At 43.9% G+C, this 57,671-nt stretch carries 49 protein-coding genes and 2 pseudogenes (2 of these 51 cut by a window edge); 27 read left to right on the top strand and 24 right to left on the bottom strand.

The window, feature by feature from the left end:
- From PNK_RS08970 to PNK_RS08955, 4 genes are all read left to right on the top strand, one after another.
- Window positions 1-1,072, top strand: partial view of an ATP-dependent DNA ligase gene (locus PNK_RS08970; protein WP_059061593.1) — the 3' portion only. Its footprint begins 518 nt before the window's first position; only the last 1,072 of its 1,590 coding nucleotides appear in the window; its start codon lies beyond the left edge, outside the window; its stop codon occupies window positions 1,070-1,072.
- Window positions 1,073-1,194: 122 nt separating this feature from the next.
- Entirely contained in the window at window positions 1,195-1,536 is a 342-nt protein-coding gene (locus PNK_RS08965; RefSeq protein ID WP_059061591.1) for a cupin domain-containing protein, read from the top strand.
- 377 nt (window positions 1,537-1,913) lie between these two features.
- Window positions 1,914-2,573, top strand: a complete 660-nt coding sequence (locus PNK_RS08960; RefSeq protein ID WP_032124039.1) for an aspartate/glutamate racemase family protein — start codon at window positions 1,914-1,916, stop codon at window positions 2,571-2,573.
- Window positions 2,574-2,585: 12 nt separating this feature from the next.
- Window positions 2,586-3,533 (top strand): hypothetical protein, encoded by a 948-nt coding sequence (locus PNK_RS08955; RefSeq protein WP_059061589.1) that lies wholly within the window; start codon window positions 2,586-2,588, stop codon window positions 3,531-3,533.
- A 157-nt stretch (window positions 3,534-3,690) separates the two neighbouring features.
- On the opposite strand, the gene PNK_RS08950 is transcribed toward PNK_RS08955, so the two are convergent.
- Together PNK_RS08950 and PNK_RS08945 are read right to left on the bottom strand one after the other, a co-directional pair.
- A complete protein-coding gene (locus PNK_RS08950) occupies window positions 3,691-4,305 on the bottom strand; it encodes a class I SAM-dependent methyltransferase (protein ID WP_032124041.1) in 615 nt (204 codons plus the stop codon).
- A 104-nt stretch (window positions 4,306-4,409) separates the two neighbouring features.
- Entirely contained in the window at window positions 4,410-5,291 is an 882-nt protein-coding gene (locus tag PNK_RS08945; RefSeq protein WP_059061587.1) for a glycosyltransferase family 92 protein, read from the bottom strand.
- A gap of 293 nt (window positions 5,292-5,584) precedes the next feature.
- On the opposite strand from PNK_RS08945, the gene PNK_RS08940 reads away from it, so the two are divergent.
- Together PNK_RS08940 and PNK_RS08935 are read left to right on the top strand one after the other, a co-directional pair.
- Window positions 5,585-7,072, top strand: coding sequence for a flavin-containing monooxygenase (locus tag PNK_RS08940; RefSeq protein ID WP_059061586.1), 1,488 nt, complete (start codon window positions 5,585-5,587; stop codon window positions 7,070-7,072).
- A gap of 118 nt (window positions 7,073-7,190) precedes the next feature.
- Window positions 7,191-7,697 carry a Dps family protein gene (locus tag PNK_RS08935; protein WP_032124044.1) on the top strand — a complete coding sequence of 169 codons (507 nt, stop codon included), beginning with the start codon at window positions 7,191-7,193 and terminating at the stop codon, window positions 7,695-7,697.
- A 364-nt stretch (window positions 7,698-8,061) separates the two neighbouring features.
- Here PNK_RS08935 and PNK_RS08930 read toward each other — a convergent pair whose 3' ends face one another.
- Complete coding sequence (locus tag PNK_RS08930) at window positions 8,062-8,907, bottom strand: LysR family transcriptional regulator (protein ID WP_059061584.1); 846 nt, start codon at window positions 8,905-8,907, stop codon at window positions 8,062-8,064.
- A 107-nt stretch (window positions 8,908-9,014) separates the two neighbouring features.
- Between PNK_RS08930 and PNK_RS08925 the strand changes: the two genes are divergently transcribed.
- Together PNK_RS08925 and PNK_RS08920 are read left to right on the top strand one after the other, a co-directional pair.
- The gene (locus tag PNK_RS08925) at window positions 9,015-9,821 is read left to right on the top strand and encodes a DUF2608 domain-containing protein (protein ID WP_059061582.1); all 807 of its coding nucleotides are present in this window, start codon (window positions 9,015-9,017) and stop codon (window positions 9,819-9,821) included.
- Between the two features lie 76 nt (window positions 9,822-9,897).
- Window positions 9,898-11,472 (top strand): Npt1/Npt2 family nucleotide transporter, encoded by a 1,575-nt coding sequence (locus tag PNK_RS08920; protein WP_032124047.1) that lies wholly within the window; start codon window positions 9,898-9,900, stop codon window positions 11,470-11,472.
- 36 nt (window positions 11,473-11,508) lie between these two features.
- Here the strand turns inward: PNK_RS08920 and PNK_RS08915 are convergent, their stop codons facing one another.
- On the bottom strand, window positions 11,509-12,129 hold the full coding sequence (locus tag PNK_RS08915; protein ID WP_197560206.1) for an alpha/beta hydrolase: 621 nt from the start codon (window positions 12,127-12,129) through the stop codon (window positions 11,509-11,511).
- Complete coding sequence (locus PNK_RS08910) at window positions 12,126-13,079, bottom strand: ring-cleaving dioxygenase (protein WP_059061580.1); 954 nt, start codon at window positions 13,077-13,079, stop codon at window positions 12,126-12,128. The genes PNK_RS08915 and PNK_RS08910 overlap by 4 nt, the downstream gene beginning before the upstream one ends.
- Window positions 13,080-13,553: 474 nt before the next feature.
- Between PNK_RS08910 and exaC the strand changes: the two genes are divergently transcribed.
- A complete protein-coding gene (gene exaC / locus PNK_RS08905) occupies window positions 13,554-15,074 on the top strand; it encodes an acetaldehyde dehydrogenase ExaC (protein WP_059061578.1) in 1,521 nt (506 codons plus the stop codon).
- A 4-nt stretch (window positions 15,075-15,078) separates the two neighbouring features.
- Window positions 15,079-15,471, top strand: coding sequence for a DUF779 domain-containing protein (locus tag PNK_RS08900; RefSeq protein WP_059061576.1), 393 nt, complete (start codon window positions 15,079-15,081; stop codon window positions 15,469-15,471).
- A 100-nt stretch (window positions 15,472-15,571) separates the two neighbouring features.
- Here PNK_RS08900 and PNK_RS08895 read toward each other — a convergent pair whose 3' ends face one another.
- Together PNK_RS08895 and PNK_RS08890 are read right to left on the bottom strand one after the other, a co-directional pair.
- Window positions 15,572-16,162 carry a malonic semialdehyde reductase gene (locus tag PNK_RS08895; protein ID WP_059061575.1) on the bottom strand — a complete coding sequence of 197 codons (591 nt, stop codon included), beginning with the start codon at window positions 16,160-16,162 and terminating at the stop codon, window positions 15,572-15,574.
- A 156-nt stretch (window positions 16,163-16,318) separates the two neighbouring features.
- Window positions 16,319-17,116, bottom strand: a complete 798-nt coding sequence (locus tag PNK_RS08890; protein WP_059061573.1) for a nucleoside phosphorylase — start codon at window positions 17,114-17,116, stop codon at window positions 16,319-16,321.
- 220 nt (window positions 17,117-17,336) lie between these two features.
- On the opposite strand from PNK_RS08890, the gene PNK_RS08885 reads away from it, so the two are divergent.
- Complete coding sequence (locus PNK_RS08885; protein ID WP_059061571.1) at window positions 17,337-18,170, top strand: alpha/beta fold hydrolase; 834 nt, start codon at window positions 17,337-17,339, stop codon at window positions 18,168-18,170.
- Between the two features lie 149 nt (window positions 18,171-18,319).
- Here PNK_RS08885 and PNK_RS08880 read toward each other — a convergent pair whose 3' ends face one another.
- Window positions 18,320-19,723: a hypothetical protein gene (locus tag PNK_RS08880; RefSeq protein WP_059061570.1), complete on the bottom strand. Its 1,404-nt coding sequence runs from the start codon at window positions 19,721-19,723 to the stop codon at window positions 18,320-18,322.
- Window positions 19,724-19,962: 239 nt separating this feature from the next.
- Here PNK_RS08880 and PNK_RS08875 point away from each other — a divergent pair, with 239 nt between their 5' ends.
- Together PNK_RS08875 and PNK_RS08870 are read left to right on the top strand one after the other, a co-directional pair.
- Window positions 19,963-20,571, top strand: coding sequence for a GNAT family N-acetyltransferase (locus PNK_RS08875; protein WP_079992888.1), 609 nt, complete (start codon window positions 19,963-19,965; stop codon window positions 20,569-20,571).
- Between the two features lie 42 nt (window positions 20,572-20,613).
- A complete protein-coding gene (locus PNK_RS08870) occupies window positions 20,614-21,054 on the top strand; it encodes a YiiD C-terminal domain-containing protein (protein WP_032124055.1) in 441 nt (146 codons plus the stop codon).
- Window positions 21,055-21,189: 135 nt separating this feature from the next.
- On the opposite strand, the pseudogene PNK_RS14025 reads toward PNK_RS08870, so the two are convergent.
- Window positions 21,190-21,577: pseudogene (locus tag PNK_RS14025) on the bottom strand (macro domain-containing protein); the annotation flags it as partial.
- Between the two features lie 636 nt (window positions 21,578-22,213).
- Window positions 22,214-23,023 (bottom strand): DUF6314 family protein, encoded by an 810-nt coding sequence (locus PNK_RS08860; protein WP_051981673.1) that lies wholly within the window; start codon window positions 23,021-23,023, stop codon window positions 22,214-22,216.
- 270 nt (window positions 23,024-23,293) lie between these two features.
- On the opposite strand from PNK_RS08860, the gene bioB reads away from it, so the two are divergent.
- The 5 genes from bioB to PNK_RS08835 are packed head-to-tail and all read left to right on the top strand — an operon-like array spanning window position 23,294 to window position 27,894.
- Entirely contained in the window at window positions 23,294-24,265 is a 972-nt protein-coding gene (gene bioB / locus PNK_RS08855; protein WP_059061566.1) for a biotin synthase BioB, read from the top strand.
- On the top strand, window positions 24,259-25,374 hold the full coding sequence (locus PNK_RS08850) for an aminotransferase class I/II-fold pyridoxal phosphate-dependent enzyme (RefSeq protein ID WP_059061565.1): 1,116 nt from the start codon (window positions 24,259-24,261) through the stop codon (window positions 25,372-25,374). Before bioB ends, PNK_RS08850 begins: the two co-directional genes overlap by 7 nt.
- A complete protein-coding gene (bioD, locus tag PNK_RS08845) occupies window positions 25,368-26,003 on the top strand; it encodes a dethiobiotin synthase (RefSeq protein WP_059061563.1) in 636 nt (211 codons plus the stop codon). The genes PNK_RS08850 and bioD overlap by 7 nt, the downstream gene beginning before the upstream one ends.
- Window positions 25,970-27,274: an adenosylmethionine--8-amino-7-oxononanoate transaminase gene (gene bioA, locus PNK_RS08840; RefSeq protein WP_059061561.1), complete on the top strand. Its 1,305-nt coding sequence runs from the start codon at window positions 25,970-25,972 to the stop codon at window positions 27,272-27,274. The genes bioD and bioA overlap by 34 nt, the downstream gene beginning before the upstream one ends.
- Window positions 27,271-27,894: a hypothetical protein gene (locus PNK_RS08835; RefSeq protein ID WP_059061559.1), complete on the top strand. Its 624-nt coding sequence runs from the start codon at window positions 27,271-27,273 to the stop codon at window positions 27,892-27,894. Before bioA ends, PNK_RS08835 begins: the two co-directional genes overlap by 4 nt.
- On the opposite strand, the gene PNK_RS08830 is transcribed toward PNK_RS08835, so the two are convergent.
- On the bottom strand, window positions 27,887-29,332 hold the full coding sequence (locus PNK_RS08830) for an FAD-binding oxidoreductase (RefSeq protein WP_162264042.1): 1,446 nt from the start codon (window positions 29,330-29,332) through the stop codon (window positions 27,887-27,889). The genes PNK_RS08835 and PNK_RS08830 overlap by 8 nt on opposite strands.
- Before the next feature lie 128 nt (window positions 29,333-29,460).
- Window positions 29,461-30,711 (bottom strand): DHH family phosphoesterase, encoded by a 1,251-nt coding sequence (locus PNK_RS08825; RefSeq protein WP_059061557.1) that lies wholly within the window; start codon window positions 30,709-30,711, stop codon window positions 29,461-29,463.
- Window positions 30,712-30,915: 204 nt separating this feature from the next.
- Here PNK_RS08825 and PNK_RS08820 point away from each other — a divergent pair, with 204 nt between their 5' ends.
- Window positions 30,916-31,947, top strand: coding sequence for an aldo/keto reductase (locus PNK_RS08820; RefSeq protein ID WP_059061554.1), 1,032 nt, complete (start codon window positions 30,916-30,918; stop codon window positions 31,945-31,947).
- Between the two features lie 78 nt (window positions 31,948-32,025).
- On the opposite strand, the gene PNK_RS08815 is transcribed toward PNK_RS08820, so the two are convergent.
- The 5 genes from PNK_RS08815 to PNK_RS08795 form a co-directional block, all read right to left on the bottom strand.
- Window positions 32,026-32,583: an acyltransferase gene (locus PNK_RS08815; RefSeq protein WP_059061552.1), complete on the bottom strand. Its 558-nt coding sequence runs from the start codon at window positions 32,581-32,583 to the stop codon at window positions 32,026-32,028.
- On the bottom strand, window positions 32,580-33,713 hold the full coding sequence (locus PNK_RS08810) for a glycosyltransferase (protein WP_059061549.1): 1,134 nt from the start codon (window positions 33,711-33,713) through the stop codon (window positions 32,580-32,582). Before PNK_RS08810 ends, PNK_RS08815 begins: the two co-directional genes overlap by 4 nt.
- A 3-nt stretch (window positions 33,714-33,716) precedes the next feature.
- A complete protein-coding gene (locus PNK_RS08805; protein ID WP_059061547.1) occupies window positions 33,717-34,871 on the bottom strand; it encodes a DegT/DnrJ/EryC1/StrS family aminotransferase in 1,155 nt (384 codons plus the stop codon).
- Window positions 34,872-34,894: 23 nt separating this feature from the next.
- Complete coding sequence (locus PNK_RS08800) at window positions 34,895-35,671, bottom strand: class I SAM-dependent methyltransferase (protein WP_079992886.1); 777 nt, start codon at window positions 35,669-35,671, stop codon at window positions 34,895-34,897.
- 338 nt (window positions 35,672-36,009) lie between these two features.
- Window positions 36,010-37,239, bottom strand: coding sequence for an MFS transporter (locus PNK_RS08795; protein WP_059061546.1), 1,230 nt, complete (start codon window positions 37,237-37,239; stop codon window positions 36,010-36,012).
- Window positions 37,240-37,788: 549 nt separating this feature from the next.
- Between PNK_RS08795 and PNK_RS08790 the strand changes: the two genes are divergently transcribed.
- From PNK_RS08790 to map, 4 genes are all read left to right on the top strand, one after another.
- Entirely contained in the window at window positions 37,789-38,367 is a 579-nt protein-coding gene (locus tag PNK_RS08790; RefSeq protein WP_231909240.1) for an HdeD family acid-resistance protein, read from the top strand.
- Between the two features lie 450 nt (window positions 38,368-38,817).
- The gene (locus tag PNK_RS08785; RefSeq protein ID WP_059061544.1) at window positions 38,818-41,229 is read left to right on the top strand and encodes an alpha/beta hydrolase; all 2,412 of its coding nucleotides are present in this window, start codon (window positions 38,818-38,820) and stop codon (window positions 41,227-41,229) included.
- Window positions 41,230-41,392: 163 nt separating this feature from the next.
- On the top strand, window positions 41,393-41,968 hold the full coding sequence (locus tag PNK_RS08780; protein WP_032124065.1) for an NUDIX hydrolase: 576 nt from the start codon (window positions 41,393-41,395) through the stop codon (window positions 41,966-41,968).
- Between the two features lie 90 nt (window positions 41,969-42,058).
- Window positions 42,059-42,964, top strand: coding sequence for a type II methionyl aminopeptidase (map, locus tag PNK_RS08775; RefSeq protein WP_059061542.1), 906 nt, complete (start codon window positions 42,059-42,061; stop codon window positions 42,962-42,964).
- Here map and PNK_RS08770 read toward each other — a convergent pair.
- The 4 genes from PNK_RS08770 to PNK_RS08755 form a co-directional block, all read right to left on the bottom strand.
- A complete protein-coding gene (locus PNK_RS08770; RefSeq protein ID WP_059061540.1) occupies window positions 42,961-44,970 on the bottom strand; it encodes a S9 family peptidase in 2,010 nt (669 codons plus the stop codon). The two genes, map and PNK_RS08770, sit on opposite strands and share 4 nt — an antisense overlap.
- A 155-nt stretch (window positions 44,971-45,125) precedes the next feature.
- The gene (locus PNK_RS08765) at window positions 45,126-45,539 is read right to left on the bottom strand and encodes an HIT domain-containing protein (protein ID WP_059061538.1); all 414 of its coding nucleotides are present in this window, start codon (window positions 45,537-45,539) and stop codon (window positions 45,126-45,128) included.
- A complete protein-coding gene (locus PNK_RS08760) occupies window positions 45,529-46,446 on the bottom strand; it encodes a TIGR01459 family HAD-type hydrolase (RefSeq protein WP_059061536.1) in 918 nt (305 codons plus the stop codon). The genes PNK_RS08765 and PNK_RS08760 overlap by 11 nt, the downstream gene beginning before the upstream one ends.
- Before the next feature lie 88 nt (window positions 46,447-46,534).
- Window positions 46,535-46,891 (bottom strand): peptide chain release factor family protein, encoded by a 357-nt coding sequence (locus PNK_RS08755; RefSeq protein ID WP_032124070.1) that lies wholly within the window; start codon window positions 46,889-46,891, stop codon window positions 46,535-46,537.
- Window positions 46,892-47,182: 291 nt separating this feature from the next.
- Between PNK_RS08755 and PNK_RS08750 the strand changes: the two genes are divergently transcribed.
- The 4 genes and pseudogenes from PNK_RS08750 (at window position 47,183) to PNK_RS08735 (ending at window position 54,061) form a co-directional block, all read left to right on the top strand.
- A complete protein-coding gene (locus PNK_RS08750; protein WP_079992884.1) occupies window positions 47,183-48,025 on the top strand; it encodes a sulfite exporter TauE/SafE family protein in 843 nt (280 codons plus the stop codon).
- A gap of 273 nt (window positions 48,026-48,298) precedes the next feature.
- A complete protein-coding gene (locus tag PNK_RS08745) occupies window positions 48,299-49,441 on the top strand; it encodes an efflux RND transporter periplasmic adaptor subunit (protein ID WP_032124071.1) in 1,143 nt (380 codons plus the stop codon).
- A pseudogene (locus tag PNK_RS08740) lies at window positions 49,438-52,557 on the top strand (efflux RND transporter permease subunit). The gene PNK_RS08745 and the pseudogene PNK_RS08740 overlap by 4 nt, the downstream one beginning before the upstream one ends.
- A complete protein-coding gene (locus PNK_RS08735; protein WP_158021769.1) occupies window positions 52,550-54,061 on the top strand; it encodes an efflux transporter outer membrane subunit in 1,512 nt (503 codons plus the stop codon). Before PNK_RS08740 ends, PNK_RS08735 begins: the two are co-directional and overlap by 8 nt.
- Window positions 54,062-54,124: 63 nt before the next feature.
- On the opposite strand, the gene PNK_RS08730 is transcribed toward PNK_RS08735, so the two are convergent.
- The 3 genes from PNK_RS08730 to PNK_RS08720 all read right to left on the bottom strand — a co-directional run.
- Complete coding sequence (locus tag PNK_RS08730) at window positions 54,125-54,898, bottom strand: HAD-IA family hydrolase (protein ID WP_059061531.1); 774 nt, start codon at window positions 54,896-54,898, stop codon at window positions 54,125-54,127.
- A 339-nt stretch (window positions 54,899-55,237) separates the two neighbouring features.
- Window positions 55,238-55,843, bottom strand: coding sequence for a CatB-related O-acetyltransferase (locus tag PNK_RS08725; protein ID WP_059061530.1), 606 nt, complete (start codon window positions 55,841-55,843; stop codon window positions 55,238-55,240).
- Window positions 55,844-56,103: 260 nt separating this feature from the next.
- A protein-coding gene (locus PNK_RS08720; protein ID WP_158021768.1) for a hypothetical protein crosses the window boundary here: on the bottom strand, window positions 56,104-57,671 show its 3' portion. It continues 4 nt past the right edge of the window; 1,568 of the gene's 1,572 nt are visible here — the last part of the coding sequence; the start codon falls outside the window, past its right edge — the gene reads right to left on this strand; the stop codon is at window positions 56,104-56,106.

The raw sequence follows: 57,671 nt of genomic DNA, 5'->3' as shown, positions 1-57,671 counted from the left end.
GAGCCAAAAGCTCATGGGACAATGGGTTCCTTCGGCTGACTTTTTTGAGGGCTTAAAGAGCATCGAAAATCCCACTTCTCAAGCCAGCCTCAATCCTTACCCTTTTTACTTAGCCTCTCCTTTAGACAAGCGACTCGAAGACCTAGGAAGTGTTCAAGAGTGGGATGTAGAATGGAAGTGGGATGGAATCAGAGCTCAATGCATTCAACGGGGAGGAAGAGTGGCGATCTGGTCGAGAGGTAATGAACTCGTCACAGAGCAATTTCCCGAGATTGCAGAAGCAGCCTCCCTTTTGCCTAGCGCAGCTGTACTCGATGGTGAAATTTTAGCCTTTAAAGACGGGCTTCCGCTGCCCTTTGGCGAGCTGCAAAAGCGGCTTGGAAGAAAAAAAGTGACACCTGCCACTGTGAAGAGTGTTCCCATCATTTTCATGATTTACGATATTTTGGAATATGAAGGCAATGATGTGAGAAAGCGCCCATTTGTGGAACGCCGCATGCTGCTAGAAAACTTAAATAAGCTTCCCCCTCTCATCAAAATCTCCCCGACGATTGCCTTTCAGAGTTGGGACGAGTTAGTGCAAAAACGGGAAGAATCTAAGCAGAACCGGACTGAAGGAATCATATTAAAGAAAAAAAGCTCCATCTATGGAGTTGGAAGACAAATAGGAAGCTGGTGGAAATACAAGATAGATCCCCGAACTATAGATGCCATTTTGATTTACGCCCAAACGGGCCAAGGCTGGCGAGCCAACCTCTATACCGATTATACGTTGGCTGTTTGGCGTGGAGAAGAGCTCGTCCCCATCACTAAGGCCTATTCAGGACTCAATCAAGAAGAGATCTATGAATTGGATCGTTGGATACGACGCAATACAGTAGAAAAATATGGCCCTGTCAGAAGGGTTAAAGCTGAACTAGTTTTTGAAATCGCTTTTGATGGTATCCAAGAGTCGAAAAGGCATAAGGCAGGCATTGCTCTAAGATTTCCTCGGATACTTCGCTGGCGAAAAGATAAATTGCCTCTGGAATGCGATTCGCTAGAGGCTATCAAAAAAGAATTTTTAGCTTAATTCCTTGTGTAAGATAAAAAATGCCAACCTTTATAAAGGCGTAGAAGTTGATCAAAAAAAGGAGAATAAAACATGAATTTGATAGATTCTAAGCCTTAAAAATGAATAGGATAGGAGACGGCATGATTGAAAAAATAAACATCAGAGAAAAGTTTAATGCTTTTTACGATTATTGGCATCCACGACTGGTTGGAGAGCTTAATGGTCAGCAAGTGAAGCTTACTAAATTTCAAGGAGAATTTATTTGGCATCATCAGGAATATGAAGACGAACTCTTCATGGTCATTAAGGGGTGCTTGCTTATGAAATTGAGAGACAAAGAGGTCTGGGTTGAGGCAGGGGAAATGACTATCATCCCAGCTAAGGTTGAAGGAACGTACAAGAAGAAAACTGGATCAAATTTAGCCTGGAATAAAACCGGTAAGATTGTCATTAGTCTCATGCCAATCTTTACAAGGATTTAATTTGCATCAAAATAATGCGCTGAGTCAAAATAAAAGCAAGTTCGGTCATTTGCCGACATAAACGTTTATAGGAGCGTACGATGAATACTAAACCATTTGATGTTGGGGCACTGCCGGTTCCCATCCCCTCTTTTTTTAATCGTTTTTCTAGCCTTGTCTCAATCCATCCTTCTTTCCATCACGAGCATCCAGCTCATTAATTTTTCCTTTTAATTTTTTTTAGTTTTGTTTTTCTGAATAGCTTCTCAGCAAGTGAATGATTTTATTTATTTTGCTGAATTTTAATGTATTCAGGATTAGTTGATTATGATCAATAAATGTGTTTATTTACAGTTTTTTACGCGTTTGCATGCGTAGAAATAATTAGGATTTTTTTTATGAAGCCGAAATCGATAGGAATAATTGGCGGGGCTGGACCTTTGGCCGGTGCTTTTTTGCTCGAGCGTGTTCTCACGCTCGCAGGTAAGAAATATGGGTGCTATAGGGATGCAGACTTTCCCAAAGTTTTTTTAATAAGCTTTCCATTCTCAGAAATGCTTACGCCCACCTTTGACGCCGCAAAAGTACGCAGAGAATTGCGGGACTGTCTTGATCAATTGCTCCAAAATGGAGCCTCCATTTTAGCCATTGCTTGTAACACGTTGCATGCTTTTTTAGACGATGAGGATGAGTTAGATCTCATTCATTTGCCTCGTGTGTTGGCAACCGAAGTGACTGATGTCGAGCCTCTTGTGCTTTGCACGTCGACTTCGGCTCAGTTTGGGCTGCACAGGCGTTTTTTTGCTTGTCGTTATCCAGATTCTACGACGCAAAAAAAAGTTGACCAGATGATCGATCAAATCTTGAAAGGGGAAGAGCGGCAGAAGATTGTCGAGGAGCTAAAGGAGCTGCTTCAAAGCCAGGATGCGAAGGCGATCATATTGGGATGCACAGAGTTATCCCTTTTTACAGCTCAGTTATCCTTACCTAATAAATTAATCATAGATCCTCTGGAAGTAGTTGCTAATAAAATATTAGAAAAAAGTTTTTCATTATAATAGGAGATCGTGATGTCATTCATATCGGAACTATCAAATGTGTTTAAGCCTGTATGGCCAGAGTTTAAAGAATCCGTTCGAGTGAGAATAGATTCTGAGCCTAGCGCGCCAGAAAAAGTTGTCGCAGACTTAGCAGCCATCGAAGGGGCGGTAGATGTTTACTGCTGGTACGAAGGAGCGCGCAGCTTGCCTGAGAGTGGGGCACTCTTTATGAAGCGGGAGCTTTTTGAACCCTTGTATCAGTTCAAATCCGATGCCAAGCTTTGCCTTTATTCCCTTAGAGCCTGGAGTTTCGCCAAGAGTGTGTCTAAAATGGCAGTTTCAACACCAATCGGCGATGCAATTAATCGCATTAATACGGCTGCGATTGAATCGATTTCTTCTTCTTCGTTTTTTAAGTATTGTGCCAACACTTCAAAAGAAGATCCTCTTTACCTCTTCATCAATGAAGAATTGCCTAAAAAGCAATGGTTGCTCGAGCTTTCAGCCGCGCAGAAAAAAAGCGGGAGGAGCGTAGCAAGCTTATTCGATGATCGAGTCTCCTTGTTTGATTGCATCAAGAAGTTGGATGTTACCGCCGCCTATTCCGCCATGCAATACGTGGAAGGATATTATTTGATTCAGGAATCGGTCAGAAAAGGGTTGTTAAAGAGGGAGAAAAAGATTCAGATCGCTTTTGTTTTGCCCAATAACGAAAGCAAATACTATCTGGATCTTCCAAAGGATATTGGAAAGATGCTGGAATTGGCTTTTGGGAAAGAGTTGAACGGCGTCGAAGTCACTATTTCTTTTCAGTTTTTCCTCTACGGAGAAACCATGGATGCCAGGCCTTATATTGATAAGAAATCGGAGGCTTCTAAAGTAGAGGCAAAGACTGTTTGCTCCTATTTTGATTACCTCTCTCAGCAATCATCCTTTGCATCAAATGCAAAGAGGGTAGAGATAAGAGATGATGAATAGTTGCATGGATCGCTCTTTTAATGGCTTCGGCTGATTGAGGCATCTAAAGGGAAAGTTTTAGACTTTCCCTTTTGGAATTTTGAGGTGCTAGAGAATGTCTAAGCGATTATCCAATCACTTTTGAACAACCTGATTGTATATCTTGTTTTTGAACTGGTTATTCATACCACCAAAAATTGGCAATGACGTGAACTTTTTTCCCTAGCTTATTGGCTCGATCTACTACAGCTACTCTAACCGAATCCCAAGTCCAATCGTCGCCGCAAAGGACACCGCCTTCATTCAAATGCGGGTACCAATAATCAATATCATTCATGACACTGGGAGTATCATGGGCTCCGTCGAGATAGATTAAATCTGCCTTGACTTTGAGGGCTTTGGCCGCTTCGATGGAATTCATCCGTATGGGGATAATTTTATCTGTCAGCTTTGCGTGAATCACATTAGACAAGAATTGTTGAAAAAGAAAAGGGAGCCTGGGATCTTGCAGGTGAGCCGATTCCTGTTGCGAGCCAGCCCATGTATCGATGGCATATAACACGCCATCTTTTGGTAGTGCCGATGCGATATGGCGAGTTGAGCAGCCGAGCCATGAGCCAACTTCTATTACTGTTTGCATCGGCCTAGCCTTCAAAAAAAGATCGAGTTGTTCTGCATTTCCAAACCATCCATGTCCATCAAATGGCAGGACTTGGATAGACTTATAGGGTTCTACCATGTCCGCAAAGAGCGAGTTGCCAAGTAAAGCAAGCGCGAGTAGTAGCTTTTTCATTCTTTTCTCCCAAGTAAAAATAATTGGCTCTCGATTAACGTTTAGTTAAATCGCTGTGCGTTTTTAAGCTAAATGGCAAAGCGAGTCAAGAAGGAATGCTTCAATCAGTTTTTTAATCCTAGCCGCTTTCTTAAAGGGGGAACGAGGGGTAAAATCGCTGTATTGCTCTCGTTATTAAACTCTATTTCTACTTCTCGATTTTGTTCTTCAGTCCGCTGGATGCCCCAGCTGCTTTGTCGGGGGACTTTATAGTTCCAGAAAAAATCCTGATCGCGTGTCCAATAATGATTGATTTTCAGATGAGTATGTTGAATGTAGGGGCTCAAAGGGCCAAAAAAAGTGACTCCATCGGTATTTGTTTGGACAATCCCGGGAAAGTAAATAGGGTAGTGGGGATTATCATAATGGTTCACGCATTGCGGACGAACGATAGTCTTTACATGGGCATTTGCAGAGTGTTGCTCAGGCGTGCATAGTGTCAAAGACTCTATCAAAGTCTGGTTGGAAGCGACTTTCGGAACCCAAGATGTGCCAAATAAATGCCAGTTAGCGCTGATTCCTCCGACATTTGGCAGATTTTCATATTTCGATAAAAATGTTTGGAGATTGTGCTCAGTTGGAGAAAAGAGGAACTCATCGATGTCGATGACTGCCAGCCATTTGACTTTGTGGCGAACTTTGACGAGCAAGTCCGTATAAGATTGACACTGGACTGTATTGAAGGCTGGATCTGTGTAGTCTTGGGTAGAAAGCAAGTCGACTTCCTCAGATTCTATATAGTCCTTGAGAACTTCTGAATAGCGGTCCCAATTTCCATGGCAATAAATGTAGAAGTGTTGGACTCCTACAAGCTTGTGAAACTCAATCCATTCTTTAAGATATGGCTCATCATCTTTGGAGATGGCACAAATGGCTAAGTCGTATTGATAAGCATGGCAGGAAGCCACAAAAAACAGGTTTAGCAGTAACAGGATTTTTTTTAGCATGGTTTTCGTCTTTTCCAATTTTTTGCCATTTTCTTGTACAAGGTTGTAAATTTAATGGCAATCGTGGGAATGGTGGAAATAATGCAGAGCTATGCCCGAAAGGCTTCAATGGCACTTTGGATGGCATGTTTTGCTATATGGGCCTGCAAAAATGGGCTTCGAAGAGCGATTGATTATTAAAATTTTCTATTAAATTTTTTAATTAATAGAAAACAAAGAGGGATGAGGTTAAATTATCTAGTTGCTATTGGCGTTAGATTTTTTAAAACTTATTTTGCTGAAGGGAGTGTCAAATGACGGTTGCTATTATTGGGGCTGGGCCTGCTGGATTGGTCGCTGCTAAAACAGCGTTAGAGTGCGGTTTGCATCCGACGGTTTTGGAGAAGAGCGATCGCATTGGGGGATTGTGGAAGCCTGGTACAGGCTTTGTTTGGGACAGCATGCATACAAATCTATCTTACCATTCTTGCATGTTTTCAGATGCCCCTTGGGACAACCCTTCGGGAGACTTTCCGACTCAAAAGGAGGTTTACAATTATCTTGAATTGTATGCTTCTAAAAATGGCATCTTTAACTATACTCACTTTAATTCGGAAGTGCAAAAAGTCTCTAAGGCTAGTGGACAATGGCGTGTAGAGTGGCTAGAGAATAAAGACATTATTCAGAAAGACTTTGACTATGTCATGGTCTGTAGCGGTATTTTTAGCAAGGCTCATGTTCCCTCTATTCCAGGTTTAGAAACATTTACTGGCCAAGCCATTCATAGTAGAGACTATAAAAATCCGGACTGTTTTCAAGGTAAAAAAGTTGTGGTAGTAGGAAATGCTTTTAGTGGTACCGAAATTGCAGCAGAGGTATCGACCGTTACAGCACAAACACTTCATTGCATTAGTAAGGCCATGTGGGTGCTGCCAAGATATGTGCCTGACAGCTCCAGTGTAAAGCAACCGCTGGATTTGGTCTTTTTTAGCCGGGTTGCAACTGAGGCCCTCAAAAAGCTTCCGGAAGAGGAAGAAAATAGACAGACTCATCAATGGTTCCAGCATTTGACTAAGCAAAATGAAGTGGCAAAAGAGCTGATTGTTACCACCCCTGAGGAGCCGCAGTTTAGTGCGATTTCCGATACCTATATCGATCAGGTGAAGGTTTCAAAGATTGATCTAAAACAGGCGAAAATTATCCGTGTTTTTCAGAATACAATTTTTTTTAATGATGGAACGCAAACAGATGCAGACGCATTGATTTTTGCCACAGGCTATGAGGCAGAGCTTCCCTTCTTTGATGCAGAGATCCTTCAGAAGCTCGATTTTTGCCCTCAAGATCGGTTTCAGCCCTTATTATTAGATAAGTGTACCTTTAATCCCGATCTTCCAAATATGGCCTTTTGTGGCATGCAGCGAGGTCCTTATTTTTGCACAATGGAATTGCAGGCTCGCCTCGCTTTCCATGTCTTTACGAATAGGGTCAAGGCGCCGAGCCTTTCCCAAATGAATGCTGGGATTGAGATTGAGCGCAAAATAAGAATTCAAACTCCGCGCCCCCAATTTCCTCATGGAAACTATGTGGAGTTTTCAGACATGCTGGCAAAAGAGGCAGGTGTGCTGCCCGATCTCGAAGGACTTAAAGAGAGTAATACGGATCTTTATAAGCTTTTGCATGAGGGGCCTTTCAATGCTTCTCATTATCGACTCAATGGCCCTTTTTCAAATCCAGAAGAGTCGGTCAAGTATATGCGGAAGATGCACCTGTCTTTAAAGAGCAAAAATTTAAGAAATCTGTAGGATTCTTTTACCTTACGCTCTCTGAGAGGTGGCCATTGTATGTGAAGGAATTAAAAAAAAACTTGTCGTAAAGCATCTTTCGAGTTATGAACTCAATTGTAATCACGAAGGAGGCTTTATGAAAAATAGCACTATTTCTAACAAATTGGCCACACCTAACGCATTAGGGGTAAAAGCAGAATCGGCGATCAGTCATGCCATCAATCCACTTGTTGCTGATGCCTTTGCCTTATATGTTAAAACAAAGAATTTTCATTGGCATTTGTCGGGACCTCATTTTCGCGATTATCATGTTTTATTCGATGAACAGGCAGATCAAATCTTTGCGATGATTGATGTTTTAGCGGAGCGGGTGCGTAAACTCGGCGGATTGACCATTCACTCTATCGGGCAAATCGCACAATTACAGACCATCGAAGATGACAACCGCGACTATGTCGGTGCGCATGAGATGGTTCAGGTTTTGTTTCAGGACAATCAAGAGCTAGCACAAAGAATGCGAGAGGCCCATAAAGTCTGTGAAGAGCATGAAGACGTTGCCACGACAAGCATTTTAGAGGTTTTCATCGATGAAACGGAGCGGCGTGCCTGGTTTCTCTTTGAAACCGGCGTTAGGGCCGACTAAGCAATGCTTTATTGAGTCTTATTCAGGGCTCAATAAGGCGTTTGCGAGTGTGGGCATGAGTTACAGGCTTTGCCGAACTGGATAAGCAATTCGGCATTCTCCTCCGGCTCTCTCCAGCATTTCGGTGAATTGTTTTACCAATCTAGATTAGCTCTCCGAGCTCTTATTATTTTTTATTCCGTTACCCAGAGTTAGCTAGACGCTCACTATTGGCTCTAAAATCAGTCGGCCTACCAGCCTTTCACAACACTATTTCCAAAAGTCAACTTCATGACCTATGTGGCCGGAAAGTGTTACCTATGTGCTTATTTGGGCAAGATCAGTCGGCCTTAAGGCCTCGAATAAAAAAGCAAAGGCAGAAAGCTCAAGGTTCGCACATTAAATCGATGAACAATCTGGCATTGCGCGGCAGAGCCCTGTTCTTCGAAAAAATGGCTAGAAGGCGATAGGGAATAGGGGGGAGTAGACAATCATAAACGGCTAATGCCCTCTTCCCTACGATATAATCAGGAAGAAATCCAATCCCCAGCCCCTGCTCGGCAAGGCTTGCAATGACCTCCCAGCTCGATACCTCCATTTCGCTGCTCATGTCAATGCCAGCTGCATGCAAATGGCGCCGCAGTAATGAGACCTCCTTGCGTTCCTCGCTGAGGATGAATCTTTGGATGGCCTGTTTTGGCGTTTTCTTGGCTTGATAGAGGCGATATTCCCCCTTATAAATTTCTCTGCAATCAAAAGATGAGAAATCTTCATTGTCGAGAACAATGCCAAAATCGACATCTCCTTTCTTAACTAGCTCCACAACGGTTCCTGTATGTCCAAATCTCAATACAGGTTCTATGTCTGGCCACATGTGCGAAAGCCTGCCCAAATGGCGTGGCAGCAATGAAAGGGCAAAACTATGAGTGCACGCAAAGGAAAGTTTTCCTTTAAAAACCCCTTCCGCCTCGTGAAAGGCATCTTCAATCTCTGCAAACTGCGTAAAGAGCTGCTTGCATTTTTCTAGCAGCAAAACCCCGTCGCTCGTGAGTTGAAAGCGATTCTTCTCATGAGTGATTAATTGCTTTCCCAAAAGAGCTTCCAATTTAGTGATCGCTTGACTAATAGCGGACTGACTCACAAAATTTTCTTTGGCTGCTTTTGAAATGCTCTTAGCTTGGCCAGCACTAAAAAAATAGCGTAAAAAGGTAAGGCTGAGCGGAAATTTCATGATCTCTATTATAAGTAATACTTATGCTGAGTATAACATTAATTAAATTTTTCTAAATCTAAAAGTGAGATAAAATGACTCTTTAAACAATTTTCGGTTGAAATAGCATGAGAGTTTTATTTTTTTTAACCTTTTTACTGACCCTTTCCACTTTTGAGTGTCAGAGCAGCTTTACACGTGTCGATGAAATGGAAGATATTTTTCATTATTTTGATGATGCCGATGCGCAGACTTTAGTGCTATTTGACATCGACATGGTTTTGATTCAACCGGGCGATCCAGCGTTTCAAATGGCCAATATGAAGCGTTTTAGCACGATTGCCAAACGGGTTATGAAAGACATTCCGGCAGGGAAACGCATGCAGTTTTTGAGTCTCATGATGATTAGTTCTACCCCTGTTTTACTCGACGAGCATACTCCCGTTTATTTGGAGCAATTGATTCGGAGGGGAATTACTGTGATGGGATTGACGGCGAATTTAACAGGGGAATTTGGTCCGATCAAAAATATGGAAGAATGGCGGATCGGGGTCTTGAACAGATTTGGAATTGATTTTTCTAAAAGTGCTCCTTACAAATCCAAAATCTCATTTAATCATTTAGCCTCATATCGAGGCTATTATTCGACCTATCTAGATGGCGTGCTATTTGTTAATGGGGCGGTTGTTTCGAAAGGAGATGCCTTGCTTGCATTTCTTGAGATGGCTCGGTTTCACCCTAAAAAAATCATTTTTATTGATGACCGCGAAGAAAACTTAAAAAGTGTCGAAGAGGCCATTCATGGGCATGATCTCTCGATCGACTTTATCGGGTTGCATTTTACAGGCGCTCAAAACTATCCAAGTATCCCGGTTTCTGCAAGTGACTTTGAATCTCGCTGGGAAGAGTTGGCTTCTCAGGTTAAGGAGATGTAAACACTTCAGCTTTCAATCGGAAGCATTTTTCAACAAAATTTAAGTATTTTTTATATATTATAATGAAGGATCCCTTATGTCGCAAAAAAATGAACAAGAGTTTTTAGGGTGGCGCAAGCTTCTGTGGCCGATTCACTCGGACGAGGTGAAAAAGTTCCTCCCTATGGGTATCATGATGTTTTGCATTCTGTTTATTTACACAGTTTTACGTGATACCAAAGATGCCATTCTGGTGAATGCACCAGGAGCCGGCGCTGAAAGTTTAGCCTTCGCCAAAGGCATTGGAGTAACTATTTCAGCCGTGCTATTTATGCTCCTTTACACCAAAGCGGCTAACGTATTTAATCGTGAAGGATTATTTTATGTGACGGCTCTGCCATTCCTCATTTTCTTTGGAGGCTATCCATATTGCATCTATCCATTTGTTGACTCTCTCCATATGAGCTTGGAGAGTATTCAAAGTTATCAACAGATCTATCCAAGCATCAAATGGATGATTCCATTAATAGGGAACTGGACTTACACGTTATTCTACATTTTATCGGAACTATGGGGAAGTGCCATTCTATCGCTACTATTTTGGCAATTTGCCAATGCCATTACGCCTATTAAGGAAGCTCGCCGCTTTTATGGTATGTTTGGCTTTCTTGGCAACTTCGGCTTATTGCTTTCCGGCCCGGCCGTCATTTTTGTTTCGCATTCCATCCATAATCTAGGGTTGAGCCGCAACGAATCAACTGGCTTGATGCTGCAATATTTAATGGCGTTTGTCATTGTCGCAGGTGTTATTCTTCTTTCGACCTTTTATTGGATGAATCGTTATGTCTTAACAGACCGCCGCTATTATGACCCTGAAGCTATGGGAGAAGGTAAAAAGAAGAGGGCCAAGCTTTCCATGTTAGAAAGTTTCAAATTTATTCTGAATTCTCCTTATTTAGGATTAATTGCCATCTTGGTGCTTGCTTATGGGGTTTCCATCAACTTATTCGAGGGGGTCTGGAAAGGGCAGATTAAAGTTGCTTATCCGACAGAGGTAGAGTTCAATCGGGTAATGGGAGGTTTGTCAACCATTACAGGGGGAATTGCTGTTATTTTAATGCTGGTTGGAAGCAATCTTTTGCGTACCTTTAGTTGGCGCACCTGTGCTTTGATCACACCAGTTGTCCTAATCACTGGAATTTTGATTTTCTTTGGGGTCATTTATTACAACAATAGTCTTTTACCCGATGGAATGAAAATCGCTGATGCTATTGGACAAGGGGTGATTAATAAAGAGCTTGTCATTTTTGCAGTAGCTCTTGGATTGTTTGTAAATGCCTTCGGTAAGGCTGTTAAGTATTCGCTGTTTGATCCAACCAAAGAAATGGCCTATATTCCTTTAGATCCGGAACTAAAGATTAAAGGCAAGGCAGCTGTTGATGTCATTGGTGGCAGAGGAGGGAAGTCTCTTGGCTCCTATATTCAGATGGGATTGCTGACGCTGTTTTCTGGTAGCGGGCTGTATCAGCTTGTCCCAATCATTGCCCCGATTGCAATTGGAATTGTTTGTTTATGGATCTTATCTGTGTTTGGCTTAAGCAAAAAATTCCTTGTGTTAACCGGTAAGCAAGGCGAGGAGCGCGCTGGCAAAGAGCCTGCTTGCGCATCTTAAGTAACTAGGCATAGGCTGCAAGACATTAATCTGCGCTTACATCAGAAAGATGTTTTGCCTGACCCAACCAATTTCATCTTCGTTAATGGTGTGTCCCATTCCTGGATAGACTTTTAGGGTGACTTGTGCACCGAGTTTTTCCAGGAGGGTCTTAGACTCTTGAGCGCGCTCTAATGGGACATGGGGATCTTGATCGCTCGTACCGATGAAAATGGGCGTGCCTTTGAAGTCTCCGCGGTATTTTTTTTCATCAATCACGCTGCCAATCAATCCCCCAGTAAAAGCTATAACACCTCCATATCGAGTAGCAAAACGAGCTGCCACTTCAAGCGCTAGGCAGGCTCCTTGAGAAAATCCCATGAGATACGTCTGTGAAGGAGGAATGTGCTTTGAAATCGTATCTATTAAACATTTAACGACTTCTATTGAAGAAGAAAGATAGGGTTCATTGAGTTTTTCCTCAACTATAAAGCTGTGGGGATACCATGTACTGTGAGAGGCTTGAGGGGCCGCAATATACAATTGAGGGGTGCTGAATGAATCGGCAAGGCCCATTATTCCATGAGCCGTTCCTCCGCGTCCATGCAGCAAGATCAAGGCTTTGGAAGCTTGGGTGATGAGCGCTCCTCGATGTAAAACTTCGTCATTGGCAATCAATCTGCATACCTCTTGATATCGAGTTGTATGGGAGGCAATTCATTCTCGATTCTATCCCTATTTTTTTCTTCCCAAGGCGGCAGCTTAAGAGATTCTCCGATATGCTCAAGAGATTCGTCGATCGTGAATCCAGGGCAAAGAGTCGCAATTTCAAAAAGAACGCCGCCTGATTCTCGAAAATAAATAGAGTGGAAATATTCCCTATCAAGAACAGGGGTGACGTTGAGTCCGAATTTTAATAGTTTTTCACGCGCTTGTTGTTGCGTCGCCTCTGTAGCCGTTGCAAATGCCACGTGGTGAACTGTTCCGTAGCCTGCTAAGCCTTTAAGACTATCGGGAGTGCAGAGTATATCCACAAAGTCTCCTGGCTTGCCGCTTGCTGAATAGCGAAAGCGATTGCCTTTTTCCGCAATGAGTGCGTGGTCCATTTGGCCGACTAAGAGTTTGGCTGTTTTTTCATATCCTTCTTCAGCCAATGTCATGCCATAAAAGCCTTTAATGGCGTGTTCTTGGGGAATATTGCCATAGGTAAATCCAGCTCGTTCATCTCGATTATTGGCAACGAGTTCCAGCCCTAAACCGTCGTAATCTTCAAAATAAATCATAAGTTCATTAAAGCGCTCTTCCGGACCTTCATAATGAATGTGGAACTTATTCAAGCGTTTCATCCAGTAATTCATAGAGTATTCGGGAATGGAAAAAGAGGTTGCAGTTAGTTGCCCTTTGCCTAGCCTGCCTTTAGGAATGCCGGGGTAGGGGAAAAAAGTTAGAATGGTTCCAGGCGATCCCTTTTCATCCCCGTAATAGAGGTGATAGACATCGGGAGCATCAAAATTGACCGTTTTTTTTATGAGTCGCAGACCCAAAACGCCTGCATAAAAATTGACGTTTGCTTGGGCATCGGATGCCAAAGCTGTAATGTGGTGCAAGCCTGTGATTAATTTATTCATAGTTTGATAAAAATAGATTTACGCAGCTGTTTACGATTCTAGTTTGCGGCCTTTGCCTTTGTCTTCTAAAAGAATGTCTCTTGCTTCAAGAGGGTGAGTGCGAAAAAGAGACTGAATCAACCGCTAGTTTGATGAATACCTCTTCAAAGCGACTGTTTTCCTAATCTCTGTAAATGCGTGTGGCGGGCAGTGTTGCTAGTTCAACTATTTAAAGGATTTACTTGTCGAATGCAAGCAATGTTTTTTCTTGTTGTAGATCGAAAGTTTTAAACGACGGAGTCGTTCGTGTTTAGCAATTTTGTTTGCTTGGATGAAAATAAGATTAGGTCTATATAGAAATAAAAAAAGTTAACAAGTAGTCTTTGCTTGCGTGTTGAAATAGTCATCGAAGCTATAACCTCACTTAATAGGCGGTGTTTCATCTGGCGCTTATTAAATGATTCGCACTGCGGGCAAGGAGAGGAGGATTGTCTTATGCTATTTGCCAAGCCCAATACCCGAGAATCCAAGCTTCAATTTAAAAGTCGCTATGGAAACTTTATTGATGGTAAGTGGATTCCTCCTGCCAAAGGGCAATACTTTGAAAACGTCTCCCCAGTGGATGGGAAAGTTTTTTGCGAAATACCTCGTTCGACGGCCGAAGATATTGAATTGGCCCTCGATGCCGCTCATAAGGCTCGTGCGGAATGGGGCAAAGTATCTCCTGCAGCAAGAGCTGTGATTCTCAATAAAATAGCTGATCGGATCGAACAAAATTTAGAGCTGTTAGCCTTGGCTGAGACATGGGATAATGGAAAACCGATTAGGGAGTCGTTAGCTGCAGATATTCCGCTTGCCATCGATCATTTCCGCTATTTTGCCGGCTGCATTCGTTCGCAAGAGGGAACACTGTCGCAGTTAGATGATCATACAATAGCTTATCACTTTCACGAACCGCTTGGAGTCGTTGGCCAGATTATTCCATGGAATTTCCCTATCTTAATGGCTACTTGGAAATTGGCTCCTGCTTTAGCTGCAGGCAATTGCGTAGTATTAAAACCGGCTGAACAAACTCCTGCAAGCATTTTAGTCCTGATGGAATTGATTCAAGATCTTATCCCGGAAGGAGTTGTCAATATTGTCAATGGATTTGGCGTCGAAGCTGGCAAACCTCTGGCGTCGAATAAGAGGATTGCCAAAATTGCATTTACTGGAGAAACGACGACAGGGCGCCTAATCATGCAGTACGCTTCTGAAAATATTATTCCTGTGACGTTAGAGCTTGGAGGAAAGTCGCCGAATGTATTCTTTGAAGATGTCATGGAAAAAGAGGATGCCTATCTGGATAAGGCTTTAGAAGGTTTTACTATGTTTGCCTTGAATCAGGGAGAAGTGTGTACATGCCCTTCACGAGCATTGATTCAAGAGAGCATTTTTCAGAAATTCATGGAGAAAGCTATTGAACGCACGCGTCAGATTAAAATTGGAAATCCTCTCGATACCGAAACAATGATGGGAGCGCAAACCTCCAATGATCAGCTTGAGAAGATTAAGTCCTATGTGGATATTGGAAAAAAAGAAGGGGCTAAAGTTTTGACTGGAGGCGATTTAGCCGCTATTCCGTCCGATTTAAAAGGAGGTTTCTACTATCAGCCAACGATTGTAGAGGGAAAGAATAGCATGCGCATTTTTCAAGAAGAAATTTTTGGTCCTGTCCTTGCCGTCACGAGCTTTAAAACAGAAAGTGAAGCCTTGCAAATGGCAAACAACACCTTGTATGGCTTAGGAGCCGGGGTATGGTCGCGTAATATCAATATTGCCTATCGAATGGGCAGAGGCATTCAGGCTGGAAGGGTATGGACCAATTGCTATCACCTATATCCGGCACATGCCGCTTTTGGTGGGTATAAACTGTCGGGAATCGGCCGAGAAAATCACAAAATGATGCTAGATCATTACCAACAGACCAAAAATCTGCTCGTGAGCTACAGCGAAAACCCCCAGGCCTTTTACTAACTGCATGCGTACGGAACTGCCTAAAAGGGTTATTGCTACTAAAGAGGCTGAAGAGTGGATCAAAAAACTAGAAAAGATCCACGGCCCCCTTTTTTTTCATCAGTCTGGAGGATGCTGTGATGGCAGCTCTCCCATGTGCTATCCTTTGGGGGAATTTAAAGTGGGTGCACAAGATGTCTTCCTGGGTGAGGTTGCTGGCGCTCCTTTTTATATCAGCGGTCCCCAATTCGACTATTGGTCCCATACGCGTTTAATCATTGATGTTGTTCCAGGGCGCGGGAGCGGGTTTTCCTTAGAAGCTCCAGAAGGGATTCGCTTCTTGACGCGGTCAGAGGTGTTTACCAATGAAGAGTTGGCGCTCTTAAAAGCTGCTGGAGATCCAAAGCGGGGAGCCTAGCCCACTTGACGGCTTTTGAATGCAATAGCAGGTCCGAAAAGGGGCTACCTTTGCCGTAAACGAGAGTCATCCTATTTTGTGAAAGAGCGCTCTGCTTGGGTTAGACTATCTTGCAAGCTTCATCAAAACTCAGTCGAGGAGCTCTTGGGTGAAGCTGGTCGCGATTGCCATAGCCAATATTGCAGAGGAAGTTCGATTTTAGAGAAGTGCCTGAAAAAAAGGCCTCGTCTAATTTTTGATTGTTAAAGCCGGACATGGGGCCGCAATCGAGTCCCATCGCCCGAGTCGCTATAATGAAATACGCTCCTTGCAACGAGCTATTGCGAAAGGCTGTTTCTTTGGCAAGCTTTGCGTTAGAGGCAAAGGTCTCTTTAAATGCAGGGTTATGAGGGGCAAGTTTCGGGAGCTGATTATAGAATTCTTCATCCATGGCTATGATCGCCGTTACAGGAGCTGCTTTGACCTTTTCTACATTGCCAGGAGAAAGACATGGAATCAGCTTTTCTTTTCCCTCTTGGCTTTTGACAAAAAGAATGCGAACAGGGCAGCTATTGGCACTCGTTGGACCCCATTTCATCATTTCATAGATCTCATGTAAAATGGAATCTTCCACAGTTTTTGGCTGCCATGAAGTAAATGTGCGGGCTTCACTAAACAGTTGCTTTAAGTCACTTTCAGCGATTTTTCCCATTCTGTCTTCTCCTTCGTATCAACATGTCTTGCAAGAACTCTTTGCTTTAAAGCCCTGCACCACAAAATGAGTGATTCACTATTTTATTACTATCTTTTTTGAGAAACAGAGGAAAAGAAATCACTCTTTAAATAGATTCTAGAGTGATTTGAAGTCTTAAATGTATTTGTCGAGGATCGTTTCCTGGCAAAACTCTAAAGCCCACTTAGCGAGCCTATGTAAATTGTGTTTGACCGCTGGTTCTTTGATGTGAGGAATCCAATTCTCCTGAGTCAGGGTATCACTGACCACAAAAAGAGAGAGCGTTTGCACGCCTTTTTCTTGGCCAATCGCATACAGTGTGGCTGCTTCCATTTCGACGACGCCGCATCCGAGCTTTGTTACACGGCAAATGTCGGCAGGAGTTTCTCGGAAAAGAGCAGAAAAACTCCAGGCGGGGACAGAGTGAAAATGAGGCAGACTGCGGGATTGGATGAAGCTATTCCAAATCGAAAATAGCGCATCATCTGCTTGCGCAAAGGAACTGTCTTTCAAATAGAGATGGGCAACCCCATCTTCTGCTAATGCTTTCGGAGCGATGATGAAGTCTCCAATCGGATGATTCATTAAAGTTCCAGCTGTTCCTACGGCAATAAAAGTTTTTGCTCCGAGTGCGATCAATTGTTCCAACTTAACCGAAAGTGCTGGCGCTCCTATGCCCCAACCCCCAAGGATACCCACTCTTCCTTCATCGATTAAATAGAGATTGGAAAAAGTCTCGCATTCCTCCATCTCTGGAATACAATCTAAAAGGTATTTTAAAGAGCTTTGTTGATAGCAAACGAGGATGGCTGCAGGCGGGATAAACTCAATGAGATGGCCATTTCTTTTTTTATAAGCCATGTATTTTTCAGCTGTTACGATGGGTTCGTTTGCTATGGGATTGACCAGAAGACTGGAACAGAATGAGGACATGAATGATCCCTAAATAATTGCTAATTTCATTTCTAATTGATAATTAATGGATTATAAATTGTAAGTAAAAAGATTATTTTTGTCAAAATCCTCAGCGATCTTTCCATAGTACGTTTAAAATTTTTCTTGTCGAGCCAGCTTTTTAAAGATTTTGTACTTGCATCGATTGGGCTAAATTGTAAAATCAATTAAAAAAAACATTTAACAAAAAGGGGTGCAAATGAGCTACGTCGTCGTCGGAAAAGAAAATGGCAAAGAAGTTAAATTATACTACAAAGATTGGGGAAGTGGACAGCCCGTGGTATTTAGTCATGGATGGCCATTAACCGCCGATGCCTTTGAAGATCAAATGCTTTTTTTAGCCTCCCACGGATATCGCTGCATTGCCCATGATCGCCGCGGCCATGGACGCTCTAGCCAGCCATGGAATGGCAATGATATGGATACGTATGCCGACGATTTAGCCAAGCTTGTCGAAGCCTTAGATTTGAACGATGCCATCCATGTAGGCCATTCGACTGGCGGTGGAGAGGTCGCCCGTTATATTGGCAGGCATGGAACAAAGCGGGTGGCTAAAGCAGTATTGATTGGGGCTGTACCTCCCACTATGTTGAAAACGGAGTCGAATCCGGGCGGCTTACCAATCGAGACATTTGATCAGATTCGTGCTGGAGTTTTAGCAGACCGCTCGCAATTCTTTAAAGACCTGAGCAGTCCGTTTTATGGCGCCAATCGCCCAGGTTCTAAGGTGTCGCAAGGATTGCGCGACTCTTTTTGGTTGCAAGGGACACTTGGAGGCTTTAAAGGGATCTACGACTGTATTAAGGCTTTTTCTGAAACTGATTTCACCGAAGATCTTAAGAAGTTCGATATCCCAACACTCATTCTTCATGGCGATGACGACCAGATTGTTCCTATTGCGGACTCTGCTTTGCTGTCGGTAAAGCTTATCAAGAATGCTCAATTGAAAGTTTACAAGGGAGCCCCTCACGGGATGTGTTCGACGCTGAAAGATCAAGTCAACGCTGATTTACTGGCGTTTATAAAATCTTAGAATTGACAATTTGCATTCGATTATCAGTCCATTCGGAGATAGATTGGCGATCCTTTTGCTAAATAAGGTCGAATGTAACAGATCGCATTGTTTAGCCACCGCTTTAAAGCTGTGGCTAAGATCAAATCAGCCTAAAATCCTTTCTTTTTTTAAGGCTTTACGACGATGACAGCCGGGGGAGATCTATTCCCAGCCACATCTTCAGATACAATATAGTAAGTGTAGAGTGTATGTTCTTTGCGATTGTGATCTTTAAACCGCAAGGTGCGATCGGCTTTGACAGTACCAACTCGACGAGTTAAAGCGGCATTGCGATAAATCACGTATTGTTCAATGACGGGCCCGCTTTGCGGAGCACTCCACGTAAGGACATTAATGAAATCTGTTTGGGACAAAAAACGATTAGCTGTTTGCTTCCCTTTTAAATTAATGGGAGCTTGAGGTGTTACTAGCGGAGGAGGAGGTGGCGGTGGTGGCGGTGGAGTTGGAGGTAAAGGCGTGATAGCTAAAAAGCTTGGAGTATTACCTACTAGAATTGTTGTCAAAACGGTGTCGCTTGCTACGTCAATGACGGTGACGCTGCTACTTCCCCCATCTGTTACATAGACTTTGGCTCCATCCGGTGTAATTGCAAGGAAGCGTGGATTTGCCCCCACAGGAACTGTTGCAATGACACTATTGCTAGCTGTGCTGATCACACTCACATTATTCGAGAAAAGATTAACGACATAGGCCTTTGAACCATTGGGGGTAATGATGATATAGTTTGGATCATTGCCAACCGGAATTGTTGCAATGACAGCATTGAGCGCAGTGTCAATAACTTGTACTGTATCGCTTGCATTGGTCACACTCACATAGACTCTCGCACTATTTGGAGTAATGGCAAAAAAAAGCGGAGTATCTTCTACAGGAACAGTTGCTATGACTGTATTGCTTGCCGTACTGATCACGCTCACATCGAAGCTGAGTCGATTCCCGACATAGACTTTTGTACCATCTGGGGTAATGGCCACGTAATTCGGGGTTGTTCCGACCGGTATGGTAGCGATGACGCTGTTGCTGGCCGTATTGATCAAACTTACGGTCCCATCTTGTAGGTTGGCGACATAAACGCTCGTTCCATCTGGCGTGATAGCTAAAAAGTTTGGATTTGCTCCGACTGGAATTGTTGCAATCAGGCTATTCGTTGCCGTATCGATCACGTTAACAAATCCAGTTGTATTGGTGATATACACTCTGCTGCCATCAGGAGTAACCGCCGGAAAGAGAGGAATTCCTCCAAGCGGAATGGTGGCAACGACAGTATTTGTCGCAACTTGGATGACACTTACAGTAGCGCTGAGCCCATTGACGACGTAGACTTTAGACCCGTCTGGCGTGATGGCTAAAAATGAGGGAAGTACGCCAACTGGAGTTGTAGCGATGACACTGTCAGTTCCTGTATTGATTACACTGGTATCCGAACTTCCCAGATTACCAATGTATACACTAAATTCAGCAAGCAAAAGAGTCGGTATGCAAAATAAAAAAATGATAATGCATTTATACATGGGCTTTCAAGCTCCTTTGCAAAACTAGCCAGGGTTATCTTCAAATACTCTGATTTTCAAAGTCTCATATAAAAGCAGAAAACGTAAAGAAAATTTTTACATCCTACTCTTGATAATTGTACTTTCTGTTAATAATAAAGATTAGACCCTAAGTTTTTGATCGTTTTACTTAACACATATAGATATTATGCTTTCAATTACTAACGCCATGCATGATGCCGCTTTAAGAAGGTCTCTCTATGTTAATTAAGTACTTAAAATCTAGATGGTTTCCACAACCGCAGGCCTTTCAGACGATTCAAACCAAGCGTTTAATCTTGCGCCCTTGGAGAGAAGACGATTGGAAGCCGTTTGCTAGAATGAATGCAGATCCGCGTGTGATGGAATATTTTCCTTCGACGCTGAGCAAGCAAGAAAGCGACGATCTTGCAAGGCGCCTATCTGACAAGGTGGCAGAGCAGGGCTGGGGTCTATGGGCGGTTTCGATTCCAGAAGTTGCGGAGTTTATTGGATTCATCGGCCTTGCAAAACCCTCCTTTGAAGCCCATTTTACGCCTGCAATTGAGGTTGGATGGCGTTTAGCCTATGATTATTGGGGGCAAGGCTATGCGACTGAAGGGGCTTTGGCGGCTTTAGAATATGGTTTTGAAACACTCCAGCTAAATGAAATTGTTTCGTTTACAGCCCAACTCAATGACCGGTCTCGGAAAGTGATGAGGAAGATTGGCATGCATCACGATCCAATCGATGATTTTGACCATCCAAGGCTTTCGAAAGAGCATCAGCTTTGTAGGCATGTGCTTTATCGAATTAAAATGAGTGAATGGCAGGCCAAGCTCAATGATTAGTTTCTAACTATGATTGTTGGTTTTTTTAAGGATTCAGACTGGATGGAAAAAGAATTAGAAGCTTACTTGCATAAGCACATTCCCTTGTCAAAGGCGATGGGAATCCGTGTCGAAAAAGCAGATCCTGGACAGGTTATTCTTTGGGCACCCTTTGCTCCCAATATCAATCACAAGCAAACAGTTTTTGGTGGCAGCTTGCATGCACTGACAACGCTTGCATGTTGGGGGCTTGTCTATGCCAATTTGAAGCAAACAGAAGAGGCAAGTGCTCAAATTGTCATCACAAAAAGCGACGTCGCTTATCTTGCACCAGTCGATGGAGATTTTAGAGCCGAGTGCTTAAGGCCAGCAGATGATGAGTGGCAGCGCTTTTTTAATATGCTTCGCCTAAAAGGCAAGGCGCGCCTAAATCTTATGGCAACTATTCACCATGCTGGCCGTTTATGCGTCGATTATCGAGCAACCTTTGCTGCTATTAAGTAGCAGTCTTATCGTAAGTAGCAGCCTTCTCGTACGTTTCGAGCTCTTCTTTGGGAGCTGATTGTAAGAAGTGAATAGAAATGGCCTTAAGAGACGTATTAGGGCATTCTTCGATGAAATCGGAAATGGCCTTTAAAGAAATATGAGCCGCTCTTTCTTTAGGAAATCTGAAGACTCCCGTACTGATTGAAGGAAAGGCAATGCTTTCTTTCTTTTGGCTATGTGCCAATAACAAGCTATTGTAGTAGCATGAATAAAGTTCATCTTCTTTTTGCGGTGTACTCGTGCCTGATGGTCCTGCCACAACAATAACGTTGGCAATTTGATTCTGATGGTGAAGAGCTCCGCTTCCAATCATGGCCGCATGGCCTGAAATATAGTTTGAAGCATAAAGTGTTTGCAGTTTTTTGTGTTCAGTGGCGTAGGATGGCCCGCCCTTACTATGAATGGCTCCATCGATTCCAGTCCCGCCGCCCAGGTGGGTATTGGCTGCATTGACGATTACTTCGGCACCGCTTGCAAACATGTCTTGCAGGCGAATGCTTACGGCAAGTGTTGGTGCTTGTGTGAAAGAGATATTCAGCTGAGTGTCGCTTTTATTGTAAGCAAGGGCTACGTTTTTCTTTTCCTGATTTGTCAGGTCGCCAGTATAAGCATGTACCACTCTCGATTCTTCAGTTTGAACTGGGGGTCTTTGAACCGTGGTTATTGAATGGGTTTTTTGAGTGGGGGTTGTTGAATGGATTGGAGACGGCTTCAAGCTTATGCGAATCGCAGGATTTAATCTTTCACGAGCCTGATTGTTAATGGTTTGTTCCGTTTCTGTTAGCTCTTGCCTATGGCTAAAACGCCCACATAAGGAAGCAATTCCATAAGTAACGCCAAATCCTATAGGGATGATCACTGTAAAATAAGAAGCCGCTTTCAGTAACGCGATGACATTCGTTGACGCGTCGTTGTTTTTAAAATCGTAAAGTTCTTGAAAACCACTGAAATAATTGGCGCAGATTGTTCTTAATTCCATAGTTGCTACCTTAGTTATCCGCTTATCTTTATTATTATATTATGTTTTTGATTTTTTTATTGAACGCTAATAATAGATCAAAATTTTTAAAGAGAGATTAAGATCGTGTAAAATTTTTTAAGATAGCGGGTACCCAAGTCACTTCGAGAGGTCGCTTGCGTAATAGTAATCGATCTCTTCGTTCTTTTTCGGCCCAATTACCCGCCAATTGAGGCGCAGGCTAAAGCGATCAGCGTGAATTTGGCCAAAATAGGTGTCTCCACCGCATAGATGGGAGTCTACGGATGCGAGAGATTGGCTGCTGCTGGGAGCTAAATGAAAAAGGAAGACGGGATGGTCGACTCCCTGCCTCAAATGCTCGAGTGAAATGAGGCACGCTTCACGATCCAGAGTCCAGCGAAAGACGTTGCTGAAACTCACCTCTTCTCCCAGCTTTCCTTGCCAACTTCCTTTTTCATGAAAAATCAGGACCTCTGGGGTGGGCTTTGTCAAGGCAACCTCTCCTTGTCCCTTCCCATTCCATCCATGCGGATCTTTCGATTGATTCTTGGCGTGAAAGGTCAACGAGCGCACTTTGGAAAGCCTGTTCCAGAAGGTTAATAAGACTTGGAGATTATGCGCTTGCTGGCCAGGCTGAAGAGCATATACATCTTTTCCTACGTAATACTCTTTCTTTTCATTTGCTGGTAATAGTGTATAGGCCTTCTTTAGCAGCAGCTCCAGTTCGTGTAAAAGCGGATAAGTCGGATTGAACTGGTACAGCCTTGTCTTGCCCTCGTAATGGCTGACAATCAGATTCCCTTTCTCTAAACGCAAAAGAGCTTTTTGAATAGGGGTGAGTGCAATTTTTAAAAGACGATGCAGTTGAGTTCCATAACACTTGCCATTCACAAATAAAAAAATCAGAATTTTTTCTACCGTTTTATTGCCACACAAGACTTCAAGCATAAAAAAATCAAACCTCATTGTGAATTGAATAAACCTATTAATGGTTTATTGGAAATAAGATGTTTCTCTCTCTATTTTAAGAGTTGCTTCCTTTATTATAAAGCGAAATAGGTTTTTTATGAACTATTTTATAGTTTGAATTTAGCGCGTGGATCTGAATTTGGTGTTGAAAAAGAGAGGGAGTAAGGGTTAAATTGCCTGTTTCTTGCAAAAAGAAAACAAAAAATAACGTACTTTTGATCATAAAGCCACATTTTGAAGGAAAATCGCATGGAGTCAAAAGAAAAATGGAGTCTGGAAGAATTGGAAGTGCTTGATCAACGCCCTCTTTTTCAACTCCTTTCGCAAGCCAATGGGGTGCATGCCTTGCATCATCCGCTTGATGAGGTTCAAGTATGCAACTTGATTTCCATCAAAACGGGGGGCTGTCAAGAAGACTGCAAGTATTGCGCCCAGTCATCTCGTTATCAAACGTCGATTGGGGCTCAGCCCATGATGAAATACGATAAAGTGTTGGATGATGCACGCCACGCTGTAGCACGGGGCGCCACTCGTATTTGCCTTGGTGCAGCTTGGAGAGAAGTCCGCGATGGCAAAGCCTTTGATGGGATATTGAGTATGATTAAAGGCATCGCCGATTTGGGAGTCGAAGTCTGTTGCACTCTTGGGATGTTGAAAGAGCATCATGCACGGCAATTGAAGGAGGCTGGGTTGTATGCCTATAATCACAATCTGGATTCTTCAGAAAAGTTTTATCCGACGATCATCACTACTCGTACCTATCAAGACCGTCTCAAAACGATTGAAACGGTCCAACAAACCGGAATCAGTGTCTGTTGTGGCGGAATCATTGGTATGGGGGAGGAGTCCACTGACCGCTTGGAGATGCTTCTGACATTGACCCGCTTGAATCCTCAGCCAGAATCTGTACCCATCAATCGCCTGAGTCCAATTCCTGGCACGCCATTGCAAGATCATCGCCCTCTTTCGATTTGGGAGATGGTCCGTTTGGTGGCCATTACAAGAATCGTCCTTCCTCGGGCAATGATTCGCCTGTCCAGCGGGCGCCTCGAGATGTCATATGAGGAGCAGGCGCTTTGCTTCTTAGCCGGAGCCAATTCGATTTTCATGGGTGAAAAGCTGCTGACGGTTGGCAATCCCTCAATTGACAAGGACGAGGCGATGTTGCAGTTGTTTGGGCTGAGAAAAAGGGGTGCATTTATGGGTGGCAAGGCATGTTAAAGGAGGTCGAACGGCGGTTGGCTGAAAGGGAGCGCAAGGGATGCATGCGTCAATTGATTTTAAGGCCTGGTTTAATCGATTTTGCCTCGAACGATTATTTGGGCCTTGCGAGATCTCCTCGTTTGGAGCGAGAGGTTTTAAAAGAGTGGAAAGGAGCTGAGCCTTTGAATCGGCTTGGTTCGACCGGGTCGAGGCTTTTGACAGGGCATTCTCTCTATGCTGAAGAGTTGGAGGCAAAGGTAGCTGCTTTTCATGGATATGAAGCAGGCTTGCTATTCACTTGCGGCTATATGGCAAATATGGGTTTGTTGTCGGCCGTGGCAGGAAGTGGCGATGCCATTTTTTACGATGCTCACATTCACGCTTCAATCCGCGATGGAATGCGTTTGAGTCTTGCTAGTTGCTACCCTTTTAAGCATCAGCATGCCGAGCATCTGGAGCAGCGCCTTAAAACGTGCTCAGTGAAAGGAAACCGCTTCATTTGCATTGAATCTGTTTATTCAACCGACGGGTCGCAGGCTCCTTTAGTAGATCTTTGTTTACTAGCCAAAAAGTATGGGGCGCATCTTATTGTCGATGAAGCCCATGCCGTTGGCATGTTAGGACCTGAGGGAAAGGGACTTGTGGCTGCTTATCAATTGGCGGAGTCTGTTTTTGCTCACGTTGTCACGTTTGGGAAAGCGGTTGGTACACATGGGGCTATGGTATTGGGAAGCCATCTTTTAAAGAAAAGCCTCATTAACTTTGCCCGCTCGGCCATTTATACCACAGCCCTTCCCTTTCATTCGCTGGCAGCGATCAAATGCAGTTATGATTTATTTCCAACGTATGCAAATGAACGCCATCACGTGCGAGAACTCGCACAATTATTTGTCGATGCCAGGCTTGCTTCGAATCTGTCCGCCATCCAATCTATCCGAATCGAGGGGAACGAAAAGGTGTTAAGAGCGATGAACTGGCTTGAAATAGAGGGGTTCGACGTTCGAGCTCTTATGAGTCCGACTGTGCAAAGAGGACGCGAGTGCTTGCGCATCTGCTTGCATGCTTTTAATACTAAGCAAGAGGCCTTGAGATTAATCGAAAGTTTGCAGAGGATTTTAACATGTTAGCTCTACGAGTGATGGTAGCAGGCATTGGAACCGACGTCGGAAAGACTGTGGTTTCTGCAGTTTTGACAACAGCACTGCAAGGCGATTATTGGAAGCCGATTCAATGCGGCAGCGAAGAGCTGTCCGATTCGAATGCGATGAAACAACTTCTCGATCCAAGCAAGCATTGCATCCACACCCCGTCCTATTCTCTGCCAATGCCTTGCTCGCCGCATCAAGCCGCTAGATTTGCCAATGTACGCATCGACCCTTGCGCTATTCAACCTCCAGTTACCGATCGTCCTTTAATTATCGAAGGCGTTGGGGGAATTTGCGTCCCGTTGGATGAAGAAGTTTTGACCTTGGATCTCTTTCAAGGCTGGAACTGCATCTGGGTAGTCGTCTCTAAAAACTATTTGGGAAGTATCAATCACACTCTATTGACGATAGACGTTTTAAAGAATCGCAGCATTCCACTCCTTGGACTTGTTTTTAATGGAGAAGCAAATAAGGAGGCAGAATCAGTCATCTTAAAGATGACCAACCTTCCCATGCTAGGGAGGATGTTGCTGGAGAGGAAAATCAATTTTAACACGATTCAAAGGTATGCCGAACAATGGTCTCCACAGATGACAAGACTGATTCATTAGTTGAAAAAGACAAAAAATGCATTTGGCATCCTTTTACGCAAATGCAGACGACTCGTCCGCCCATTCTGATTAGCCATGCCAAAGGGGCGTATCTGTATGGCCCAGATGGACGTGCATATTTGGATGGCATAGCCTCTTGGTGGGTGAATTTGCACGGACATGCCCATCCCTATATCAGTAAAAAAATTCGAGAGCAGGCTGAGAAGCTAGAGCATGTCATTTTTGCTGACTTCACTCATGCTCCAGCGATCGAGCTTGCAGCTCGTTTACTACCCCTGTTACCGGGAAATATGTCGAGGATTTTCTATACCGATAATGGATCAACTGCAGTTGAAGCTGCCATTAAAATGGCGATCCAGTATTGGTATAATCGCGATTCAAACACACGTAAAACGAAAGTCATCGGATTTCGCAATGGCTATCATGGCGACACCTTTGGTGCCATGTCGGTGGCTGGCAAAAATGGATTCAATCAACCCTTTTGGAAGCATTTATTTGAAATCGAGTGCATCGATCCACCTGTGGAGGGAAAAGAGGAACAATCGCTTGCGCAGCTTCAGGCTATTTTAGAAAAAGAGGGAGCGGCTGGCCTGATTTTTGAGCCGCTCATCATGGGCGCTGGCGGAATGGTCATCTATCCGGCGGCTGGACTCGACCGTTTGCTTAAGCTGTGCCATCGTTACGGAGTCTTGACGATTGCAGATGAAGTGATGACTGGCTTCGGGCGCACCGGTACTCTCTTTGCTTGCGATCAGCTGGATGAAGCGCCTGATATCATCTGCCTGTCCAAGGGAATCACAGGAGGCTTTTTACCATTGGGCGCCACAGCCTGCAAAGAAGAGATTTACAAGGCTTTTTTAGGGAATACTCTGCAACAAGCTTTTCTGCATGGACACTCTTATACGGCTAATCCCTTGGCTTGTAGTAGCGCCTTGGCAAGTCTGGATCTTTTGCAGTTGGACATGTGCAGTCGACAAAGGGCGATGATCGCTGCCTGCCATGCGCAATTTTGTGAAAAATGGCGAGGGCATCCCAAACTTAGAAGATGCGAAAGTTTGGGAACAGTCCTTGCCCTGGAATACCACTCGGAAAGCTCACACTCTTATTTTTTACCTTTTGGAAAACGCCTTTACAATTTTTTCTTAGAAAAAGAGGTTATTCTGCGTCCTTTAGGTAATGTGCTTTATGTATTGCCTCCTTACTGCATCCTAGAAGCTGAGCTGCATTTAATTTACGATCATATCGAGTCGACCCTCGAAGGAGATTTATGAATTATTCTGCTACGTGCATTGAGTTAAAACCCATTCTCGAGCGCATTCTGCACTCAGAACAGCTGCATGCCAAATGGTTGAATACACTGTCGTATTTAGAAAACTGCGGGGCAAGGAAAATTGCTGCCTGCGAGCATCCAACGCTCGTCAAAGAAGAGATGCTTAAGCATGCAGCAGAAGAATTCAGGCATGCTCATTACCTCAAAAGGCAGCTTGTAAGAGTAACCTCGCGTAAGCTTGAAGACTATTCTCTTGCCAATGTTTTGGGAGGTATGGCTACTCTGCACTACTTGAAACGCTTGGACATGCAAGCTTGCCGCTATTTAATCAAGACGGGCCTTTCTAAAATTCAAGTGAGGGAAGCTGCCTATTTGCTTGTGACCTATGCCATTGAATGCCGCGCCGATACACTTTATCCTCTTTATGATGAATGTTTGCGGAAAATAGGCTCAAAAGTAGCTGTTAGGTCGATTCTCTTAGAAGAAAAAGAGCATTTAAACGAAATGCGCGAAGGTCTTAAGCGTGTATCAGCTGGGATTGTGCATGCGGAGCGGGTGTGTGCCATGGAGGAAGCCCTTTATCACAAGTGGCTTCACTCCCTAGAGCAATCAATTATTTAACGTTTTTATATTCATTAGATGTGCAATTCCAATCGGCTGGAGCGGGTGGGATGCTCTGTTCAAAGTGAAAGACCTCGGTTGGGTCGTATTTACGCTTGATGCAGCGGAGTCTAGGGGCATTGTCCCCATAATAGGCGCTCAAATAGTCTTTGAGGCTTCGATCGGGATTGCCGATGTAGTCGCCTTGAGTGTAGGGGAGCAGTCTGTTGCGGAGGGTGTCAACCTCCCCGATTTGTTGAACGTCATCGTTTGCTTGCAGCCATTGAATGGAATAACTGACAAAAAAGTCGGCTTGGCGATAAAAGTAGGCCGTAGCATTTGGCGCCATTTTTTTTATGCCGCCTCCTAGTGAAAAGAGGAGTACATTGAAGAGGGGAGCTTTCGTGTTCTTCAGGGATGTTGTGATCGTTTTGATCGCGTCTTGAGGAAAAGGCTTCATGACAAAAGCGCCGGTTGATTTATACTCCGGTTTTTCAGTGATGAAAACGCTTGTTGCGTCTTCAAAGGCCTTAATGGCTTTATTCCACGTGACAGATTCAATAGTCTGATCATTTGGACGTCCAATGTTCAAGAAAGGAGCAAGTTCTTTATGGGCCTCTTCGGGAGTGCCCCAAAAGACACCCATGACTTTTACAGGCTGTTTTTTGAATGTGTCTATTGGAAATGCCTTAGACCAGAGATCGATGTGCGAAAACCATCTGTCATCCGGCTTAGCAAAGAAGTCTTGCCAGGTTGAAAAGACTTGGTCGATCGGCTGATCCCAATCCCAACCGATGTTGAACCACGTCACCGAATCGGCCGGGTATACTTGAAGAGTCAAAGAGGTGACAATGCCAAAATTGCCCCCACCCCCACCACAGGAAGCCCAAAAAAGATCTTTATGTTCATTATCTTTTGTTGCGTGAATCAGATTGCCATTAACATCGACTAATTCTAGTTTTAGCAAGCTGTCACAGGCAAGGCCATGCTTGCGATAAAGAGGTCCCATGCCTCCCGTGAGTATAAGGCCTGAAATTCCAACATCAGAACAGGTTCCACCTACCTGCGTCAAACCGACATCGTAGAGTCTGCGATAGAGCTCTCCCCCTGTTAGGCCGGGTTGAACAGTTGCAATGCGTTTTGCCTTGTCGATTTGAAGTTGCTTCATTTCGCTGACATCGATGACGATACTGCCCGTGCCGGTTGAAAAGGCTTCGTGATTGTGCCCGCCGCTGCGGATTCGGATGTTTTTTTGATGGCAACGAGCCCACTTAACGGCATTTTGAACGTCTTCCACTCTTTGGCAATAAACAATCGTGTCGGGAAATTTTTGTTTTGATGGATAAAAATTGGAAACTAAACGAGCCTCTTCATAACCTGGATCATCCCGTGTAATGACTCGTCCAGTCAAAGTTGGACAGTCGCTTAGCTCGCCAAATAGGTCTTTTTTTGAGTTCATCTCCTGAGCTCTTTGGAGAGGCTCCTCTCCTTGCAGTAATAGGCAATTGAAGTTGAAGCACAGATACAAAAGATAAAATGTGCACCCGATTCTATTTTTCATCTCCCAAATCCTATCTGTTAATGGTTTTAATCGCTTATGCGATCCCATCCTTCAAAGAGCGCTTCGAAGGATGAACTGTCTGTAAAATGGAATAGCGGCTGCAATTTTTTGCGCGCTATGAATTCTTCTGTCCCATAGAAGCTCATTTGCTCCTCTTCTGCGAAGTGGAGTGGAATGAGAATCTGACTTAACTGGACATCTTTTTGTACATAGCTTCGAAAAGCACCTAAGATGGATTTATGGGGCGAATAGACGATGATTGTACGCTTAAGCTTCGTTTGGCTTTGATTGGACATGAGGATGATGAGTAGAGAGAGGCCACGCTCCAACGTATACCGTTCCAATAGAGGTGCAAGGTTCGAGCTCTCTTCTCTTTCCCAACAGACGGTTGCCGGCAGGGTTGAAATGCCATACAAGAGCGCACCATCTAAATATTCTTTAAAATCTTTGCTTAGCAGCATCGTAGAAGTGAGCTCGGTCGCATCATTTTTTTTATTTAAAAGCTGTTCGTAAAAATTTTCAGGAAGAGTTTGAAAAACGACAGCTTTTAAAATTGCAGCTATCACCCTGTCTCGATCAGTAGTTTTTTCAACCGATTGCAGATCATAGGTATCGATCAAAATGGGGGCCAGGAGCAGCTTCGCTATGTCTAGGGGCAGGGTAATAGATGGATTTGCGATTATTTTTTCTGCAATTAAAGTAGCCGAGGAACCCACCGGTTCTATCAATTTATGGCTAGATGCAAGTAAAGGATAAGAGAGGCACTCATCAACGTGATGGTCGATAATACTTACAACCGCAGAAGAGAGATGCCTTTGTTTGGGCCTGAGAGCATTGTGATCGACAAGATGAAGCCTTAGCCGGTTATGTTGCAGGAGCTTTTGTAAGGGGAGCTCATCGTCCAAAAACAAGAGGGTATGGCTTGGAATCCCGGCAAGCTGTAAGAGATAGTCCACATCCTTGCGCAGCAGGAGATCTTCGCGGTGGATATTGAGAAGGGGAATATAGAGTGCATCGGATTCGGCTCTATCTTCACGGCTTAGGAAATAGGCGTAGAGAATGGAAGAGACAACCGAGTCTAAATCGCCCGATTCGTTGCCAAGAATAATATGGATATTTTTTGAATCGAAGTTCTGACGATAACGCTCTTTGGACATCTCTAAAAAAGCGGCAATCGATTGTTGAGCGGCAAAAAGGGGATTAAAGGCAAACGTCATTGCAATCCAAAAGGGTAAGAGGTTCCACATGAATTGTATCACTCCATAAGGATTGTACATACGTTTTAATCCTATAACAGTTGTTGAGAAATGATGCGAGCATTGGTTCGCTATTGGATTCTTGAAGCGTACATCTGCATCCTTTCTTGTGCCTTAAGTTAGGCATTGACAAAGAGGAGGATCTTTGTAAAATGAATATTTTAATTGGTGTTGCCTACCGGCTAAGCCAGTTTTATGGGCGAAACTGAAAACAAGGAGTGTAGGATGGAATATCGACAGTTAGGGCGGTCAGGTCTCAAGGTTCCGGTTTTAAGTTATGGAACGGCTACCTTTGGCGGATCCAATGAATTCTTTAAGCGCTGGGGCGATACTGATGTTGGCGAGGCAACGAAACTGATTGATATCTGCTTAGATTTTGGAGTTAATCTTTTTGATACGGCCGATATCTATTCGATGGGTTCATCCGAAGAAATTTTAGGGAAAGCGCTAAAAGGGAAGCGTGATAAAGCTCTCATTTCTACGAAGTCGACCTTTAGCATGGGAGAAGGGCCTAATGATAAAGGCTCTTCTCGCTTTCACATTATTGAATCTTGTGAAGCCAGCCTCAAAAGGCTTGGTACCGATCACATCGACATCTACTTCATGCACGGATTCGATGCCTTAACGCCGGTAGAAGAGACTTTAAGCGCACTCGATCATCTTGTCCAAAGCGGAAAGATTCGCTACATCGGCTGCTCCAACTTTTCAGGTTGGCATGTGATGAAGTCGCTTGCAACCTCCGAAAAATATGGCTTATCCCGGTATGTCGTTTATCAAGGCTATTATTCATTAATAGGGCGGGACTATGAAGAAGAGTTGATGCCGCTTGGAGTAGATCAAGGAGTTGCATTGATGGCATGGAGCCCGCTTGGTTGGGGCAGGCTAACAGGGAAAATCCGGCGCGGTGAGAAATTGCCAGAGGGGCGACTAAAAGCCGGAGGCACAGTTGGTGGGCCGATCGTCGACGATGAGTACTTATTTGATGTGGTTGACTGTCTCGATGAAATTGCCAAAGAAACGGGTAAAACGGTTCCTCAAGTTGCATTGAATTGGATTTTACAGCGTCCAACGGTGGCTAACATCGTCATAGGAGCACGCAACGAAGAGCAGCTCAAACAAAACTTTGGTGCTATTGGCTGGAATTTGACGAAGGAGCAAGTGGCAAGACTCGATGCAGTCAGTGCTCGCGAACCGGTTTATCCATACTGGCATCAAAGAGACTTTGCAGAAAGAAATCCCTCTCCTATTCCACGTTGAGAAGTTCATTGCCATCATTTTAATCTTGATAGAGGCTATAGTAGAGGCGTTAACGCCTCTACTATAGCCTCTCATTCCTTAGAGCGATTTAAGCTGCGTTTCTAATTCGAGCAGCTTTTGGTCGCGCTCACCGAGCTTTTTGGCTGGAATGCCCCCCACAATTGTAAATGCGGGGACATTTTTTTTAATCAATGATAAGGCGCCGACGGCGCCTCCGAGTCCTATTTCCACGTGTGGTAAAACGATCGATCCACATCCAACGATTGCATGCTTGCGAAGCGTAATGGGGCCATGTTCCACTTTTTTATACTGTTCAGGCACCATAGGATTTGTCATATATCCCTCAACGTAGTCATCAGTAGAAGTAAAGAGGGATACGCGGGAAGAGAGATTGCAAAAGTCTTCTAGCAGTATTTGTCCGCCGCCGCCAAATAAATGGGTGCTTGCTGCGATGTGGATGTAGTTGCCGATGTGGATTCCAGCAGCACCCGCACTCAGCACGCTGTAGCAGTCGATGCGTACATTGGAGCCGATAAAGATTTGTTTGGGATTGAAGAAAAGAGCCGTGCGGTGGATTTTTACATTGGATCCAATGCCTCCCAACATTTCTTCGAGTTCTTCTGTGGAGTAATTCATCGTTTGATTCCAACTTTTAGCAAGAGCTTTTTAATGTTTTGTTTAAACTGGAAGAAGGCTTTTTTAGCTGGTGGAAAGCGCTCTGGAAAGGCTGAGTCCCATTTTTCCCTAGCATTAAAGATTTCACACTGCTTGGTGAGGCGATTAAATTTGACCGGCGAAAAGTCGAATCTTTTTTGCATGCATTGCGAGGAGTCCGGATTTTGCAAAAGGTCGAAGAGCGTTTGCAGTGCAAAAGATTGATAAGCTGGTTGATGAATGGGATGGATGAGAGTGCTATTTAAGGCCTTCATCGCTATGGCGTAGGGGATGATAAAAGGGCTTTCACTTGCGGGAAAAGCGCCATAAAGAGCCTTATCCTCTGGAAATACTTTGCAATACTCTTCCAGGTTAGGGATGGTATTGAACCGGCGCAAAATTTGAGTCATCTCCCATTGGTTCTGCCAATAGTGCTCAATCTTGGCAGCGCTTGCATTGCCGCCGTCATCCAAAATGCGAAACTGGATCAGCTCTTCCATTAAAATGTGGATGTTATAATGAAGCGCGACCCTTACCCAAAAGTCAAAGTCGGGAAGCTGTGCAAAACAAGGATTGTAATATCCCAACTGTTGATAACAGCTGCGTCTAATCATGACAGTTGGATGGCAAAGAGCATTGCCATGATAAAAAAAATGGCGGAGCCATTCATGACGACTCTTGTTGGGCTGTTGGAAGGCTTCTTTGCAAAAGTTGCTTTTCTGTTGCTCGATGCACCGGCCATTTGAATCGATGAATTGGGGCAGCCCAAAGAGGGCATGAATAGATGGGTTTTTATCGAGGAATTCAATCTGCTTCTTTAATTTCCCTGGCAGAAAGCAATCATCGGAATTGAGAATCGCCACATAGTCACCTGTACCGAGTTCGATGGCTTTACTAAGCGTTCGGCAAGCTCCCTGGTTTTTTTCAGAAAGATGCAGCTTTAGGCGCGGATCTTTGAATTTGCGAATTTCTTCAATGGAGTGGTCGCTTGAGCAATCATCTACGACCACCAACTCTAAGTCGCATTCCTTTTGTGTTAAGACACTTTCGATGGCTTTACCAATAAAATTGCCATGGTTATAGCTTGGCATGGCAACGCTTAGCTTTACCATAAATCAATTGCCTTTTAACGAGCGGATGAGCGCACAAATTTTTCTGACATCGTCTAGCTGAAGCTGGCCATAAAGCGGAAGGGCAAGCACTTCGTGAACGATTTGGTTTGCCACTGGAAGATTTGACGGTGCAGAAGATGGAAGCGCTTTGTAGCAGGTATAGTCGCTACAGAGAGGGTAGAAGTACTTTCTCGTAATAACGTTGTACTCTTTCAACTTTTGGTGTAGTTCGTCGCGAGTGATACCAAATTCACTTCCAATGCGGATTACAAAGTACTGGCAGCTGGATTTCACTCTTGGGTCTTCTTGTGGAACTAAGATGCCTTTGATGTCTGACAATTCTTCGCGATAAGTATTGATAATCTGCGTTCTTTTCTGTTTCTCTTCTTCAACCGCATTCAAATTAATCAATCCGATTACGGCTTGTAATTCATTCAGTTTTCCATTGATTCCAGGCAAGATCACTTCATTTTCATTTTTGATTCCGAAGTTTTTTAAGAGCTCGATGCGTGGCTTAAGATAAGGATCATTAAAGGTGACGCAGCCGCCTTCAACGGTATGAAAGAGTTTAGTGGCGTGGAAGCTGAACATGGTAATATCGCCAAAAGTTCCAATCCCTTTACCGTTCCACTCCATTCCAAATGCATGAGCTGCATCGTAGATGACTTTTAAGCCGTGTCTATTGGCTATTTCTTGAATTTCTTCGACTGCACATGGGGTCCCATAAACGTGTACGCCTAAAATGGCCGACGTCTTGGATGTGATGAGGGATTCAATTTTTTTGGGGTCGATATTCATGGTGACTGGATCGATATCGCAAAAAACAGGTGTTAGGCCATTCCAAGCAAGAATATGAGGCGTAGCTGGAAACGTAAAAGGAGTCGTAATGACTTCTCCCGACAGGCGTAAAGCTTGGCATGCCGTAATGAGGGCAATTGTTCCATTGTTGAATAAACAGGTATTGGGAACCTTTAAAAGGTCGTTGATTTTTTTTTCGAGCTCTTGATGTTTGGGACCGCCATTTGTCAAAATCTTATTGTCCCATACCTCTTCTAATTCTGCATGAACGGCATCTAAATCGGGAAGGAGAGGGCGGGTGACGTAAATAGGTTCTTTAAAACTTGTTATCTGTTGACAAGGTGAAATGTCTGTTTGCATGTTGAGTACCTAATGGGAAGGCTTTAAGGTTTGTGAGCGATGTAAAGCACGCTTTTTGAATCAATTCCATGCTTTCTAAATGCGTAATCTTCGAAATGAACAATTGTATGAGCGCTGACAGAAAAACCTGCTTGGATCAATCTTTCTTTAAATCCATTTTTAGAATAGAGGCGTACATGATCATCCTGCGCAAAATGGCGTATTCTTTCTTTTGGCGAGGCAATATTGCAGTTTTCCTCAATTTGTTCGGCAACGAGTGAGATGGGAACCATGAGGATGCCCCATCCTTTGGGAGCTAAAATGCGGTACAGCTCACGCATGGCTTTTTGATCATCAGATACATGCTCTAAAACGTGAGAACAAATGAGGCAGTCAAAGGATCCATCGGAGTATTCCTTCATATCGGTAATATCGATCTTATCATCGACATTTGGCATGAATAGATCGCAGGTGCGGTATTGATAATGCCCTTGTTTTCTGATCCAATTTGAGAGGGGCGTCGATGGAGCAATATCGAGCATGGTCAGTTTCTTGGAGACCGGGTTTGATTGCTGGCGCCCTTGCAGATAAAGGGAATAGAGGCGGTCTCGATCGGTTGAGCCGCAAGTCGGGCAGGAATAATGATTGAGTTCTAATGTTTCAAATTTATCTAATCCATGCTTGAAACCCGCTTCCTTTAAGCTATCAAGGTAAAAAGAGGGAAGGGGATTAAAATGGTTGTGGTGCGTTTGGCATAATGGACAAGAAAGTTGTGGATGGGTTTCTTGCTTTTTGAATAAATTCTTGAAAAATGCTTTCACTTATCCTCTCAAACTGAAAATCTTAGATACGCATCTTGGCACTTTAATAATATCTTGTCAAAAGCTTCTGTTCGCACTTCTTGCGCTAATCATAGGGAGCTAAGATCTATCCGAGCTTCCGCCGGGCCAATGAGCTGGCAATATAATACAGGGAGTCCGAACAAGGAGCCTTTAATAAACCAAGTTTGCTGCCTATGAAGGCAAGCTGGGTTTTAAAGAGATAGAATTCGAGCGACTACTTTTACCTTTATTGGAGACACCTGTCAAGGATTGAGTTGAAAAATTGTAAGACCCCAAAAGCTGAAAAGCTGCTGGGGTCTTTAGTCGAATAAACGAGATCAGCGAGAAGCCGGGATTGCCGATGTTTTTCCTGATTGCACTTTCTCTTTGGCAAATAGGATGAAAAATCCAGCCGCTCCGATAGCAAGTGCTACAGGGATGACAGCAATTCCATAAACTAAGGCAGACGACGCACTAGGCCCTCCCATAGCATTGATGACTCCACCCATGGTCGCATGAAAGGCATATCCAAAGATCATGATGATCATGTTGGCAACGGCCGTTGTTAAACCTGCAACATGTTCTGGAACATAAGTAGAGGCTTTGTAAATGGCCAAAATTTGATAAGCGCTGCAAATGCCCACTAGAACAAAGCTTACACTGATTGCTCCGGTAGCGAGGTGCCAAATGAGTAAAGCCGAGAAGCTGATAGTCATGACAATTCCAGCTCCGATGATGGTTGCTAAATAGCTCCCTGTCTTTTCGGCAATTAAACTTAAAACCGGTGCACCAAAGCACATGCCGATAAAAATCATAGAGGGAAGACTTGCTGCCAATGTGCCATCGAAGCCATATACCTCTTTTAAAAAGGAGCGTCCCCATACATCGGCAAATCCTTCTAAAGGACCCACCATCAAGCCGGCAAAAATGCAGGACCAAATGACACGACCATTGCTAAGAACCTCTTTGATGTCGCCAAGCATGGTCGTTTGCTGAGTGCTCGTTGTGCTCGGAATAATCCAATAGGTGATTGCAGCGAGAATGATGCCGCAGACAGCAAATAATTGAACGACTGCTTGATAGCCAAATGCTTCACGCATATAGCTTACGGGGCCGCCACCATAAATGGCACCAATCAAACCAATCATGACTGAGATGCTGAGCATGCGTGGAAATTTTTCTTCGCTAAAGCTCATGCGAATGATTTTAAACAGACCTAAAATGGCTGCCGACGATCCCATTCCAATCAAGGCCCGTCCGGCAATGGGATAAATCCAATGGTCGGCAAAAATTAGCGGCAGCAATCCAATGACTGTCAAGACGATACAGCCTGCCATGATTTTTTTGGGGCCGTAGCGATCCAGCATAATCCCGAGAGGCAAGTGCATCAATGAGTAGCCTATATAATAAATACCAGAAAATTGCCCTAGCGCCGCTGCTCCAATATGAAATTGTTGCATGATGTCATCCAACATGATGTTGGGCATGACCCTCAATATGTATTGGTAGGCATAGAAGACCGAAGCTATGATCCAGATCGTCCATGCTGTGATACGTGAATTCGACATAATTGTAATCCGCCTGTTAAAAATGACTTAGAGTTATCATTTTTTTTGATAGTGATAATGAATCGATTTCCAATCAGATAAAGCATCTCGATTGGTCAATTAACAACTATTCAAGAAAAATGAGTAATGTGAACAAAAGAAAGAAATTAGCCTTAGAGGCTAAGAAGGGAAAGAAGAAGGAATAGAGAGACAAATGAACAAGCATTCGAATAAGATGGGTTGACATTGCGCTTCATGATGTTGCTTGACATCGCCTAAACTCCTTAATTTATGGCTGGGATTAATTATATAGAGCATTTTTGTTTTTGTCTATGAATTTTTTGTTCAAAGCCTAAACAACTAGTCATTTAAAGCAGAGCACCTTCCTCCCGCCATCGACCTTTTCAAGTCAACTGCCAATCCAAATCTGACTGTCACCCGCCAAAAAATAGGAAGCTTTTGTGAGTTGTAATGAGGAGAAAGGCGTTTATTTTACTTGTGGGATTATAGGAAATATTTTAATTGTGAGAGTGTTTGCCTTTGTTAAAGAAAAATTACACGGAGGAATTTGTGGAAAATCAACATGAAGAAAAGATCATGACTCCCTACATTCGGGATATTGCCGAAGTACGCAATAATTGGGGATCTTTCTTTGCCATTGGCCTTTTATTGATCGTTTTAGGTGTTATTGCCGTGACTTTTAACGTTTTCACAACGATGTTTTCAGTTTTTTTGTTGGGGATTTTGTTAATCATCTCGGGTGCGGCGCAAATTGCGCAAAGCTTTTTAGCCAGAAAGTGGAGTGGGCTATTTCTGGCTCTCTTAGCTGGAATATTATACATCGTTGTCGGTTTTTTTTGCGTGGCTAAACCCATCGCAAGTGCGACGGGGCTGACTTTATTGATCGCAGCCTTTCTTTTGATCGGTGGTTTATTCCGCATGCTTACTTCAGCCATACTCCGCTTCGAGCAGTGGGGGTGGGTCTTTTTCAATGGACTAGTCACCTTTATTTTGGGCCTGATGATTTATGCAGACTGGCCTGTATCGGGTCTGTGGATCATTGGAATGTTTGTGGGAATTGATATGATTTTGTCGGGATGGTCATGGGTCATATTGGCACTGACTGCCCGTCCACGCTCAAATCCGTAGATGGGACTCTCCTCCTCTGCTGTCAGAGGAGGAGCGTTATCATTCTTCTACTTGCCTTCTACTGGAAGTAATCTATGTCTTGGTAGGGAGGCTCCTTATTACAAGAATGACCAAGCCTTCATTTCACTTCTCTCTTTTCTTACCATCTGTATTTTTTACTCATTATAGCCTGCTTAAACGGAGCCCTTCTTTGACCGATCGTAAATGTAGAAAGGCATGACAATTCCTCCAAGCACCGCCTGCAAGCAAAATGGATTTAAATTTTTTATTTTAAAATTTGCATATGTTATAATATAATGTAAATAAAATAGATTAAAATTATTTTGAATTTGCTGGATATTATAATGTGTTAACCATTTTTTTATAAATCATTAATAAATTTAAGTTATTTTATTAGGAATAAATTAGAAAGGAAGTTTAGGCAAAACCTTTTAGAACGCAAAGGATCAGATGAATTTAAATCGTTTAGGTAATACAGCACATCATTTGCAAGCAGTTGCTCGCTATAGTGGTGATACTCGTTTTGATGCGGCTCGAGCGCATCGCTCTGTTCAGATTGCCATACGCATTTTGGATCAGGCCTTTTTAGGTCGGCCATGGAATCCTGTAAGAGATCGGCAAGCGTTGGCAGCCATCAAACAATCGATTGAGACCATTAAGCAAAATCAAAATGGTTTTTTTCAAAGCAGCGATTTATCTCTTCTTGAAGAGAAAGTGGAAATGGTGTTTCAGTATGGGATGATTAAAACCGTTTTTAATGCCCAAGCGACTCATTCTTCTTTGGCAAAAAATCTCATTGCCCCTTTCAATTATCTATGTAGTCTTGTGACGAAACGCTTTGCAGATTTCATCCGGAAAGAGGTGTATCGGGGTTGGTCAGAAAAAGTTAAGAATGCAGATATCAAGCAGATCGTCGAACAAGAATATATAGCAAAATACAATAACTGGTATCAAAGGGAAATGGAGCAGGCCGATACTCAGGATCGCCGCAATCATGTTCAAGATATCCTGGCTGATGAGATGGCGCAGCTTCAGAATCAAGTGAATAACAATGCGCGTGTGCAGGCTGTACAGCAGCTAGAAAGAAAGGCTGAAGAAACAAGAGAGCTTTTTGCTGCAATTGGCGGTGAAAGAATTCAGCTCAAGACCTCTGATGGGGTCAAATTAGATGCAACTTACCTGTCGTGCAATGAATTTAAATTGGCCTTAAATGCTCAAAATGGGCAAAAAGTCTCTTTCGGATTTGAAAATGGAACTTTTTCTGGAATTTCGCTTGATCCAGACAATGAGCAAGTCAATCAATGTCTAATTGCTAAGCTCTATCAATTGGGGCTTCTTGCCAGCTTGCATAAGCCAGGTTCTGGCTATGGCCTTTTATATGACGGAATACATGGCAAATATGTGATTGTCAGTAAAGAGGAGTTGCAGAATTGGTCTCGGAGACAAGCACTCAATTTTGATTCAAATCTGCAAGCCTATGTATTTGCAAGGGAGCCTCTTGCGTCTGCTTATGCTCCCATTCCAACCTCTGATGATGAATGGCAGCGCATTCAGCAATGGGGCGGGCGCAAACAGGAGATTTGCATCAAAGGCGAGAAAATGCCAGTTCCAGCCTTTTCGACTTTACCAGCTCTTAGACATAATCCTGATGGATATGTCAGCCTTAAAATTCCAAATGGAGCAGGTCATTTCTCTCGCGCAACGTATTATATCGATCAAGACAAGGCTGAAGAGCTTGTGCGTGCAGGGGTATTAAAAAAAGTTGGAGCTGCATATCACTGGACTCGAGTGGATGATATTTCAGCGAGGGAACCGCGCAATTCTCATAACTGGAAAATCAAAAACAATGGAGTTGCTATTTTAAGTTCAGGCAACGCAGGTGTTTATGAAATGCATAAGGCTGAAGCGCTTAGCCTTTTAATGAATGGCTGCGATCTCATGATGCTGAATTTGAGAGGATATGGCGGCAGTGAGGGAGAGCCGAGTGTACAGGGTAACTATTGTGATTTAGAAGCGGCCTATCAATTTATCAAACACCGCTCTCCAGGAATTCCAGATGCAAAAATTGCCGCATGGGCTCTTTGCTTAAGTGGTGGAGTTGCCGCTCATTTGGTTGAGCAGCATCCTTGGATGAACCTTTTCTTGAATCAAACGTATGCCGAATTCTGGAACATCTTGAAAGAAATGCTCGACGAGGAAGTAGAAAAATTCCTCAGAAAATACATCTACCGAGAGGAAGAACAGAGCAAGTTAAGACAGGTGATTAAGACATGCCTTTTACCGCTTATTTCAGCCGCCGTTCGGCTGGTTGCGCCCAACTACAATGTAAAAAATCGCCTGTCAAAAATTAAGGGGCAGGTTTGCATTATGCAGGCCACCGACGATTCATTAATGACTGCCGAAGAAACAAAGCAGATGCGAGATGCAATCGGAGGTGCACGCACCAATCATCGGTTTGTCGATATCCCGGGAGAGCATTGTACACCTTGGAATCAGGTGGTCATTTACCATAATCGCCAAGGAAGAGAAGTTTCAGAAAGCGATTATAGCTGGATCTCTTTTGATGGCACCCACTCCATTTTTATTCCAAACCATGCCTTAGACTCTAATCGAAGCTGGCACTTAACCGCTGCAAATGGAAGGACCTGTTCTTTTTCTCCCGATCCACAAGACCCAAGCAAGGTTATTGCCGAATTCGATCAAAACGGCACAATAACGAGAATGCAGCTTGCTCGGAATAAAATATCCGAAGAGGTCATCCCGCAATTCATTGTCAATCTTGACTTGACTCCAGAATACCGAGGACATGACCACGTCAAACAATTTCTGTCTGACGCCCGCATGGGATCTCCGATTATCTAAAAGATAAACGGCTCTTCCAACATCGATTGCGACAATCGATGTTGGAAGAGTTAAGTAAAGGAGATATGCTCTTTCCGGCTATTTCCATTTCATTTTTCAGGCCGTTTCTTGCATAATGGGTGGTTGAATCATTGATATAAACCATGAATTGCAAGAGTCGCTCATGTCTGAAACCTCTAATCGCTCGACTATTCGCAACCTTGTCTTAGCCCTTCATCCTTTTGATCGTCAAGAAAGAGAGCACATCGACTTCACCATCCAATGGATCGACTCTGGTGCGGGTCTCTTTCGTCTAGCCAAACCGGCCTATCCGCCCATTCATTTAGTTTCCTATTTTGTGATCGTTGATCCCGAAATAGATGAGTTTTTACTCGTCGACCATAAGAATGCAATGCTTTGGCTTCCGCCAGGCGGCCATGTGGAACCAGACGAGCATCCCGCAGCCGCCGTTGAAAGAGAAGTCATGGAAGAGTTGGGCATTGCTGCCAATTTCTTCATTCGAGACCCCCTTTTTTTGACCGTTACAGAGACGGTAGGTTCTCTAGAGAGCCACACCGACATTTCTCTTTGGTATGTCTTGAAAAGCAAAAAAGGGATGGAGTTTAATTATGATAGGGAAGAATTTGAAAAAATAGCCTGGTTTAAGTCGGAACATATTCCCTATGCTCAATCTGATCCGCACCTTAAACGATTCATGCATAAATGGCAGAATCACTTTCTCTCCATTAGCGTTTCATGAGCACTAGAAAATATTCCAATAAAGTTTAGTCGTTTAAAAGTGTGATAAACTAAGTTTTATATCTAAAGTAAATTGATTTGAGAATAAAAGATGAATAAGAGTTATAAGCAAAATTTTATCCGGGCCGGAGAGCTTGCGGGCCAGGTTCGATCATTTGGAAAAGCATTAATTAAGGCTGGTGCGTCCTATTCCGAGGTATTGCACAAGATTAGGCATAAGATTTTTGAATTAGGGGCTATCCCTGCATTTCCGCCCCAAATAGCTTTAAATGAAGTGGCCGCCCACTTCTTATTGCGGCCCAATGAAGATATCGTGTTTTCTGATCAGGTGGTCAAACTCGACGTTGGCGTGTGCTATCAAGGTGCTATTGGTGATTGTGCTGTCACGATCGATCTATCTGGCAAGCATCAGAAGTTAGTCGACGCAGCCGAGGCAGCGCTTCTGCAAGCCGAACAAATTGTTAAAGTAGGCCTGCCCATCAGAGAAATTGGCCGTGTGATTGAAGAGACGATTAAATCACATGGCTTTCGATCCATTAAGAACTTATCCGGGCATGGATTGGGCCCTTATAAAATTCACACGTCGCCAACCATTCCCAATTATGACGACTATTCCAAGGGAGTCATTAAGCCGGGAATGACATTTGCCATCGAACCCTTTGCGACGGATGGTTCTGGACTGATCTATGAAGAGGGGAGGGCAGCCATTTTTTCTTTGCTTTCCACTCGTCCACCCCGGTCGGAGACGGCTCGCTTACTGTTAACTAAGATCAGAACATTTAATGGCCTTCCTTTTGCAACGCATGATTTACTAGACGGTAAGACGCCGCTTTTGCAGGTCGAATTGGGGCTCGCAGAACTGCTCAAATCCGGATCTATTGCCGGTTATGGCCCTTTGATCGAAGAAAAAGGAGGCCTTGTTGCTCAAGCCGAAAATTCGGTTTTGGTCGATGAGGATGGCCAGGTGACCATTACGACTCGTGCTCTAACGCCTTAATTTAGTAAGTGGCTTGTAAACCACTCTAAATTTCTTTCCATCAGATCAATCTGTTGCGAAGGTTCGGTGAAGTGATGTCCCATGCGTGGATAGAGGATGAGCTTAGAGGGTTTATGTTCGGTCTTTAAGGCATGGTAATACTCGATAGCTTGAGCTACAGGAACTCTCCTATCGCTCAGGCCATGCTGAATCAAGCAGGGAGTTTCGACTTTTTTGACGTGATAAATTGGAGAGCGTTGCTGATAAAGGGCTGGTTGTTCCCAAAAAGGGCCTAGATAGTCTTGTAGAAAGCGATGTAAATCTGTCGTACCAGACATGCTTGCGAGGTTGCTAAGGCCGGCTCCGATCGATGCGGCTTTAAAACGATTGGTCTGTGTAATGGCCCAGGCTGTCATGTAGCCTCCATAGCTCCATCCCATGATGCCGAGCCGTTCCGGATCGCCCATTCCTCTTTCAATGACGGCATCGACGCCTGTCATGAGATCTTCAAAATCTTTTCCACCCCAATCGCCGTAATTAAGACAACGAAAAGCTTTGCCGTAGCCGCAAGATCCTCGTGGATTGGGGCGTAAAATGATAAATCCAGCTTCGGCAAGTGAAGCCAGAGGATAGGGATAAGGCATGCCTAGATACGTTTGATCAAAAAATGCCATGGGTCCGCCATGAACGACTAAAAGTAGGGGGTATCGTTTTCCCTTTTGATAGTTGCTTGGATATGTCAGCAGCCCTTCAATGCTTTTTCCATCATTGGATTGCCAATGAATGCTCTCTGTATGGATCGAAGGATAATTTAAAAAGGGTTGATTAAACTGAGAGAGTTGAACGGGTTGAAGCTTTGGAAGAGTTGCAATATAAGCTTCTGGTGGCTTATTCGTTGTCTGACCAGTGAACGCGATGGTTTTTCCATCGGAGCTGAGGGAGGGATCTTTAATCATTAAATCAGAAGATAGACTATCAACCTGCTTACCATCAATGCCTAAACGGACGAGTTGAAAGCTTGTTCCTACTGGCTCAATGAGCCAGATTGATTGGCAGTCAAGGCTCCATCCCAATAGATTAGGCCCTGCTAAAAAAGGGCCTTCATTTGTAGTTGGGGCAAGCCGGCGCTCTTCTTGATCATCCGCCGAGCGAATGGCTGCATAGCGGTTGAATGCATAAAGATGGCCCGGCTCGGATGCTAGAAGAGCGATCCACTTGCCATCGGGCGAAAATCGGGGCAGAGATTCATGTCGGGCATGCTTCTTAAGTTGGGTAACAGCCTGTGTGACGACATCAACTCGTGCTAAATGGCTTTCGACATAAAAATCGTCAAACTTGCAAGAGGGAGAATAGGCAAAAATGATCGATCGGCTATCGGGAGACCAGTCAAATTCTTCATTAATCGTTCCGAAATCGCCACAACCCCTTACAGAATAAGTATCATTCGTCAAAGCTTTTGAGATAGGCCGCTCGCTGAGGAGATCGATAATCCAGAGTCGATTGACGGCTAGGTCTTCTTCGTAGTCAAAGGCTGAGCTTTTTGGAGGGGGTGTTTGAACATTTTTCTTGTCTGTCGCGACAAAGGCGATGTAGCGGCCATCTGGAGACCATCGAAATGTTTGAATATCTTTTTTTAGATCTAATGCTAGAGCAAAAGCGTGGGGGCGACGCAGTAGATAGAGGGTCTTGATGCCTGAGTAGTCAGACAAATAAGCTATCGAAGAGCCGTCTGGAGACCAGCGAGGCTGCATGGATTGGCAATTAGGCGCAGTCAAGGCCTCTGCTTTGCGGTTGTTTACGTTAATCTGATAAATGCGCGAGACGTATGCGTCTTGTTCTGCATTGATGCTTGCTTCTGAAACAACAACAAGCGCTGTTTGTTTGTCCGGGGACAGTTGGACCTCCCTAATCATTTTAAGGTGCATCATGTCAACCGGAGTCCACCTTGCCGTGAGCTCTCCATTGAGCAGGGCTAAGGCTAAGAGGGGAAAGACTATAATTTTAAAAATGGATCGAGAGAAAAACATAAACAATCCGACTTTCATAGGTGGCAATTTGGCGACGCCCTAGACTAAAGTAAACGATAAAGGAATTAAAAATAAAAAGCTCGGAGAGCGACTGATTGCGCATAACATGTTTAGACCAAATAGAATGCCTGATAAAGCGTTGGTAAAGGAATGAATCAGAAGCTGATTAGATCGAATTGTTCTTTTAGCTTTCCAATCAGCTCTTCTTTTTGAAAAGCTGCATAAGGGGTGCGGGCAGGATGGTCCCAAACAGTGCCAGGCCAGGCAGGATCTGTTTGAAAGCGGGCTATGACGTGGACATGTAGTTGAGGAGTCTTATTGCCGATGGCAGCGACATTGAGTTGGGAAGGGAAAAACATCTCCCATAGAATTTTTTGCGCACAGTCGAGCTCTTTGATGAGTTGCATTTGATCGAGCGCGTTTAGATCCATCAAACGAGAGATGTGTGGGCGCTGCGGAACTACAATGAGCCATGGGTAATGGAGGTTGTCTTCTAAGAGGACTTGGCACAAAGGAAGGATGGTGATAGGAGCCTTGCTCCTTAAGTTTGAGTGTAGTTCAAAGGTCATGATTGGCCAGCCGCTCAATGAAAAAGTTTGGGTAGTCGTCTGGTTCAAATTGCTCTATTGCTTTTTCGATCCCGCTCTGCTTGATTCTTTCCGACAAGATTCCTGTTTGAGTCACAAGTGCACAGGGCATTCCCACTCCATGTGCGCCTCGGCTGTCTGTCTCTGGTGTGTCTCCTACCATCAAAATATCTGTGGCTGCGCCTATACCTAACTCATGAAAGCGGGCAAGGGCTCTTCGATAAACAGGAGGAGAGGGCTTTCCAATATAACACACTTCGCCTCCCGCTTCTTCATAAAGCGCTGCAATACTTCCTTGACGCACAACAGGCCGAGGGGGGGCGCCTTCATGGGCAAAGCGGTCGGGATTGGCGCAGACCATAGGAAGACCTGATCGCTTTAAGTGCAAAATTGTGTCTTGAAAGACGAGGGGGTCAATTTGATCTTCTCCATTCAGATGGGGAATTGTTACGTAAATGAAATCGGCTTCTTCGATCTTCTTCGCTTCTGAGTAGGCTGTTTCACTAAAAAGGAGGTGAGGCGATGAATAGTTGGGATGGGGGCGATCGTGAAGCCAGTACTTTTTATGAGGCGTTTTAAAGGGAAGCTGCTCCTCGCGAAACATTTGCGTGGCGACTTCTCCCGATGTAATTAAAAAGTGATAGTGCTCTCCTTCAAAAAGGCCGTGAAAACGGAATTTGGCCTTTTCCTTTTCGACCCGTTGAGTTGAATTGGAAAGGATGCCGACAATTTTCCCTTCGCTGATGAGCTGCTCCATGGCTTCTTTGGCTCCTGGATAGACCCCCGTAGTACCGCCAGCCCAAAAAACTCCATAGGCGTCAAGTAAAATGCCTTTAAAAGGGGAGGCAATTGAAGCTAAATTCGGAAAAATGGAAAAATTGGAGGCCATAGATCTTTTTGGGTATTTGCATGCAATTATAAAATAAATGTTTCCCAAATGCTAGCTATTTGTGCACGCTGCATTGAAGACAAGGCAATCAATCGAGCCGGGGAGGCTTGCGCAGACTCTTTTTTTGTGAATGCTTGATTTTCTTTTCGGCATTGCCTCTTTTTACCGATTTTGAGGGCTTGGTGGGAATCCGTTTGGGTTTTCGATAATTGAGCTTATCGACTAATTGCCTTAACTTGCTCAAACACTCTTGCTTGTTTAAATACTGACGCCGCTGGCTTTGACTGACAACTACAAGACCCGTTGGCAAGTGAATCAAACGAACCGCGCTATCAGTCACATTTACATGTTGCCCGCCGCTTCCGCTTGACCGAAAAGTTTGAATTTCACACTCGGCCAATAGGTCATCATCTAGTTCAGGTAGAATAATTTTTTCTCTTGACATGTGTGAAAACCTTAACCATTAAGCAGGAGTGAAATGTGATTGTATCAAGGCTATTAATTGATTCATACGGTTAAAATGAGATGGCTGTGATCGATCAATTGGGAAAGACATGACTTTTTTTAGCCTTTGCATCACAATCACAAATAGATACAAGCATCCTTTGTCGAAGTGCAGGACTTTTTGCATCCGTCCATCAATGATCAATGATTCCAACAATTTAGACTTGTGGTATAGGCTGCTTAAAATCAGTTTAAAAGTATTTAAACATTAGTTTTTAGTTGATGAGGGTCAATGATATTTGCACTTTGTGGCGCGCTTGCAATAGGATTAAGCTTAGGCTTATTGGGATCGGGGGGATCGATTTTAACCGTTCCGATTCTGGTATTTGTTATGCAGCGGCCTGACAAGCTTGCGGTGGCGGAATCTTTGGCTATTGTGGGGTCGGTTGCCTTGGCTGGAGCCATCCCTTATGCTGTTCGAGGGCAAATCCATTGGAAAACAGTTTTAATATTCGGCTTATCTGGCGTTTTAGGATCTTATGCCGGTGCTTGCATCGCCCACTATCTGAGCGGCCGCACTCAGCTTATTTTATTTGGTACAGTCATGATCGTCGCGGCGGCGATGATGGTCAAAGATAGAAAGTGGATTGAGTCGACAAGCCATGTCCAACATCCCATCTGGTTGATCATGCTGGAAGGGTTTCTAATAGGAAGTCTAACCGGCTGCATTGGCGTGGGCGGCGGTTTTATTATCGTTCCAGCGCTCGTCTTGCTTGTCAATCTTCCTATGTATTTAGCAATCGGAACAAGTTTGACCATCATTGCTATGAATTCATTTACAGGTTTTGTTAAACAGTTTCTGTCGCTTCAGCAGTCGGACATGCAGGTTAGCTGGGCGGTTATTGCGATTTTTTCTGCAATCGGCATAGTTGGAAGCCTGGCAGGCGGCCTTTTAGCGAGAAAAATTCCTCAGCCTCGTTTGCGAAAAATGTTTGGTTACTTGATGTTTCCATTGAGCCTGTATATTTTAGCGAGTGCTATTTTATCGGAAATACATCAGAATAAGCCTCTCGAGCACCCAAGTGTGAATCATATAAAAACAGCTAGTATGAGTGATCCAACAAATGATTGGTGACTATTACCAATCCTTTGGCTGATTTGTTTCTTGACCATCTTCCCATATCCGCCCTCGTGTATCTGCCTGCCATTATCTCAATTCCACAAAAACAGCTGAAGAGCCTTTTTAAGTCATATTTTTAAATCTATCAAGGCTATTTTTGATGATAAAATTAGAAGAGATCTAAATAAAATAATTTAAAATCCGTTGACTTTGTTCACTCTTTCCCTTACAAAAGCAAGGAATCTTTGCCGTCTAAACCCGAAGTTGAACCGCTTATAGAGAGTCACGATGATTGGAAAAGGCAATTTCTTTTATGGGATATTAACTGCTAGTTTATGGCTTGTCGCTTGCGAAAAAGAGGCAGCCAAGACACCGCACATTCCACCGACAGAGGTTTCGATTAAAGAGGTACAACCGCAAACTGTGCCGGCTGTTTACGAATTTGTCGGAGTGGCTCAAAGCTCCCATGTCGTTGAGATTCGCGCCCGAATCGAAGGCTATTTGGATAAAATCGCCTACACCGAAGGGACATTTGTCCAAAAAGGGGACCTTTTATTTCAAATCGATCCCCGCCCTTTTGAGGCCGCGCTTGACAGAGCTCATGCACAACTCGCTCGAGAGGAGGCGATTTTATGGGATGCAAAGCGTGCCGTGGAGCGTTATCGGCCTCTTTATGAGCAAAAGGCAGCTAGTTTGAGAGATCTCGACAATGCAGTCTCTCATCAACTTGCCTCAGAAGCCGATGTTCAAGCAGCTAAGGCTCAAGTGACTGAAGCTGAACTTAATTTAGGCTATACCAGCATTTATGCTCCAGTTGGTGGGCAGGCAGGGCAAGCCAATTATCGAGAAGGCGCTCTCATTTCTCCTAGCCAAGATAAAATGGCGACGCTATCTGTCATCGATCCTATCTGGATTAATTTTAGCGTGTCTGAAGGAGCTATTTTAAAAAGCCAGAAATCGATTGCACAAGGAAGGCTGAAGTTTCCTCCAAATGATGATTTTACAGTGCAAGTCGTTTTGGCCGATCAAACAGTCTTTCCAGAGGCCGGCAGGGTTAATTTTGCATCGCCAACCTACGATCAAAAGACTGGTACAATGATGATCCGGGCGGTGCTTCCCAATCGGCACAGCATTTTACGGCCGGGGCAGTTTGTGCGCGTCAGGCTGCTAGGAGCCGTTAGGCCAGATGCGATTGTCGTACCGCAAAAAGCCGTTTTGCAAAGTCAAAAGGGAATGTTTGTCTTCATTGTCAATGACGAGAATGAGGCTGTCATGCAGCCTATAGAGCCTGGTGCTTGGGAACAAGATAATTGGGTGATTGATGCAGGGCTAAAGCCTGGCGATAGAGTCATTGTTGAAGGAGTAAATAAACTCCGACCGGGCGCTAAAGTCGTCATCAAGAAAGATCCTTTAGTGGGAACTGCCTCATGATTTCTCACTTTTTTATCGATCGCCCCATTTTTGCTTTCGTCCTTTCAATTATCATTACCCTTGCCGGGCTATTTGCATTAAAATCGCTTCCCATCGAGCAATATCCAAACATCACGCCGCCTCAAATTCAGGTGAGTGCCTCCTATGCCGGTGCGGATGCCTCAACGGTTGCTGCAAGCGTTGCTGCTCCCATTGAACAGCAGGTCAATGGAGTAGAAGACATGATTTACATGTATTCTCAAAACTCCTCTAACGGCGATATTGCCCTCAGCATTTTTTTTGAAATTGGCAGCAACATTGATATGGCTCAAGTCAACGTTCAAAACAGAGTCAATATGGCTTTGCCTCAGCTCCCGGAAGAGGTGCAGCGGACTGGTGTGACAATTAAAAAGCAGACCCCAAATATTTTATTGCTCGTTGCCATTCAATCACCCGATGAACGCTATGACAATATTTTTGTGAGTAACTATGCGACTATTAACGTAGTTGATGAAATTTTGCGCTTACCGGGCATTAGTAACGCGACAATTATCAATGCACGCGACTACTCCATGAGGATTTGGCTGAGGCCCGATCGTTTAGCTCAACTTGGATTAACGACTCATGATGTTGTCAAAGCCGTTCAAGCCCAAAATAACAACTTTACTGCTGGCTTGCTCGGTTATCCGCCAACAACTTCGGCAACTCAATTGACTGTGCCTATGACAGGACTTGGAAGGCTAAGTAATCCAGAACAGTTTGAAAATATCATTTTGAGGGCCAATACGGATGGGTCTTTTGTTCAAATTAAAGATGTAGGGCGGGTAGAGCTGGGGGCGGCAAGCTATGATGTAGACGGTTCGCTCAATAACAAGACGACTGCCATGATTGCGATTTATCAGCAATTTGGAGCCAATGCTTTGGATGTGGCAGAAGAAGTCAAAAATACGATGAAGCATCTTTCAAAAAGCTTTCCTGAGGGACTCGAATATTCCATTCCCTATGATACAACAGACTTTATCACAGCGTCCATTCACGAAGTGACAATGACCATTTTCGAGGCGGCTGTTTTAGTTTCGCTAGTCGTTTTAATCTTTTTACAAAATCTGAGAGCGACACTTGTGCCTATCATTGCAATGATTGTTTCTATCGTTGGAACGTTTGCAGGGATGTATGTACTTGGATTTTCTTTAAATACGCTAACGCTGTTTGGAATGGTTTTGGCGATTGGTATCGTTGTCGATGATGCGATTGTTGTCATCGAAAATGTGGAACGAAACATGCGCGAACTTCTCCTGCCTCCAAAAGAAGCGGCTCATAAGGCTATGGAAGAGGTCTCTGGGCCAGTAGTGGCAATTGTATTCGTTCTATGCGCAGTCTTTATTCCCGTGGCTTTTTTAGGCGGAATTGCAGGGCAGCTTTATAAGCAATTTGCCATTACCATTTCTGTCTCGGTTGTAATCTCAGGGTTTGTTGCTTTAACGTTGAGCCCGGCTCTTGCAGCTCTGATTTTAAAGCCGCATACAACCCCGTCTCGTTTTGCTATCTGGTTTAATAAAGGGTTTGATTGGTTTACAAATGGTTATGTGCACATAGCTAAATGGATTCTGCATCATGCCTGGGTCGGTCTTTTGCTATTTGCATCTGTCATCGCCGTGCTTGTGACATTGAATCACATCACTCCGACAAGCTTTATTCCGCAAGAAGATCAAGGCTATTTGATCACACTGGTCAATATGCCAGATGCCTCCAGTCTTGAGCGCACGCAGGAAGTGGATCAGACACTCACCTCCATCGCTTTAGATGTTCCAGGTGTTCAAGATGTTGTCTCCTTGTCAGGATTCAGCATGCTGGAATCGCTTAATCGTCTGCAAGTCGGCACTAACTTTATTACTTAAAAAATTAGGGATCAGCGCAAAGCTCCTTCTTTGCAAGCGGATGCCATTTTAGATTCTCTGAATAAAAAGTATGCTATGATTCCAGAGGCACAAATCATGACCTTTAATCCGCCAGCTATTCAAGGCCTTGGTACAGTGGGCGGATTCGAGTTTTGGATTGAAAACAGGGGGGATGGCGGTATTCAGACATTAGAGACAAAGACGCGTGAATTTATTGAAAAGGCGCGTCAAAGACCCGAATTACAGGGGCTGACAACGTCGATTCAATCCAATAACATGCAGTTGTATATCGATCTGGACCGTTACAAAGCAGAGACTCTAGGCGTAACAATCAGTGAGGTCTTTCAAACGCTGCAGATTTTTTTAGGCTCGCTCTACATCAATAACTTCAATAAATTTGGACGGGTTTTCCAGGTTAACGTGCAGGCAGAGCCTGATTATCGCGCAACTCTCCAAAATTTAGGAGACATGTATGTGCGTTCGATTCATAACGAAATGATTCCGCTGAAAGCCTTTTTAAGCACTGATTACACTAAAGGTGCGAATCTAGTCAGCCGCTTTAATGGCTTTACAAGTGCTAAAATCATCGGCAGCGCAGCTCCAGGATTCAGTTCTGGCCAAGCGATGGCAGCCATGGAAGAGGTGGCTAAAGAGGCGCTCCCAGAAGCAATGACTTATGCATGGAGCGGGGAGGCCTATCAAGAAAAGGCGACGGGAGGGACTTCCGGCGGCGTGCTGTTGATCGGTGTTTTAATGGTCTTTCTCATTTTATCAGCCTTGTACGAGAGATGGTCGCTTCCATTTGCCATCATTTTGGCAGTTCCTTTCGGTTTGATGGGTGCCTTTGTTGCCATCTGGTTTAGAGGAATTTCCAATGATGTGTATTTTAACGTAGGCCTGGTTACTCTAATCGCTTTGTCTGCTAAAAATGCGATTCTGATCGTCGAGTTTGCGGTGATTAAACGAGAAGAGGGTATGTCGGTTGCTGAAGCTGCAATGGAAGCTGCAAAACTTCGTTTCCGTGCGATTCTTATGACTTCTCTAACATTTATTTTGGGTGTTGTTCCTTTAGTCATCAGTACGGGAGCTGGAGCTGCCAGCCGTCATTCGGTTGGAACAGGGGTGTTTGGCGGAATGATAGCAGCGACTATCCTGGCAGTGTTCTTAGTGCCTCTTCTGTACAAGCTCATTGATCAACGCAATGAAAAGAAATCTCAAGCAAAGAGCGAACATGTCTAGAATAGGATTAGCAGGCTGCTTATCGCTCATTTTGAGCTCATGCGTTCTCCATGCTCCCTATCGTCAGCCATGCATGGAAATGCCGCAAGAATGGCGTACGCCGAGCGATGACACATCGACTACCATCAATGCTAGGTGGTGGGAAGAGATGAAAGATCCTGTTTTAGATGCGCTCATTGTAGAAGCTCTTGAAAACAATAAAGATCTATTTGCGGCTCTTGCCCGCATAGCCGAATTTCGCGCCCGTTTAGGCATTGTGCGTTCGCAATTTTATCCTCAAATTAACGGGGCTGCAATGGCTTCCAGGCAGCGTACCCCCTCAGCCTTGCTTGGATTTGGCGGCGGCAATGGAGGGAGTTCTACAAGTAGCAGTGCTGGCAGCGGCCAACAGCCAATCTTGCCCGACTTGGCAAGCTTGTTTCCAACTCCTTCTCCCTACAGCAACACCTATAGCCTAATTCTGGATGCTGCTTATGAATTAGATCTATGGGGGCGCGTTTATAGCGCCTCGGAAGCGGCTCTTGCTGATCTTTTAGGAGAAGTAGAAGCCAGAAGAGCGCTCATTTTATCAATTGTAAGCGCGGTTGCAGAGGGCTACATTCAACTTCGACAATACGACCAACAGCTGTTGATCTCAAAGCAAACCACGGAGTCTAGAAAGCAGTCTTATGATCTTGCTGTCTTGCGCTTTGAAGGAGGACTTACATCGGAACTGGAGGTTAAGCAAGCGGCATCCGAAGTGGATGAAGCTGCAGCTGAGGTAATTCGATTAGAGGTCTTAATTCCTTTACAGGAAAATTTAATTAGCATTTTAGTTGGTCATAGCCCAAGAGATATTGAAAGAGGATTGGCGATCGATCAATGGCCCGAACCTTTACAAGTTCCTGCGGGTTTACCCTCCGATCTGCTTGAGCAGCGTCCCGATATTTTACAAGCCGAACAAGCGCTGATTGCTGCCAATGCGCGCATTGGAGAAGCGAGAGCGGAGTACTTCCCCAATATTAGTTTGACAGGCAACTATGGATCGGAAAGTCTAGAGTTGCATCAACTCTTTACTTCGCCTGCCAGAACTTGGCAGTATGCCGCTAATCTTTTACAGCCCATTTTTACAGGAGGGCGGATTTCGAGTACGGTAGACTTAGCCAAGGCTCAAAAGGCCTTTGCCTACTATAACTACCAGCAAACGATTTTAAATGCCTTTAAAGAGGTAGATGATGCGCTGGTTTCTCATCAGAAATCTAAAGAACTTGTCATTGTCCAAAAAGATAGCGTTGCGGTTTTAAAAGATTATTTGCGTCTGGCCCAACTTCAGTATGATAATGGTCAAACAGATTATCTGAGCGTCCTCGATGCAGAGCGCAAGCTGTTTGCAGCGCAACTGGCTTTAGCTCAAGCCCAGGCCGACGTCTTTTTGACACTGGTCAACCTCTATAAGGCTTTAGGTGGGGGATGGGTGATTGATGCAGAAAACTTGAGTAAGGAAGTGTGTGCAGAAGATTCATGAAATGAGGCTTTTTCACCAAGGAAATGAGTTTCCTTGGTGAAAAATGTAGACTAAGCCAATGGACTAGAAGTCGATGTCAGCATTGGCTTCGCTTTTGGAGGCCTTTGCATCGGCAGGTGTTTCTTTGAGATGAATTCCTCTCTTTTGCAATTCTTCAACTAGTTGCTTAGCATTTTCAAAGACAACTCCGTCTATGCCCATCATTTTAGCCGCTGCAACATTGTCTGCTTTATTATCAACGAAAAGCAACGTTCCAGGCGCCATTTTTAAGCGCTCTAGCAAAATTTCATATGCCTTTACACCAGGCTTGTCAGCCCCAATCTCATAAGATAATAAGACTGGATAGAACATATCATAGTAACCAAGCTGCCTCTTTAAGCGCGCTTGGCTCATACGTACATTGGAAAGCAACGGAGTCTGGTAGCCCATTTGCTGCAGTTCTTTGACGACCTGTACCATGCCGGGGATTTCCTTAATGGCTTTCAAGCGTGTGTTGTCCAATTGCTCGAGCCAATCACTCGGAAGCTGATGGCCGTTTTCAGTCGCATACTCTTTCCAAAAGTTTTCCTCTGTTCCACCATTAACCAGATAAAGCTTTAACTCGTCTTGGACTTGCATGGCTTCGGCTTGCGAAATGTTAAATTCTTTGGCAATAAATTCGCCAATCTCAGCTTTATCACCCTTTGCTATGACGCCACCAAAATCAAAAACAATCGCTTGAATCTTTGGAGTGGCTGGAGCTTCGACAACTTGAGCCGGCTCAGCCTGCAGGGCCGCCGAAAAACCCATCAAACATATCAAAAAGGCAGTGAATAACTGATAGGGTTTCATCAACATGGTAAACTCCTTATGTAGTAGTTTTAAGCATTATTAATCTAAACAAGAGCTTTTATCTGACTTATTAGACCAGTAAAAGAGCTAAGTAACTAATTAGCAAGTGGATGCGCTCTCTTTAAAGATCTTTGTACAAGTCTTAAAATGGCTCGTATTTATCAAAGATGTTAATAATTAGCTTGTTATGTTTTTTAAGCGAACGTTTTTAGATTTTCAACTATTTTGGGTCTAAATTTATTTTATTAAATTTTTATTTAATAAACAATTATCTTTACGTTTTTCAGTTTCGGGTATTTTAATCAACTATTATTAAAATCGTTTAAAGATGTTAAAGAAAGACCCTTATGAGGCGGTTTCTAATTTTTCAAGATCAGCGGAAACAATGAGGGGGATATTGCGGGTAATTTTTTCCACATCCCAGTTCCACCATTGAATGACTTGTAGTTTTTTAATTGTTGATTCGTCAAAGCGGTGTCGAATGATATTTGCTGGATTTCCGCCAACAATTGAATAAGGAGGAACATCTTTAGTTACGACCGCATAGGCTCCTATAATAGCTCCATCCCCAATTTTAATGCCTGGCATGATTACAGATTGGTGGCCAAACCAGACATCATTACCGACGACCGTATGACCTTTCTTTGGAAAACTGGGAGTGTAATCTGCCCATTTATCCCCAAAAATGAAAAAAGGAAATGTGGAAAATCCATTCATCTGATGATTGGCACCGCTCATGATGAATTTGGTTCCTTGTGCAATTTGGCAGAACTTGCCAATATGCAGTTCACAGTCGTATAAAAGAGCTACATTCTCTTTTTCAAATGCTTCTGGGCGATCGGTGTCGTGGTAATAGGTGTAATCGCCAATGTGAATGGCTGGATTCGTGATAAAGTGCTTAAGAAAAATGAGGTCTTTTGAGCTTAAGGGATAAAGAGTCGAGCAGTCCATGGCAGGTCCTTTTTATGTTGGAGGATCAAAGAGTCGTCTTATCATGAGTTGAGTGAGGGCTTGATATCGCGCTGTGAAGGGTTATGCCTATCATGTGCGGAGAAACATTATTTTTCAAGGGAGTAAAAAAGAAATTTAATGGGCAATTGATCGTTGCAGGCAGGTCCATAAAGCCATTCAAGTCATATTGATTCCAAAAAATGGCTCAATCATAGGCTTTACGAAGGCCTGAATGAATACTAAGTTCCGGGCATTCCATCCTATACGTTCCATCTTTGAATCTCTTGGATTAGCCTGGCTGGTTTCTTCTGAAAATCTGGATTAGACGTAAAGAGGTGGTACAAACGTTGCCGATCTTTTTTGGAAGCGGCCTTCAATCCTTCAAGAAAGAGATCTCTTAAAAGATCGCTTAAGAGAGCATTTTCGATGAGGTTCTCATCATCGAATTGAATAGACTGATCGACTAATTCTTTGACTCTGTCACGAAACAGCGAAAGGGTAAGCAAGGGGGCGATCAAAGCAGCATCTTGTGTAAGGAAAAATTGGCGTAAGATATCTCGAATGACGTAGTGGCTGACAAATAACTCATCCGTTTCTGCATAGCGTACAAATTGAGCGAGGAGTTCGCTTTTTAAAATGGGATCGTTAATCAATTGCTCGATTAGTGGGCTTTCATTGCGACGAATGGCTTCATAAATCATTTGGCCATATTTAGCATGTAAATGAGGCTCTTCCAACAAGCTGTGCTGCAGCCCCCGGTCGCCAGTTTGCATGTGCAAGATAGCCATGCGCTTAAAAGAGTCTTCAGGAATTTGTGCGAAATTGGGATGGTGGAGAATTGCCTTAATCATGCTTTGGTGCTTCATTCGAACGGCTTCTTCCAAGATCCCTCCTAAGTGAGCTCCTGTGATCAGTTTAAATTGGGAATGATGCCGTAGCTTATCTGTCAGCTCCTCTTCGCTGCTTGACAAGACTTGAACGAGCAACTGCGCCACTCCTTCACTCGTCAATGAGGGGTAGCTTGGATGATGAAGCAAGTGGCGAAAAAGAGGCATATTCTTTAAAAAGAGTGCCTTTTCTAAGAACCATTGCAACATAAGTGAAGAAAGTGACAAGTAGTCGCGGTGTTTGAGAAGAAGCTGGATCAGACGATATTCAATTTCATGCCTGTTTCCAAGCGTATCTGTCAAAGCATTGTCAAAGAGGGCTTGTCTTAAAACTGTTTCGGCTTGGGCATCGAAATGAAGAGGCTGAATAGCGACATGTAGCAGCCGCTTATCCCTGCGCTTAAAAGCCCATCGAATGAGATCTGGAAATAGTTGGCTGGCTATTTCGGCAAAGCGTTCTTGCTGATACAATTCATGCATCCAGCTTAAGTTTTTTGTGCGAATTGCACAGCGGACGACTTCCGCAAAATGCTTTTCAAAAATCAATCTGAAAGTGCTAAAACGGGATAAATGCAGGATTAGATCTTTTCCTTGAAATTCCAGGGCATCTAAACCGATTTGTTCGGCTTGCCGTGGAGAAATGTCTCTAAAGTGGGGGTGTTCTAAAAAAGAATTCATCAATTCCGGACTTCCTTCTCGGATGGCTGCGATCATCAAGTAACCAACGGTCTTGGGCGATAATTCAGCCGCAGAAGGATGTTGCAGAATGCTCTGAAGGATTTCATGATCTTGCAGAATGGGAGTAGCCGTCTCCAAGGCTTCATCCAATTCTTTGGCTGAAAGGGCTGGAAAGGCTGGATTTTGAATTAGTTCATTGACTCGTCGATAGTTCAGCGAGCGAATGGCATCTTTTAAATGGATGGCTAAGGAAGATGGATCAT

The organism is Candidatus Protochlamydia naegleriophila, from assembly GCF_001499655.1.
In the GTDB taxonomy this organism is placed as follows: Bacteria; Chlamydiota; Chlamydiia; order Chlamydiales; family Parachlamydiaceae; genus Protochlamydia; species Protochlamydia naegleriophila.
The sequence above is the reverse complement of the archived record's forward strand: the minus strand, read 5'-3'. Positions and strand labels throughout refer to the sequence as shown.

Excerpts from the sequence above, each read along its gene's own strand:
- PNK_RS08910 (WP_059061580.1), bottom strand. The coding sequence starts at position 13,079 with ATGAATAAATTAATCACAGGCTTGCACCACATTACAGCTTTGGCATCC.
- PNK_RS08935 (WP_032124044.1), top strand. The coding sequence starts at position 7,191 with ATGAAAAATAGCACTATTTCTAACAAATTGGCCACACCTAACGCATTA.
- exaC (WP_059061578.1), top strand. The coding sequence starts at position 13,554 with ATGCTATTTGCCAAGCCCAATACCCGAGAATCCAAGCTTCAATTTAAA.
- PNK_RS08860 (WP_051981673.1), bottom strand. The coding sequence starts at position 23,023 with ATGCTTGAAGTCTTGTGTGGCAATAAAACGGTAGAAAAAATTCTGATT.
- PNK_RS08830 (WP_162264042.1), bottom strand. The coding sequence starts at position 29,332 with ATGAACTCAAAAAAAGACCTATTTGGCGAGCTAAGCGACTGTCCAACT.
- PNK_RS08850 (WP_059061565.1), top strand. The coding sequence starts at position 24,259 with ATGTTAAAGGAGGTCGAACGGCGGTTGGCTGAAAGGGAGCGCAAGGGA.
- PNK_RS08725 (WP_059061530.1), bottom strand. The coding sequence starts at position 55,843 with ATGGACTGCTCGACTCTTTATCCCTTAAGCTCAAAAGACCTCATTTTT.
- PNK_RS08825 (WP_059061557.1), bottom strand. The coding sequence starts at position 30,711 with ATGTACAATCCTTATGGAGTGATACAATTCATGTGGAACCTCTTACCC.
- PNK_RS08920 (WP_032124047.1), top strand. The coding sequence starts at position 9,898 with ATGTCGCAAAAAAATGAACAAGAGTTTTTAGGGTGGCGCAAGCTTCTG.
- PNK_RS08880 (WP_059061570.1), bottom strand. The coding sequence starts at position 19,723 with ATGTATAAATGCATTATCATTTTTTTATTTTGCATACCGACTCTTTTG.
- PNK_RS08925 (WP_059061582.1), top strand. The coding sequence starts at position 9,015 with ATGAGAGTTTTATTTTTTTTAACCTTTTTACTGACCCTTTCCACTTTT.
- PNK_RS08785 (WP_059061544.1), top strand. The coding sequence starts at position 38,818 with ATGAATTTAAATCGTTTAGGTAATACAGCACATCATTTGCAAGCAGTT.
- map (WP_059061542.1), top strand. The coding sequence starts at position 42,059 with ATGAATAAGAGTTATAAGCAAAATTTTATCCGGGCCGGAGAGCTTGCG.
- PNK_RS08730 (WP_059061531.1), bottom strand. The coding sequence starts at position 54,898 with ATGTTGATGAAACCCTATCAGTTATTCACTGCCTTTTTGATATGTTTG.
- PNK_RS08795 (WP_059061546.1), bottom strand. The coding sequence starts at position 37,239 with ATGTCGAATTCACGTATCACAGCATGGACGATCTGGATCATAGCTTCG.
- PNK_RS08805 (WP_059061547.1), bottom strand. The coding sequence starts at position 34,871 with ATGCAAACAGACATTTCACCTTGTCAACAGATAACAAGTTTTAAAGAA.
- PNK_RS08965 (WP_059061591.1), top strand. The coding sequence starts at position 1,195 with ATGATTGAAAAAATAAACATCAGAGAAAAGTTTAATGCTTTTTACGAT.
- PNK_RS08940 (WP_059061586.1), top strand. The coding sequence starts at position 5,585 with ATGACGGTTGCTATTATTGGGGCTGGGCCTGCTGGATTGGTCGCTGCT.
- PNK_RS08755 (WP_032124070.1), bottom strand. The coding sequence starts at position 46,891 with ATGTCAAGAGAAAAAATTATTCTACCTGAACTAGATGATGACCTATTG.
- PNK_RS08745 (WP_032124071.1), top strand. The coding sequence starts at position 48,299 with ATGATTGGAAAAGGCAATTTCTTTTATGGGATATTAACTGCTAGTTTA.
- PNK_RS08815 (WP_059061552.1), bottom strand. The coding sequence starts at position 32,583 with ATGAATTACTCCACAGAAGAACTCGAAGAAATGTTGGGAGGCATTGGA.
- bioB (WP_059061566.1), top strand. The coding sequence starts at position 23,294 with ATGGAGTCAAAAGAAAAATGGAGTCTGGAAGAATTGGAAGTGCTTGAT.
- PNK_RS08885 (WP_059061571.1), top strand. The coding sequence starts at position 17,337 with ATGAGCTACGTCGTCGTCGGAAAAGAAAATGGCAAAGAAGTTAAATTA.
- PNK_RS08950 (WP_032124041.1), bottom strand. The coding sequence starts at position 4,305 with ATGAAAAAGCTACTACTCGCGCTTGCTTTACTTGGCAACTCGCTCTTT.
- bioD (WP_059061563.1), top strand. The coding sequence starts at position 25,368 with ATGTTAGCTCTACGAGTGATGGTAGCAGGCATTGGAACCGACGTCGGA.
- PNK_RS08900 (WP_059061576.1), top strand. The coding sequence starts at position 15,079 with ATGCGTACGGAACTGCCTAAAAGGGTTATTGCTACTAAAGAGGCTGAA.
- PNK_RS08895 (WP_059061575.1), bottom strand. The coding sequence starts at position 16,162 with ATGGGAAAAATCGCTGAAAGTGACTTAAAGCAACTGTTTAGTGAAGCC.
- PNK_RS08930 (WP_059061584.1), bottom strand. The coding sequence starts at position 8,907 with ATGAAATTTCCGCTCAGCCTTACCTTTTTACGCTATTTTTTTAGTGCT.
- PNK_RS08955 (WP_059061589.1), top strand. The coding sequence starts at position 2,586 with ATGTCATTCATATCGGAACTATCAAATGTGTTTAAGCCTGTATGGCCA.
- PNK_RS08750 (WP_079992884.1), top strand. The coding sequence starts at position 47,183 with ATGATATTTGCACTTTGTGGCGCGCTTGCAATAGGATTAAGCTTAGGC.
- bioA (WP_059061561.1), top strand. The coding sequence starts at position 25,970 with ATGGTCTCCACAGATGACAAGACTGATTCATTAGTTGAAAAAGACAAA.
- PNK_RS08960 (WP_032124039.1), top strand. The coding sequence starts at position 1,914 with ATGAAGCCGAAATCGATAGGAATAATTGGCGGGGCTGGACCTTTGGCC.
- PNK_RS08780 (WP_032124065.1), top strand. The coding sequence starts at position 41,393 with ATGTCTGAAACCTCTAATCGCTCGACTATTCGCAACCTTGTCTTAGCC.
- PNK_RS08760 (WP_059061536.1), bottom strand. The coding sequence starts at position 46,446 with ATGGCCTCCAATTTTTCCATTTTTCCGAATTTAGCTTCAATTGCCTCC.
- PNK_RS08765 (WP_059061538.1), bottom strand. The coding sequence starts at position 45,539 with ATGACCTTTGAACTACACTCAAACTTAAGGAGCAAGGCTCCTATCACC.
- PNK_RS08810 (WP_059061549.1), bottom strand. The coding sequence starts at position 33,713 with ATGGTAAAGCTAAGCGTTGCCATGCCAAGCTATAACCATGGCAATTTT.
- PNK_RS08945 (WP_059061587.1), bottom strand. The coding sequence starts at position 5,291 with ATGCTAAAAAAAATCCTGTTACTGCTAAACCTGTTTTTTGTGGCTTCC.
- PNK_RS08820 (WP_059061554.1), top strand. The coding sequence starts at position 30,916 with ATGGAATATCGACAGTTAGGGCGGTCAGGTCTCAAGGTTCCGGTTTTA.
- PNK_RS08735 (WP_158021769.1), top strand. The coding sequence starts at position 52,550 with ATGTCTAGAATAGGATTAGCAGGCTGCTTATCGCTCATTTTGAGCTCA.
- PNK_RS08870 (WP_032124055.1), top strand. The coding sequence starts at position 20,614 with ATGGAAAAAGAATTAGAAGCTTACTTGCATAAGCACATTCCCTTGTCA.
- PNK_RS08770 (WP_059061540.1), bottom strand. The coding sequence starts at position 44,970 with ATGTTTTTCTCTCGATCCATTTTTAAAATTATAGTCTTTCCCCTCTTA.
- PNK_RS08890 (WP_059061573.1), bottom strand. The coding sequence starts at position 17,116 with ATGTCCTCATTCTGTTCCAGTCTTCTGGTCAATCCCATAGCAAACGAA.
- PNK_RS08875 (WP_079992888.1), top strand. The coding sequence starts at position 19,963 with ATGTTAATTAAGTACTTAAAATCTAGATGGTTTCCACAACCGCAGGCC.
- PNK_RS08835 (WP_059061559.1), top strand. The coding sequence starts at position 27,271 with ATGAATTATTCTGCTACGTGCATTGAGTTAAAACCCATTCTCGAGCGC.